Here is a 57,403-nt window from a genome sequence, read left to right on the forward strand (position 1 = left end):
GCGGCGGGCGCGTGGGCGGCGTTCCTGTCGACCTCCTCGGGCCTGCTGGTCAGCCTGGCGGGCGTGCTGTCCACGGACGTGCTGCGCGGCCGGTCGGTGGCGGACATGCGGATCGCGGACTTCCGGATCACCACCGTGCTCGCCGGCGCGGCCCCGGTGGCGCTCGCGCTCGGCGTCGAGCAGCTCGACTTCTCCGAGACCGTGGCGCTGGCCTTCGCCGTGGCCGCCTCGACCTTCTGCCCGCTGCTGGTGCTGGGCGTGTGGTGGCGCGGGCTCACCGCCGCGGGCGCGATCTCCGGGATCCTCGCCGGCGGGATCCTCTCGGCCGGCGCGGTGTCGGTCAGCCTGGCCGGGATCGGCGAGAGCGGCTGGGCGGGGGTCCTGCTCTACCGGCCCGCGATCGTCACCGTGCCGCTGGCGTTCCTCGTGATGATCGCCGTCAGCCTGGCCACCCGGAAGCGCCGCCCGGCCAACACGGACGCCCTGCTGCTGCGGTTGCACGCGCCCGAGCGCCTCGGGCTCTTCCGGGAGCGCGTCGAGGGCGCCGGCCGACCGCCCGTCTGATCCGCCGCCCGCTCACGTTCCGTCACGAGAACGACACGGACGGTTCCACCGTGGAACCGTCTCGATGCGCGTCCCGGCTCGTTCGCCATGTAGTGGACCCGGCGCCGGAGGAGGGCGCCGGGCACGCACGGAAGGACATCCATGAGCACCACCGGTGAACGCAGCGCCGGCGGGACGACCTACCAGCGGGTCCAGGCGAGCCCCGAGTTCGGGGACCTGCGGCGCCGGCTGCGCCGGTTCGTCTTCCCGATGAGCGCGCTCTTCCTGATCTGGTACCTGACCTACGTCCTGCTGGCCTCGTACGCGCCCGCCTTCATGGCGACGAAGCTGGCCGGCAACGTCACGGTCGGCCTGCTGATCGGCCTGCTGCAGTTCGTCTCGACGTTCCTGATCACCACGCTGTACGTGCGCTTCGCCGACCGGACGCTGGACCCGGCCGCCGAGCGCCTGCGCCACGAGATCGAGGGGGAGGCGTGACCGCGCAGCTCGCCCAGACCCAGGGCACGGTCGGCAGCGTCGGCCTCAACATCGGCATCTTCGCGGTGTTCGTGCTGCTCACGCTGGTGGTGGTCTACCGCGCCAGCCGCAGCAACCGCACCGCCTCGGACTACTACGCCGCAGGCCGCTCCTTCAGCGGCTCGCAGAACGGCATCGCGATCTCCGGCGACTACCTGTCGGCGGCGTCGTTCCTCGGCATCGCCGGGGCGATCGCGGTCTACGGCTACGACGGCTTCCTCTACTCGATCGGCTTCCTCGTCGCCTGGCTGGTGGCCCTGCTGCTGGTCGCGGAGCTGCTGCGCAACACCGGCAAGTTCACGATGGGCGACGTCCTGAGCTTCCGGATGCGCCAGCGCCCGGTCCGGGCCGCCGCGGCCACGTCGACGCTGGTCGTGTCGTTCTTCTACCTGATCGCGCAGATGGCGGGCGCGGGCGGGCTGATCGCGCTGCTGCTGCAGATCCCGAACTCGAACAAGCTCGGGCAGAGCATCGTGATCGCCGTCGTCGGTCTCGTGATGATCGCGTACGTGCTGGTGGGCGGCATGAAGGGCACGACCTACGTGCAGATCATCAAGGCCGCGCTGTTGGTGGTGGGCGCGTTCGTGATGACCTTCTGGGTGCTCGGCAAGTACGGGCTGAACTTCTCGGCCCTGCTCGGCGGGGCGGTCGAGCGGTCGTCGAAGGGCGAGGCCCTGCTGACGCCCGGCCTGCAGTACAAGAACAAGATCGACTTCATCTCGCTGGGCATCGCGCTGGTGCTCGGCACCGCCGGCCTGCCGCACATCCTGATGCGCTTCTACACCGTCCCGACGGCCAAGGAGGCCCGCAAGTCCGTGGTCTGGGCGATCTGGCTGATCGGCGTGTTCTACCTGTTCACGCTGGTCCTGGGCTACGGCGCCGCCGCGCTCGTCGGACCGGACGTGATCGCGAAGGCGCCGGGCGGGGTCAACTCGGCGGCGCCGCTGCTGGCCTTCCAGCTCGGCGGCGAGATCCTGCTCGGGCTGATCTCGGCGATCGCGTTCGCGACGATCCTCGCCGTGGTCGCCGGGCTGACGATCACGGCGTCGGCCTCCTTCGCGCACGACGTCTACGCAGGAGTCCTCAAGAAGGGGCAGACCTCGCCGGGCAGCGAGGTGCGGGTGGCCCGGCGCACGGCGCTGCTCATCGGCGTCGTCGCGATCGCGGGCGGCATCCTGGCCAACGGGCAGAACGTCGCCTTCCTCGTGGCGCTGGCGTTCGCGGTGGCCGCGTCGGCGAACCTGCCGACGATCCTCTACTCGCTGTTCTGGAAGCGGTTCAACACCATGGGCGCGCTGTTCAGCATCTACGGCGGTCTCGCCGTCTGCATCGTGCTGATCGTCTTCTCGCCGGCCGTCTCCGGCAGCGAGACCGCGATGATCAAGGGGGCGGACTTCGCGTGGTTCCCGCTGTCGAACCCGGGCATCGTGTCCATCCCGGTGTCGTTCCTGCTCGGCGCGATCGGCACCCTCGTGGGCCGGCGTGAGCCGTTCGACGCGGAGAAGTACGCCGAGATGGAGGTCCGCTCGCTGACCGGTGCGGGCTCGGAGAAGGCGACCGCCGAGGTCTGACCCGTCACGAACGGCACCCTCGCCCACCAGGTGTGGGCGGGGGTGCCGTTCGTGCGTCCGGGCAGGGTGCGTTCACGGGAGCCTGACGGCGGCGGGTGCCATCATGGGGGGCATGACCAGCGTTCCGTCCGTGCCCGCCGCGGACCTGCCGGCGGACGTCGCCATGCTCGACGTCCGCGAGGCCGACGAGTGGGCCGCCGGCCGGGCCCCCGGCTCCCGGCACCTCCCGATGTCCGAGCTCACCCAGCGGATCGCCGAGATCCCGGACGACGAGCCCCTCTACGTCGTGTGCCGCTCCGGCGGCCGCTCCGCGCGCGTCGTGGCCTACCTGGCCCAGCAGGGCTACCCGGCCGTGAACGTCGACGGCGGCATGCAGGCGTGGGCCGGTTCCGGCCGCGAGATCGTCGCCGACCCGGACCGGACCCCCGAGATCATCTGAGCGGGACCGGGTGAGCTCCGCCGCGGACGCCGCGCCCGCCGGACCGGCGGGCGGCACCGCCGTGCGCCCGCCCGCCTGCTCGCGCTGCGGGCGGGTCGCGCCGCCGGGCGCCGGGCCCTTCTGTCCCTACTGCGGGCGCTACCTCGCGCCGCTGGCGTGGGTCGCCGAGCCGCCACCGGACGGCCGGCCGCGGCCGCCCGTACGGCCCCGGTTCCGGTACACCGGCCCGCCCCGCTACCGCGAGGTGCCGCGCTGGGGCTTCCCGCCGCTGCCCTGGCGCGGCGAGCCCGAGGCCGCGCAGGTGCCGCCGCTGGAACGGGCCCGCCGCCTCGCCCACCCGCTCGACGTGCTGCTGCGGGTCACCGCCGCGGTCGCCGCGGTGGCGGGGCTCGCCGAGATCCTGCGCTACGTCCTGCTCGTGCTGAGCCGCGCCGACGCGCTGCCCGCCGGGCTGGTCGCCTTCTCCGACGCCGCCGTCGCGTTCGGCGCCTGGGCCTCGCTCGCCGGGCTCCTCGGCTGCGGGGTCCTGATGGTGCTCTGGACGGTGCGCGCCCGCGAGGCCGCCGCCGAGCGCACCGGCACCGTGCCGGACCGGCCCACCCTCGCCGTCGTCGCCGGATGGGTGGTGCCCGGGCTCAACCTGTCGCTGCCGGGCTCGGTGCTCGCCGAGATCGAGCACGCCGGGCTGGACCGGCCGCCCGCCGAGCGCCCGCGACCCTCACGGCTGCTGCTGGTGTGGTGGGCGGCGTGGGGCGCCGGGGTCGTGCTCGGCGTCGTCGTGTTCCTGTGGTCCTTCCGCGGCGGGGTGCAGGCCATGGCCGACGGCGTCCTCCTGCACGCGGTCCTCGACCTGCTCGCCGCCGCGACCGCGCTGGTCACGGTGCGGGTCCTGCGGTACCTCACGGCGCTGCTCGAGCCGCCCCGCCCGGTGCGGCGCGAGGTGCTCGTCGCCGTGCGGCCGCCGGGACCCGCGGCGGACGGGGCCGGGCCCGGCGCTACGGTGGCGCCCTGATGGCCAAGAAGAACCGCGACAAGTCCAGCGCCGCGACCGGCGAGAACCCCCGCCGCCCCTGCCCCTGCGGCTCGGGGAAGCGGTACAAGGCGTGCCACGGCGCGGGCGACGACGTGATCGTCACCCGGCCCTTCGAGGGGCTGGCCGCCGAGCCGGACCTCGTCGCCATGCGCGAGTTCCTGCCGTCGGCGGTCGCCCCGCTCCCGCTGCGCGAGGCCGGCGAGCGCAGCGTCCGGCTGGCCACGGTGCTGCCGGGTGCGTCCGCGGCGCTCGTGCGGCCGGACGGGGAGATCCTGCTCGGCATGCAGGTGCAGACCCGCTCCGGGGACCTGTCCGCCGACCTCGCCAAGGCCCTGCGCTGGGCGGAGACGGCGGAGCCGGGGTCCGCGCTGCCCGTCGTCGGACCCGGGGTGGGCGGGGGCGAGCTCGTCCGGCTGCAGGACCTGCTGGTCGCGGAGGCCGAGCTCGACCTGGAGCTGCACCAGGACTTCGGCTGGTGGCTGCCGGCCGACGGCGAGGAGCCCGGCGCGGAGATCGCCGCGACCATCGAGCGCGCCAACTCGGTGATCATGCCGACCGAGGCGCTCACCGGCGAGGGCGTCCGCGCCGCCTACTGGGTCGACACCGGCACCAAGGCGCACGTGCGCTGGGTGCGGCCGGAGCCCGAGGACGCGCTGATGGCGGCGCTGGCGCGGCTGCAGGCGGCCGGCGAGCTCGACCTCGGCGAGGGCAGCCGCTACGCCGGCGCCTTCCGCGCGCACGGGCTGCTCGTGCCGGTGTGGGACGTCGACCGGGAGATGCACGCCAAGGAGTGGTCGGCCCCGGCGGTGGCCTTCGCGCGGCGGCTCTCGCAGGCGCTGGCCGCCACCGACGAGCTGTCCCCGGCCGAGCGCTCCGCCCGGGACGCCCTCGCGGGCAAGCAGGTCACCCTGCGCTGACCCGGCAGTCTGGTTCCACGACGCGTTCTCGAGGCGGGTTCGTACGCGTCACGGAACCATGATGCGATTCTCGCGCCGGATCGTGCGCATCATGGTTCCCTGACGCGGGTGCTCAGACGCGGCCGCCGGCGACGGGCGGGGCGGAGGGGTCCGTCGCCTCGCCCTTCGGGAGCTCGCGGGCCACGAAGTCCTCGATGTGGAAGAGGTTGTCGCCGGCCCGGCGCACCACGGTGAGCAGCGTCGACATGGACGCGACCTCCTCGACCTGCTCCTTGAGGAACCACTGCATGAACTGCTCGCCGAGGTAGTCGCCCTCGTCCCGGGCGGTCCGGGCCAGCGTGGTGATCTGCTCGGTGACCCGCTTCTCCTGCTCGAGGGCCAGCGCGACGACGTCCTCGACCGTCGCGAAGTCGTTGCGGACGTCGTCGATGCCCGGGATCTGCACGCGCTCGTGGGTGTCCAGGATGTACTGGACCATGCTCATCGCGTGGTTGCGCTCCTCCAGCGCCTGCGCGTAGAAGTGCGCGGCCAGCTGCGGGAGGTCCTCCCCGTCCAGCCACACCGCCACCGCCGTGTACTGCTGCGCGGCCGTGAACTCGCTGCGGATCTGGTCCTTGAGCAGGGCGAGGAACTTCGAGTCGGACACCGGCGAAGGGTAGCTGAGCGGCCTCACGGGCGAAGGTCCGCCGGCAGCAGGGCGTACCCCACGAACGCCACGACGTCGATCAACGCGTGCGCCCCGACCAGCGGCCACAGCCGCCCGGTCCGCTGCCACACCCGCCCGAACACCAGCCCCATCACCAGGTTCCCGACGAACCCGCCCAGCCCCTGGTACAGGTGGTAGGCCCCGCGCAGCACCGCGGCCGCCAGCACCGAGCGGTCGGCGGACCAGCCCAGCTGCCGCAGCCGGGTCAGCAGGTACCCGATCATCACGATCTCCTCGGCCCAGGCGTTCGCCGCGGCCGCGAGGATCAGGACGGGGGTGCGCCACCAGACGTCGTCGAGCGTGCTGGGGGCGACGTCGAGGCTCACGCCGAGGGAGCGGGCCAGCAGGTAGAGCCCGAGGCCGGGGATGCCGATCAGCGCGGCCAGCCCCAGGGCGCCGAGTGCGTCCTTCCCGGGGCGCGTGCGGTCGAGCCCGATCCGTGCGAGCGGGATCCCGGCCCGGAGCAGCAGGTACACGGCGAGGGCGCCCCAGCCGACGAGCTGCAGCACCCGGACCAGCTGCAGCGCGAGGTCGACCAGGTCCGCCCGGGCCGCCGGCGCGTTGAGCGCGACCTGCTGGTCGGCCAGGGGAGTGGGGGCGAGCAGCGCGTCGACGAGGGAGAGGGCGCTGCGGAGCGCGGAGAGCCCGAGCGTCACCGTGAGCACGACGGCGATCTCCAGACCGATCAGGCGGCGGGCCCGCGGATCGGTGACCTCGGCGATCTCCGACGGCGGGGCCGTGAGCCATCGCCCGACCCGACCTCCCGCCACACCCCGAAACTACCGTCCCCGGGAACCACCGTCCGCTCGCGGTGATCATCGGCCCGGGCGCCTGCCCTGCACGTGGAGCTGCGGGCGGTGCGACCGGGCCGCGTATCGTGGCGGGCGTGTGGCGCGTGGTCCTGTCCCCCCGCTGGATCCTCTGGCACCTGCTGGCGATCCTCGCGGTGGCGGTCTGCGTGGTCGCCGCGGTCTGGCAGTGGCACCGGGCGGGCTCGGCGCTGGGCTCGGCGCTGAACGTCGGCTACGGCATCCAGTGGCCGATCTTCGCCGTGTTCTTCGCCTACATGTGGTGGCGCTTCCTGCGCATGGAGCTGCTGGAGCACCGGGAGGACCCGGCGGACGGCGCGGCCGGGGCTCCCGAGCCCGCGGAGACCGCATCGTCCGTCCAGGCCGCGACGACGCCGCCCGAACCCGGCGGGGAGCCCGCCCGCACCGCCGGGTCCTCCCGGGCCGCCGGGACGGACGAGCCCGGCCGCACCGACGTAGACCCTCCGCTGCCCTGGGGCGCCACGCCGTTCACCCGCAGCCCCGTCGCCGCTCCGGCCCCGGTCACCGACGAGGAGGCGCCCGGGCTGGCCGAGTACAACCGCATGCTCGCCGGCCTCGCGGCGCGCGACGCCGCCGCCGACGACCGCGGCCGGGAGACCGCGGACGGCCGGTGAGCCGCCGCGGTTAGAGTCGAGTCGTGAGCAGCCCCAGGACGTCCACCGCGCAGCGCCCCGTCGGGTGGCGGCTGCCGCTGTACCGCGTGTTCGCCTACATCACGGGCGTCGGGCTGCTGCTGCTCGTGTTCTACGCGATGCCGATGAAGTACCTCGCCGGCGACCCGAAGCCGACGGCGATCATCGGCATGCTGCACGGCTTCCTGTACATGGCCTACATCGTGGCGACGCTGGTGCTGGCCGAGCGCGCGCGGTTCACCCCGGTGTTCGCGCTGCTCGTGCTGCTCGCGGGCACGATCCCGATCTGCTCGTTCATCGCCGAGCGCAAGGTCACCCGGCGCGTGCAGGAGCGGGACCGGGCCCTCCAGCAGGGATAGCCGCGGGCCTGGGGCCGGACGTGGCGGCAGGTCCGGTCAGGCCTCGTCGAGCTGCGCGTGCGCGTCGCCGCCCACCTGCCGGAACGGGCACCCGACCAGCAGCCCGAGCTGGACCCGCAGCTCCTCGGCGGTCGTGGCCTCCTGCGGCCACGCGAGCCGCACGTCGTGGTCGCCCTCCGGCGTCTCCACCCGCAGCCGCAGCCCGCAGCGGTCCACCCCGAGCGGGCGCACCCGCGCGCCGAGGGTGCAGCGCAGCGGCGCGGGCAGATGCCGCGCGAGCGTGTCGAAGACCTCCGGGTGGGCCTCCTCCAGGTGGGAGAGCCAGTGGTTCTCCATTCGGCAGAAGGGGTCCGGGCGCGCCGCGGCCAGGTCGACGGGCGCGAGCGCGGCCGTGCCCTCGGCGTCGGCCAGCACGGCCGAGCTCGGCGTGAGCTTCGCCAGCGTGGCGCCGTGGCCGAGGTCGAGCAGCCGCGGGTGCGGGGCGACGTCGGCGACCTGCACGGCGGCCCGCCGGGCCGTGGTCGCGTCGGGCAGCCGGAGCCAGCCGCTGATCCACAGCAGCGCGCGGATCGGCTCGCGCAGGTCGACCGGGGCGCGGTCGGTCAGCTCGAGCATGACCGGGATCTCGCCGCGGTCCGAGGCGCGGATGGCCTCGAGGACCGGCGACTCGTCGCGCAGCAGCACGACGACCGAACCGTCGGCGTGGACGTGGTGCACGAGCGGCACGACGGGTTCCGGTCCCCCCGTCCCGACCAGGGCCGCCTCCCCGCCGCGCGCCGCGACGCTCCGGGCGCGTTCGGCGTCCGCAGGTGCCGGCGGACGCCGGAGCCGGGTCTGTCCCACGTAGCTCACCTCCGAGTTAGGTGAGGCTAAGTTAGCTCCCGGGCGAGGGGCTGTCCAGGCCCCACCGCCCACCCCTTGTCCGGCCGGTGTGAACGGCGGGTTAGCGTGCGTACCCGTGACGACCGTGCCCTCGGGATCCTCCGCCGACCCGTGGCCGATCCGTCCCCTGCTCGCCGGACTGGTCGACGACGCGAGCCTCGTCCAACCGCGGATGGTCGCCCCGGGCATCGACGCGGTGGTGGCCCGTTACCTGTCGGCCCGCGACGGGGCCTACGGGGGCATGATCGGGCACCTGGTCTGCCCCGTCTCGCGCCTGCCCGCGCTGGTCACCGAGCTCGCCCGCTCCGCGCCGTCCCGGCCCGTCGACCTGTCGCTCGTCGTCGACACGGGCCTCGGCGCGGTGCCGAAGGCGCTGTCCACCGTCTTCTCCCGGTCGAGCCTGCTCACCCCGCGCACGGTCGAGACGGCCGCCCCGCCGGACGTCGACGCGGTCTGGCTCGAGCGCGTCTCGGAGTTCGTCCCGGACGAGGTCACCCCCGTCGTCGAGCCGCGACGTCCGCTCGGCGGCACCGCGGAGGAGATCGACGCCTGGCTCGACGCGGTGCAGCGGGTCGCCGAGCACGGCTGCACCCCGAAGCTCCGCTGCGGCGGACCCCGGCCGTCGGACGTGCCGTCGATCGCCGAGGTCGAGCGGTTCCTGCAGGTCACCGTGGGGAAGGGCCGGGGCTTCACCGCGATCGGGCTGCGCGAGGCGGTGCGGCCGGTGGCGGAGTCCGAGTCCGGCCGGGGCCGGCACGGCGTGCTCAACCTGCTGATCGCGGTCGCCCGCGAGCTGGGTACGGAGGGCGAGGGCACCGTCGGCGACGCCCTGCGGGAGACGGACGGGCCGGCGCTCGTCGCCCAGGCCGAGGGGTTGTCCGGGCGCGCGGTCGACGCGGTGCGCGGCCTGTTCACCTGCTGCGGGATCGACCCCGATCCCATGTCGATCAGCGAGTTCGCCACCCTCGGCCTGCTCTGACGGCGCGCGGCGACGGCGGCCGCCGGAGGCGCGGACGGACCGCCGGACCCCGGGCGCGGGGTCCGGCGACCCCCGAGGCACGTCGACAGCCGAACACCCCCCGCTCCCTCGGCTCCCGACGTCCCCTTCCTGTCATACGCATCCCGGCTCGCGGCGGTTCGCGCCCGCGGTGAAGTTCCGCTCTTCGGCCTCGTGCGCTCGCCGGGTCGGGGCAGCGCGGGGGCGTCCGCCGGCCCGACTACGCTCGTCGATCGTGCCCCGTCCCCGATCCCGCATCGGTTTCCTCGGCCCGCACGCCACCTTCACCGAGCAGGCGCTGCGCACGCTGCCCGAGTCCGAGGACGCGGAGCTGGTGCCGCTGCCGGGCAATCCCCCCGTGCTCCGCGCCGTGCGCGAGGGCGGTGTCGACGCCGGGTGCGTGCCCATCGAGAACAGCGTGGAGGGCGCCGTCCCGCCGGTGCTCGACGGGCTGGTCGAGGAGCCGCCGCTGGTGATCGTCCGCGAGGCGGTGATCCCCGTGCGGTTCGTCCTGCTCGGCCGCGCGGGCACGACCCTCGCGGGGATCCGCTCCGTCGCCTCCCACGGGCACGGCATCGCGCAGACCCGCGGCTGGATCGCCGCGCACCTGCCGGAGGCCGAGGTCCGGGTGGCCACCTCCACCTCGGAGGGCGCGGCGCAGGTCGCGCGCGGCGAGGCCGACGCCGCGGTGTCGTCGCCGCTCGCGGCCGAGCAGCACGGGCTCGAGGTCCTGGCGGACGACATCGCCGACAACCCCGGCGCGGTCACCCGCTTCGTGCTCGTCACCCGGCCCGGCACGCCGCCGCCCCCCACCGGCCACGACCGCACGACCCTGGCGCTGACCACGGAGAACCGGCCCGGCTCGCTGCTCGGGCTGCTCACCGAGCTGGCCGTGCGCGGGATCGACCTCACGCGCATCGAGTCCCGCCCGATCAAGGACCGGCACGCGGACTACTGGTTCCACCTCGACTGCAGCGGGCACGTCGCGGACCCGGCGATGGGGGAGGCGCTGGCCGCCCTGCACCGCCGCTGCGACCGCGTCCGCTTCCTCGGCTCCTACCCGCGGGCGGTCGGTGCGCCCGAGCCGGTGGAGGGGGTCGGGGCGCCCGCGGTGCCGCTGCACGGGGCGGACGCCGCGGCGTACCGGGCGGCGGCGGAGTGGCTGGCAGGAGTGCGGAACGGAGAGTGGACATGACCCCGGAGGAGCCCGAGCAGGACGAGCTGCGCCTGGTCCTGCTGCGGCACGGCCAGACGGACGCGAACGTGGCGAAGGCGCTCGACACCGTGCCGCCCGGGGCCCCGCTCAACGAGACCGGCCGCGCCCAGGCCGCCGACGTCGCCGGGCTGCTCGCGGACTGGCCGATCCGCGCGGTGCACGCCTCCCGGGCGATCCGGGCCCGGCAGACCGCCGAGCCGGTCGCGCTCGCCCACGGGCTGGGCGTGACCGTCGTCGACGGGGTGCACGAGATCTTCGTGGGCGAGCTGGAGGGCCGCTCGGACAAGCCGGCCCGCCGCGAGTTCGACGAGGTGTACGACGCCTGGTGGGGCGGCGACCTCGCGCGCAGCCTGCCCGGCGGGGAGTCGGCGCTGGACCTGCGCGCCCGGTACCTGCCCGCGGTCGACCGCATCGTGCAGCAGACCGAGCGGGCGCACGGGCCGGGCGGGATGGTGGTGCTGGTCAGCCACGGCGCCGCGATCCGGCTGGCCGCCGCGGCGCTGCTCGGCGACACCGCCGAGACCCGGTACGTGCCCAACGCCGGCCGGGTGGTCCTGCGCCGGGACCGGTCCGTGGAGACCGGGTGGGCGCTGGAGCTGTGGGACTCGGGCCCCGCCCTGGTCGGCGACGTCACCGCGGGCGCGGCTCCCGAGGCGCACTGACGCATCGGCGGGGCGGTGCGGCCGACCCCTCGACGGCCGCACCGCCCCCTCACCCGGGCCCGGCGAGCCGGGCGAGCCCCCCACCGGCGAGCCGCGGCTGCGCGGCGGCGGTGCGGCCCGTGAGCAGCAGGAGCAGGGCCTCCGCGGGTCCGCGCACCTCCCCGTCCGGCGGGCCTTCGCCCGCGGCCCAGTCGACGTCCGTGGCGACCAGGCGCATTTCGCGGAAACGCCGGCGCGCCCAGAACGGCCAGCCCATCCGCCACACCCGCGCGAGACCCTCGCGGGCGGCGTCGAGGGGCATCGGGACGCTGCGTCCGAGCGGGACGGCGACGTCCTGGACGTGCACGAGGACGTCGAACAGCAGGTTGTCGAGCGTGGTGATCGCCGGCTTCGCTCGGCAGTCGGCGAGCTCGCGGAGCTCGGCCACCAGCCGGGCGGGCGGGCGGCGCGCGTGTTCCAGGGCCAGGTCCCGGTTGACGGCCTGCAGGTCGCCACCGGCGCGCACGCCGCGGCCCAGGATGCGCAGGACGCCCGGCGACTGCGGGGTGAGCGCGACGTGCGCCGCCACGTCCCGGACCCGCCACTGCGTACAGAGGGACGGGCGCTCCCACTCGTCGTCGTCGAGGCCCGCGAGGAGGTCGGCCAGCACCCGGCGCTGCCCGGCGATCGCCGCCCACTTCCCGTCCCGGTCCATCGCGCACCCCGATTCGTCAGAGATTCTGACCAAGTCGTCAGAGTCTCGTACCATCTCCTAGGATCGTCAAGCGTGACCGAGCCGCTCAACACCGGGGTGCTGCTCTTCCTGCCCTACCGCGCGATGGAGGCGCGGGTGTTCGCGGGGCTGGCCGCGGCGGGGTTCGCCGATCTGAGCCCCGCCCAGGCGCGCGTCTTCCAGCGCATCGCCCCCGGCGGCAGCCGCCTGACCGACCTGGCCGAGCAGGCCGGGATCACCAAGCAGAGCGCGGGCTTCCTCGTCGACCAGCTGGAACGCAGCGGGTACGTCGAGCGGGTGCCGGACCCGGCCGACGGCCGTGCCCGGCTGGTGCGGATCGCGGAGCGGGGGGCCCGCAGCGTCGAGGCCTCGCGCGGGATCGTCGCGGAGGTCGAGGCCGAGTGGACCGCGCACCTCGGTCGCCGGCGGATGGAGCAGCTGCGCGAGATCCTCACCGACCTGCGCGAGATCACCGACCCGTGGCAGTGACCCGACCCCGGACCAGCAGGGCGGCGCCCGCCAGTGCGAACACCGACACGGCCGTCAGGCACCAGAAGGCGGCGGCGAAGGCCGGACGGGTCCCCGCGGGCAGTGTCGCCGCGAGCACCGTGGCGACCAGCGCCCCGCCGACGGCCCCGCCGACCCGCTGCAGGGCGTTGAGCTGCGTGGTCGCGTCGGGCAGCTGGTCGGGGCGGACGGCGGCGTAGGCGGCCACCGTCGGCGGGACCGCGGCGAACCCGATCGCCGCGCCGCGCAGCACGAGCAGGACCTGCGTCGACAGTGGGCCGAGATCGACCAGGGCGAAGGGCACCGTGGTCGCGACCAGCCCCGCACAGCCGGCGACCGCGACCCGTGCGCCGCCGAGCCGATCGGTGAGCCGTCCCGCGAGGGGTGCGGCCACCGCCGTCCCGAGCCCGTGGCCGACGAGCCACAGCCCGGTCACGATCACGCTCGCACCCCGCTCCAGCTGGAAGAGCAGCGGGAACAGCAGCAGCGAGCCGAACAGTGCCGCGCCGGTGAGGGTGGCGCAGGCGGTGGCGGCGGCGTAGCCGCGATCGGCGAACAACCGCAGGTCCGTGAGCGGGCGGGGATGCCGCAGTGTCCGGCGGACGAAGAGCCCGAGGCCCAGGGCCCCGACGGCGAGCGGCAGCGCGAGCTCCCGGTGCCCGGCGGCCGCGCCCCACGCCGTCACGCCGTAGACCAGCGCGGACAGCCCGACCCCGGCCAGGACCAGCCCGACGACGTCGAGGGTGCCGGTCGGCCGCGGCTCCCCACGCGGGAGCACGCGCAGGCCCGCGACCAGACCGGCCGCGCCGATCGGCAGGTTGACGAGGAACAACCAGGGCCAGGACAGCCCCTCGACGACCAGCCCGCCGAGCACCGGCCCCAGCGCGGGCCCGACGCTCACCGCCGAGGCCAGCACCGCCATCACCCGCCCGAGGCGCCTCGGCCCGACCGCCTGCCCGAGCAGGGTCTGCCCGGCCGGCACGAGCAGCCCGGCGGCCAGGCCCTGCACGACGCGGGCGGCGACGAGCAGCCCGAGGGTCGGCGCCGCCGCGCACAGGGCCGAGGCCAGCGTGAAGCCGGCCAGTGCGAGCAGCCACAGCCGCCCGGCACCGATGCGCCGCGCGAGCCAGCCGCACGCCGGTAGCGACACGGCGAGGGCGAGCAGGTAGCCGTGGGCCACCCACTGCGCCCCGGCCAGACCGGCGCCCAGGTCGCGGGCGATCGTCTCCAGCCCGACGCCGACCATCGTCCCGTCGAGCAGGGAGAGGAGCGCCCCGACCACGACGACCGCCGCGATCCGCCGGGTCGCCGGATCGAGCCTCATGCCGGCGCCCGCAGACCCCGCAGTGCGCCGGCCCAGGCCACGACCTCGTCGAGCATCCGGCGCAGCGTCGGTTCCTGGTGCCCGGCCGGGACGATCCGGCCGACGTCGGTCGGGCCGGTGAGCACGAAGTCGGTCATGAGGTTCACGCAGACCTGGGTGCGGACGTCGGCGATCCCGACCTCGGCCAGCACGGGCCGCAGCGCCTCGACGGCCCGGACCCCGCCCTGCACGCCGTAGCCGACCAGGCCGGCGGCCTTGTCCTTCCACTCGGCGAACAGGTAGTCGATCGCGTTCTTCACCGCGGCGGGGAAGGAGTGGTTGTACTCGGGGACCACGAACACGAAGGCGTCGCACCCCGCGACCGCCGCGGCCCAGCGCAGGGTGTGCGGGCGCGTGTAGTCGCCACGGACGGCCGGGCTCGGCTCGTCGAGCATCGGCAGGTCGAAGGCAGCCAGGTCGAGGAGCTCGACGGTCGCTCCGTGGGCTTCGGCGACCTGCTGCACCCAGTCCGCCACGATCCCGCCCCGGCGCTGCGGACGCGTGCTCCCGACGACGATCCCGATCGTGATGTTGCTGTTCACGAGCGGTAAAGTACAACGTGCATTGCAACGTGACAACGATCGTTGTCTCGGGTAGGAAGTGCCGCGTGACGACGACGGGGACCGGGGCGCGGCGGGGGCTCGCGGACAAGCGGCGGGCGATCCTGCGCGGCGCGCTCGCGGTGTTCGCCCGCGAGGGCTACACCCGAGCGAGCATCGACCTCATCGCCCGGGAGGCGGGGGTCTCCACGCGCACGATCTACAACCACTTCCGCGACAAGGCGGCGCTGTTCGAGACGGTGATCGAGGAGAGCGCGGAGCGGGTCGCCGAGGAGCAGATCGCGGAGATGGACCGCCATCTCGCCCAGGTCGGCGACGGTCCGGCCGCGCTCGAGCGGGCGCTGCTGGCCTTCGGCCGCGCGCACGCGCAGCCCACCGCCGGCGAGCACTTCGCGCTCGTCCGGCAGATCCAGGCCGAGGTGCTGCACATCCCGGCCGAGGCCCTCGAGGCGTGGCAGGAGACCGGGCCGCGACGGGTGCAGCGGGCGCTCACGGGGCACATCGCCCGGTTCATGGCCGAGGGCCGGCTGCGCGAGGCGGACCCGTCCCGCACGGCCCGCCACCTGGTGCTGCTGGCCGCGGGCGAGGTGACCGGCCGCTCCTTCCACGGCGCGCTCCCGCTGCCGGGGGCGGAGGTCGAGACGATCGTCGCCACCGGGGTCGCGGCGTTCCTCCGGGCGTACGCGGCCTGACCGGGACGCCGCGCCACGTGGCTCAGCCCCAGCCGAGCTCGTGCAGGGTGTGCTCGTCGATGCCGAAGTGGTGGGCGATCTCGTGCACCACGGTCACGGCCACCTCGTGCACGACCTCGTCCTCGGTCTCGCAGCTCTCCAGCACCGCGTCCCGGAAGATCGTGATGCGGTCGGGCAGGACGCCGCCGTAGTCGCCGGCCCGGTCGGTGAGCGCGACGCCCTCGTACAGCCCCAGCAGCTCCGGCTCGTCGGGGTGCCGGTCCTCGACCAGCACCACGACGTTGTCCATCGCCGCGGTGAGCCGCCGGGGGATCGTGTCCAGGGCGTCGGACACCAGCTCGTCGAACCGGATCCGGCTCATCTCCACCACGGCGTCAGGGTGCCGGAAGCTCCACGGGCGCGGACACCGCCGGGGGCGCGGGGTCGGCCGGATCCGAGGGTGCCGGCGCCTCCGAGCCCGAGGGAGGTGCGGGTTCCGCCGGATTCGCGGGATCCGACGACGGCGGCGCGGCCGGGGTCGGGCTCGTGGTCGCGGACTGCGTCGGCGGGGCGGGCACGCCCGGCTTCGGCGTGGTGGTCGCGGGCGGCGCGGGCCGGTCGCCCACCGTGACCGCGCCCTTCACCGGGCCGGTGACCGGCGCGAACCCGCTGCGGTCCGGCAGCAGCGCCGCCAGGTTGCAGTTGACCTTGCGGGTGCCCGCGTTCCAGGAGTCCTCGGTGACGTTGTCCCAGTACACGGTGAGCTTCTTGTCCGCGATGACCTGCGGCCCGCCGGCGTACTCGCCCGCGATCCGGCTGCACTCCGGCTGCAGGAAGCCGTCCTGGTCGCCGACCGCCGGGAACCCTTCCGGGAACTTCTGCGACAGGTCCACGATGCCGACCGTCTCCACCGCGTGCGGTCCGGCGCAGTCCGTGGGGTCGCCGACCCGCGGCCCGTCGATCGCCAGGCAGGTCCCGGGCTCGTACACCCCGGACTGGTCCTGGTCGGCGGCCCTGCCGGTCAGCGGGTAGAGCGCGCCGGAGCGCGAGGCGCTCTGCACACCGCAGCGCAGCTCGCGGCTGCCCTCGTCCCACTTCTTCTGCGACGGCTTCAACGCGCCCACCCGGAACCTGCCGTTCGGGTCGAACTTCCCGCCGAGGTACTGCAGCACGACCGGCGTGCACCGCTCGTTGACCAGCTGGCGCATGGTCGCGTCGTCCGGCAGGGCCTGCTGGTCGGCGAGCTGCACGGTGCCCGCCTGCTCGAACAGGTGCGGCTGCGTGCAGTCGACGACGGCGGTGTCCGCGGCGTCGGCCCGGGCCCAGTTCAGGCAGGTACCCGGCGTGGTCGGCGGCGGCGGGACGTCCTCCACGTCGGCGGAGGTGCCGTTGGGCGAGGGGAGCGCGGCCAGCGAGCCGAGCACCGGGACCGTGGCGCCGGCGACCGTGTCGAGCGTGGCCACGCCGAGCATCACCCCGGCGCCCACCAGCACGGCCGCGACGATCCGCCGCGCCTGACGGCGGCCCGGCAGCCGCGCACCCCGGCGGGGTGACGCGGGCGGCGGGCTCGTCCGCGGGGAGCGGGCCGGGCGGTCGGCGACGGCGAGGGGGGAGCGGCCGCCGGACGTCGTGGGGAGCTCGTCCATGTCGGCGACCATCTTGCCGTCCCCGTCCGGGCGACCCCGATCCGGTGTCGCCGCGGCTCGGTCATCGGTCGCGCGGGTGCTGCGAGGTGTCGTCGGCCCGCGGCGAGGAACCTCGGTCCGGTGATTGCGCGCGGCGGGAGGCGCCCCGGACCGGGTGAACGGCGTCCCGATCCCGGTCGGGTCGATACCGAGCCGAGACCGAGGGCGGTTCCGTGGGTCCGCCCGGAGCGGATACGGTGCGCACCGGGGGTGGACGCATGACGGAGCACGACGGCCGGGACCAGCCCGGACCGCCGGACGAGACCGGGGAGACCCGGCCCGTCGAGAGGGTCCGCGGCCGCATGACGGAGCAGGACGCCTCGACCACGCCCCGTGAACCCACCCTGGCCGAGCGGCGCGCCCGCGAGCAGGGCGCCCGCCGCCGGGCCGAGGAGGCCCGGCAGGCCGAGGAGGAGGCCGGGCGCCGGAAGAAGCGCAAGCGCATCCTCATCGGGTCCGGTGTCGCGGTCGGCGTGGTCGCGCTGATCGCCGTCGGGTACGCCGTCTCCTCGGACGACGAGGAGGTCGAGGCCCGCTGCGTCGACGAGAACAACGTGGTCGTCGACGACGCCAACTGCGTGACCCCGGCCTCGACCGCCGGCAACACCTACTACGGCGGCGGCGGCTTCTTCCCGATCTTCATCGGCACCGGCGGCCGGCAGTACCACTACAACTACGGCGGCTCCGGCAACGTCGGGCAGGTCGCCACCGGCGGCACCACGGCCGTGCCGAACAACGCCACCGTCCGCACGCCGTCCGGGAAGACCATCTCCCGGGGCGGACTGGGCGTGGGCAGCGGGGGCTCGTCGTCGGGTGGTTCGAAGGGGACGTCCGGCGGGTCCTCGTCGTCGGGCGGCTCGTCGTCCGGCGGAAGCAGCGGGAGCTGAGCGGTGCGCCGTGAACGCGGGGCCGCACGCCCCGGCTGGCAGCAGATCGTGCGGGACCAGGGACTGGTCTACGACGCACCGGGCCGGGACGCGAACGGGCTGGCCCGCCCCTACTGGGACGAGTCCGTGCACTACGTCTTCGAGATGGAGGAGATCCTCTCCCTCGAGGCGGACGTCGAGCTCCTGCACTCGATGTGCCTGGACGCCGTCGACCACGTCGTGACCACCGAGCGGTTCCGGGACTTCGCGCTGCCCGAATGGGTGTGGGAGAAGGTCGCGGCCTCCTGGAAGCGGCACGATCCACACGTCTACGGGCGCTTCGACCTGCGCTACGACGGCTCCGGCCCGGCCAAGCTGCTGGAGTACAACGCCGACACCCCGACGACGCTGCTCGAGGCGTCGATCCTGCAGTGGTACTGGCTCAAGGACACCCACCCGGACGACGACCAGTGGAACTCGCTGCACGAGCGCCTGGTCGAGCGATGGGGCGAGATCAAGGGCGCGCTGCCCAGCTCCGAGGTCCACTTCACCTGGTCCGGCGGCGACTCGACCGGCGAGGACCACGTGACCGTCGGCTACCTGCAGGAGACCGCGGCCGAGGCCGGCCTGGACACGGTGGGCCTGCGCATCGAGGACATCGGCTGGGACGTCGACCTCGACCGCTTCGTCGACCTGGCCGAGGCGCCGATGGCCACGGTGTTCAAGCTCTACCCCTGGGAGTGGGTGCTCACCGAGGAGTTCGGCAAGCACGTCGCGCGCAGCCTGCCCGAGACGCTCTGGCTCGAGCCGCTGTGGAAGACGCTGCTGTCGAACAAGGCGATCCTGGCGGTGCTCTGGGAGATGTACCCCGGGCACCCGAACCTGCTGCCCGCGTACCTCGGCGACCCGGGCCTGCTCACCGAGTACGTGCGCAAGCCGCTGCTGGGCCGCGAGGGCGCCAACGTCGACATCGTCGCGCCGGGCTCGCAGGTCTCGACCGGCGGCGTGTACGGCGAGGAGGGCTACGTCTACCAGCTCTTCGACCCGCTGCCCGAGTTCGACGGCTTCCGGCCCGCGCTGGGGGCGTGGATCGTGGGCGACGGCTCGGCCGGCCTCGGCATCCGTGAGACCGCGGGCCTGGTGACGGACGACGGCGCCGCGTTCGTGCCGCACCGCATCCCCGAGGACTGACCCCGGTCCTCGCCCCGGAACCCCCGCGCTCCCCGTCCCCTTCCTCCCGGAGGACCCCATGACCCTCGCCCTCGACGCGACGTACTTCGCGAACATCGGCCGCGGCGTCGGCGCGATCCTGCTCTACGCGCTGCTCGGCGCGCTGCTCATGCTCATCGGCTTCTGGGCCATCGACATCACCACGCCCGGCAAGCTGAACCGGCTGGTCCGCGACGGCCGCCCGGGCGCGGTGCTGGTGACCTCCGCCGGGATGATCTCGATGGCGTTCATCGTGGTGGTGGCGATCTGGAGCGCCTCGGGCCTGCTGGCCGAGGGCCTGCTCGCGGCGCTGATCTTCGGCCTGGTCGGGATCGTCGCGCAGGTGGCGGCGGTGCGGGTGCTGGAGTGGGTCACCGGTATCCGGATCGGCGAGGTGCTCGCGGCGGACGAGCTCAACGCCGAGGCGTGGGTGGTCGCGGCGGCGCACGTGGCGCTCGGCCTCGTGGTCGCCGTCGCGATCATCTGAGCTCCGCGGCCCGCGTCCGGGAAGGGCGGGTCGGACGACGCGGGAAGGTCAGGCCGTCTCGTGCACCCGCCGCCCGGCGACCGCGACGCGCGCGGGCCGGCGGCGGGCCCGCAGGCCGAGGACGGCCAGGGCCACCAGCACGCCCACCACCGTGGCCACGAGGCGGTCGGTGAGCAGGGTGGCGGTGGGGACCGGGTGCATCGTCGTGCCGACCACCAGCGCGAGCGGCGTGATGAACAGCAGCGCGACCGCGTAGTTCCGCATCACGAGCAGCTCCGCCGCGGTCTGCAGCGCCACCGCGGCGACGACGATCGCCCAGCCCGGCAGGTGCAGGGCCAGCAGCGCCGCGGCCACCACCAAGCCGCCGAGGGTCCCGCCCACCCGCATCACGCCCCGGGTCACCCGCGCCCGCGAGCCCGCGACGGACAGCGGGACGACGGCGGCGACCAGGGCCCAGTACACGTGCTCCACGCCGAGCAGCACGGCCAGCGGCGCGGTGATCGCGCAGGCCAGCAGCACCTCGAGCACGATCTCCCGCCGCACGGCCTCGCGCGGCGGGACCGCGACCAGCGGCGTCCGCCGCCGCACGTGCCCGGGCAGCAGCGCGCCGGCGCTGCCGACGAGCACCGCGAAGCCCGCCGAACCGGCGGCCACGGCCACGACCTGCAGTGCGGCGGGGAGACCGAGCGGGTGGGCCCCGGCGAAGGCGCCGGCCGCGAACACGAAGAAGAGCGGCCCGCCCGGCTTCCACCCGACGACCTCGCCGCCGATCGTCCCGGCCACCGCCACGCCCACCAGCACGAGCAGCGCGAGCCAGGGCGAGGCCGGCAGGTGCGCGGCGAGCAGCCCGACCGCCACGCTCGCCACCAGGCCCACGCCGGTGACCGCCTGGACCGCCGTGCGCGCCGGCACCGTCAGGTTGCGGCCGTAGATGGCCGCGAAGGCGCCGAAGGTGGCCGCGCCGAGCAGGTCCAGCCGACCCAGCGCGAGCAGGACCAGCATCGGGACGCCCACCGAGATCCCGCATCGCAGTGCGGGCCGGTGCGCCCCGGCGTGGGCCTCGAAGCGGACCAGTTCACGGACGAGCGTCCCCTGCACGCATACTCCTTTCACCGGTGTAGCAATTTACTTCACCGGTGTACGAAAGGGGAAGCCAGTGGCGGCGGACCGTGACGCGATCGACGACATCCAGGCCACCTGGGCACTCCGGCGCCCGGAGCTCGACACCGGACCCCTCGCCGTCGTCGGACGGATCCTCCGGGCCGCGCGGTTCCTCCAGCAGGCCGCGGACGACTGGCTGGCCGACGCCGGCGTGACCCGCGCGGAGTTCGACGTCCTCAGCCAGCTGCGCCGCACCGACGCCCCGCTGCGCCCCGGCGACCTCACCGCGGGCGTCGTGGGCTCCCCGGCCGCGACGACCAAGCGGCTGCACAAGCTCACCGCCGCGGGCCTGGTCACGCGCACCCCGGACCCCGACGACGCGCGGGCGGCCCGGGTCGCGCTGACCCCGGCGGGGGAGCGGCTGGTCGACGACCTGCTCCCGCGCCAGATCGCGGCCGAGGCACAGCTGCTCGAGGCCCTGACCCCCGACCAGCGCGAGTCGTTGGCCGGCCTGCTGCGGACCGCCCTGCTCGCCTGGGAACCGTGAGCCGCGGGAGTCGCCGGAGCGACCCTCGCCCTTCACGACGTGGTCGACCGGAGATCGCCGCCTCAGCCGAGGGCGGCGACGTCCGGCACCCGGGCCTCGGGCGGCGGCATCGCGTCCAGCTCGGTCCGCACCGCGCGGGCGTTGGCGGCCAGCTCGCCGTCGGCGGCCAGGCGGCGGAGCGCCTCGGCGGTGACCTTCCCGGACAGGCCCGCCCCGCGCCGGGCGACGAGCTCGGCGTTGTGCCGGCGGTCCCCTGCTCCGGGCACCGCCAGCTGCGGGATCCCGGCGGCCAGCGCACCGATCGCGGTGCCGGACCCGCCGTGGTGCACGATCGCCGCGCACAGCGGCATCACGTCGGTCAGCGGCACCCAGCCGACCGTCCGCACCCGGTCGACCCCGCGCGCCCGGCGCTCGATCCGCGGCTCCGGCCGGACCAGCACGATCTCGGCGTCGACCTCGGCCGCGGCGGCCAGCGCCGCCGCCACCGGGTCGGCGCCCGGGCCGGGCGCGGTGCTGCGGGAGACGAGGATGCGGGGCCGGTCCGCGGCGTCCGAGGGCACCCGCAGCCAGGCCGGGATCTCGCCACCGCCGCGCTGCACCGGCCGCATCGGCAGTCCGGCCCGCTCGCCGACGACGCTGGGCGGCGCCGTCGTCAGCACCACCTCCGGGGCCGGCAGCCCGCGGTCCTCCAGCCCGTGCCGGCGCAGCGCACGCTGCATGACCTTCGACGCCGCGGTCGCCCGGACCAGCGACGGGCCGTCGAACAGCGAGTTCTCCAGCAGCACGGTGGGCAGGTCGTGCCGGGCCGCCGCGACGGCCCCGGCGACCGCGAGCGGCTCGTGGACCACGACGTCGGGCCGCCACTGCTCGACGACGGTGACCAGCCCGTCCGTCAGCTCCTCGTTGACCGCGCCGAACAGCCGGGCCACCATGCGGGTCCCCGCGGTGCCGTTGAGCTCGGCCCGGGCGTCGAGGGGATGGGCCGCCATGACCCGGGCGGCGATCCGGGCGAAGGAGAGGCCCCGCGCGACGTCGATCACGGGGAGGTCGCCGGTGTCGGCGCCCATCGCGTCGCCGCCGGTGGCGACGAGCACGTCGTGCCCCGCCTCCCACAGCGCCTCACCGAGGGGCAGCAGCGGCAGCAGGTGCCCGGTGAGCGGCGCCGACACGATCAGCACGCGCATACCCGCACGCTATCCCGGAGATCGCTCCGGCCGCTCCCCGTACGCTGGGGACGTGTCCGGGCGGATGGAGTAGAACGATGGAGGCCCCGCGGCTCGTCGCGAGCGACGTGGACGGCACCCTGCTCGGCGAGGACCACGAGGTCAGCCCGCGCACGGCGGCGGTCGTCGGCAGGCTGACCGCGAGCGGCGTGCCGTTCGTGCTGGTGACCGGCCGCCCGCCGCGCTGGATCCCGCCGGTGGCGACCCAGCTCGGGGTGGTCCGGTACGCGGTGTGCGCCAACGGCGCGGTGCTCTACGACGTCGAGGCCGACCGGATCGTCGGCTCGCGTCCCCTGCACCCCGAGGACCTGACGCGGCTGGAGCAGGCCGTCGCGGAGGCGCTGCCGGGCGCCACCCTCGGGGTCGAGCGGGTGGGCGAGCACGCCTTCGACGACCAGGTGGCCCAGTTCGTCGCCGAGCCGGACTACGAGCACGCCTGGCCGGGCGGCGGCCCGCCGACCGAGGCGCGCGACCGGCTGCTGGCCCATCCTGCGGTGAAGCTGCTGGTCAGGGCGAAGGGGCTGTCGAGCGACGCGATGGCCGCCGCCCTGCAGCCGCTGGTCGGCGACACGGTCGACATCACCTTCTCGCACCCGGGCGGGCTGATCGAGGTGGCGCCCGCGGGCGTCTCCAAGGCCACCGGGCTCGTCGACCTCCTGGAACGCACGCCGGAGTTCGCCGGCATCGCGCCCGAGGAGGTCGTCGCCTTCGGGGACATGCCCAACGACCTGGCGATGCTCCGCTGGGCGGGGCACGGGGTCGCGATGGGCAACGCGCACCCGGAGGTCGTGGCCGCGGCGGACGAGACCACCGCGACCAACGTCGACGACGGCGTCGCCCTCGTCCTGGAGCGCTGGTTCTGACCGGTCCCGGCGCCGGGCTGACCAGCGGGGACGGGCCGCCCCGGCACGCCGGACCGTGACGCGCGGGGCGTCCGCGTAGCATGGCTGCGCCGTACACCCCGCAGATCGGCGCCCGCGGAGTCCCCGCCGCGCGCGCGAGGAGGCCCGCCCGTGACCGACCGGTCGCTCGACGTACCGGCCGAGCCGGACGCACCCGCGGATCCGTCCGGCACCCCGTCCGGGACCGCCGCGGCGTCCGCCGACCCCGGTCCGCCCGCCGACGCCGTCCCGCCGGTCGCGCCCGAGCTGCGGGTGCTCGCCGCCGTGCAGCGCGGGGTGGCCCGGCCGCGGACCGTGTCGGTGGCGCGGGGCATGTCGCACTTCGGCGAGCACGCCGGGGGCTGGCTGGCGCTGGGGCTCGTCGGTGCCGCCGTCGACCGCCGCCGGCGCGGCGAGTGGCTCTGGTCCGCCGCGGCCGTCGCCTTCGCCCACGGGGCGTCCATCGGGGTCAAGCGCGTGGTGCGCCGGCCCCGTCCCGAACACCCGTCGGTCGAGGTGCTGGTGGGCACCCCGAGCCGGCTGTCCTTCCCGTCCTCGCACGCCACCTCGACCACCGCCGCCGCCGTGCTCTACGGCGGGCTGCTGCGGTCCCGGACGCCGCTGGCCGTCGTCCCGGTGATGGCGCTCTCCCGGCTGGTCCTGGGCGTGCACTACCCGACCGACGTGGCGACGGGGACGGCGCTCGGCGCCGGCGTCGCCCTCGCCGCCCGGCGCGTGATCCCGCGCCTGATCCACAGGAAGAAGCGCTGATGACCAGCACGGACGTACCTCCGGTGGTAGAGGCTCCGCGGCGGACCCCGATCGGCCTGGCGACCGGCGTGCTCAGGACGATGCGCCCGCGCCAGTGGGTCAAGAACGTCCTGGTGCTGGCCGCCCCGTTCGCCTCCGGCGACCTGTTCCAGGGCGCGGTGGCGGTCAAGCTGGCGATCGCGTTCGTGGCGTTCTCGCTGGCCGCGTCGGGCGTGTACCTGGTCAACGACGCCAAGGACGTCGAGGCCGACCGCGCCCACCCGACCAAGCGCAACCGGCCCATCGCCGCCGGCATCGTGCCGCTCCCGGTGGCCTACGCCGTGGCGGCGGTGTGCTTCGCGGCGGCGATCGCGCTGTCGCTGCTGGCCTCGGTGCAGCTCCTGATCGTGCTGGGCGTCTACGTCGGCGTGCAGCTGGCCTACTGCTTCTGGCTCAAGCACCAGCCGGTGCTCGACATCTGCATCGTCGCCTCCGGCTTCCTCATGCGCGCCATCGCCGGCGGGGTCGCCGCGGCCATCCCGCTCTCCCAGTGGTTCCTGCTCGCCGCCGGGTTCGGCTCGCTGTTCATGGTCGCCGGCAAGCGCTACGCCGAGATGATGCTCGCCGAGCGCACCGGCGCGAAGATCCGCAAGTCGCTGGAGTCGTACTCCCCGTCCTACCTGCGGTTCGTCTGGGCCCTGTCGGCCACCGTGCTGATCATGACCTACGGCCTCTGGGCCTTCGAGATCCGCGAGGCGCACCACAACTCGGTGTGGTCGGTGATCTCCATCGTGCCGTTCGTCGTCGCGGTGCTGCGCTACTCGGTCGACGTCGACAACGGCGACGGGGGTGAGCCCGAGGACATCGCCCTCGGGGACCGGGTCCTGCAGGTCCTCGCCCTCGCCTGGATCGCGATGCTGACCCTGGCGGTCTATCTCTGAGCCGCCGGGCCACGCCCGCCTGATCCCCTTCACCCGTCCGGGACGTCCGTGTCCGGGCGGGTGTCCTGGAGCGCGTGGGTCATGGATCGTCGCGGATCGCTCCTCGTCGGGCGACCGGTCACGGGCGCGGATCACGTCGCCGCTACCCTCGGTGCCCGTGACTGACGCACAGTTCGATCTGGTCGTGGTGGGCTCGGGCTTCTTCGGGCTGACGATCGCGGAGCGCGCCGCCGCCGAACTGGGCAAGAAGGTCCTGGTGCTCGAGCGGCGCTCCCACATCGGCGGCAACGCCTACTCCGAGCCCGAGCCCGAGACGGGCATCGAGATCCACCGGTACGGCGCGCACCTCTTCCACACGTCGAACAAGCGCGTGTGGGAGTACTGCAACCGCTTCACCGAGTTCACGAACTACCAGCACCGCGTGTTCGCGCGCTACCGGGACCAGGTCTACGCGTTCCCGATGAACCTGGCGCTGATCAACCAGTTCTTCGGGAGGTCGCACACGCCGGACGAGGCGCGCGCCCTGATCGCCGAGCAGGCCTCCGAGGTCGACACCGCCGAGGCGGAGAACCTCGAGGAGAAGGCGATCTCGCTGATCGGGCGCCCGCTGTACGAGGCGTTCGTCAAGGGCTACACGGCGAAGCAGTGGCAGACGGACCCGACCAAGCTGAGCCCGTCGATCATCACGCGGCTCCCGGTCCGCTACACCTTCGACAACCGCTACTTCAACGACACCTACGAGGGGCTGCCCGTCGACGGGTACACCGCGTGGCTGGAGAAGATGGCGGACCACCCGAACATCGAGGTCCGGCTGGACACGGACTACTTCGCGGTCCGCGACGAGCTGCCGGTCGGCGTGCCGACCGTCTACACGGGCCCGCTCGACCGCTACTTCGACTACAGCGAGGGCGAGCTCTCGTGGCGCACGCTGGACTTCGAGACCGAGGTCCTGCACGACACCGGTGACTTCCAGGGCACCTCCGTCATGAACTACAACGACGAGGAGGTCCCCTTCACCCGGATCCACGAGTTCCGGCACTTCCACCCGGAGCGGGACTACCCGAAGGACAAGACGGTCATCGTGCGCGAGTACTCGCGTTTCGCCGAGTCCGGCGACGAGCCGTACTACCCGGTGGGCACGCCCGAGGACCGCACGAAGCTGGAGCGCTACCGCGAGCTGGCGCGCAAGGAGACCGCGAACCGCAACGTGCTGTTCGGCGGCCGTCTCGGCACCTACAAGTACCTCGACATGCACATGGCCATCGGCTCCGCGCTGACCATGTTCGACAACCGGATCACCCCGCACTTCGTCGAGGGCAAGGCGCTGTCCGGCACCGAGGCCGAGGACTAGGCGTCGCCGCCGACCTTCCGCAGCGAGCGGTCGGCGAGGGTGACGGCGAGGAGCACACACGCCACGGCGAGCAGGAACGCGGCAAGGTGGTGCAGGCCGGGGGTGTCGGCGCGCTCGGCGAGGAAGGCGCCGTTGCCCACGGACGCGACGATCGCGCCGAGGTAGCCGAAGGTCCGCAGCAGCCCGGCCGACGCGCCGGTCCGCTCCGGGTCGGCCTGGTGGTAGAGCGCGTTCTGGTTGGCCAGGCCGACCAGGCCCTGCGGGATCCCGACGAGGACCGCGAGCCCGACGATCAGCCAGAGCGGGGTGCTGCCGCCGAAGGTCAGCAGCGCCGCGCAGGCCAGGACCTGCGCCGTCGCCCCGACCAGCAGCTTGCCGCGCACCTCGGGACGCCGGCCGGTGACCGCGGAGACCGCGACCGCCGTGACCGACATCGGCAGCAGCATCAGCCCGGTCACCGACGCGGACAGCCCGCGCCCCTCCTCCAGCCACTGGGTGTAGCCGTAGAGGAAGGCGTAGGCGACGACGTAGCTCAGCAGCGTGCGCCCGTACGTCGCGAGCAGCGGGCCGTTGCCGCCGAAGACCCGCAGGTCGAGGAACGGGTCGCCGCTCCGCAGCTCCCACCGGGTGAACCCGGCACCGGCCGCGACGGCCACCGGCAGGAGCCACCATCGCTCCGGTTCCATGAGGAACAGCAGCAGCGCGACGAGCGTGGTCGCGAAGAGCGCGATCCCGGTGACGTCGATCCGGGGTGACGGGCCCGTGCGCGGAGTGCGCGGTAGCCGCCACGCCCCGAGCGTGAAGGCGACGACCGCCAGCGGCACGTTCACGGCGAACACCGCCCGCCAGCCGCCCAGGCCGATCAGCAGGCCGCCCAGCGTCGGCCCCACCACCGAGATCGTCTGGGTCGATACGGACAGCACGGTGAGGATGCCGGCCGGGCTCGCCAGTCCGGTGCGTCGGGACTCGCTGCGGATCAGGTACATCGCCGCGGGATATCCGGCGCAGGTCCCGAAGCCGAGGAGCACCCGGGCCAGCACCAGGACCCAGAGCTGTGGGGACAGCGCACCGACGACGCCCGCCAGCCCGACGAGCGTGGTCGCGACCAGGAACAGCGGCCGCGGCCCGTAGGTGTCCACCAGGCGCCCGACGACGGGCTGGCCGATCGCCGTCGCCAGGTACAACCCGGACACCAGCCACGCCGTCTCCGCCGGGGGCGCACCGAAGGCGATCCCGATCGGCACCAGAGCGACGGCGACCATCGACGAGTTGATCGGGTTGAGGATCGCGCCGAGGATCATCGGCGCGATCAGCCTGCGGTCGAAGGCCCCGTCGTCGGACCGGCGCACGCGGTCGAGCAGGGCACTCACCGTCCCACCAGCCTCTCGAGCAGGGCAGCCGCCTCGATCAGCGTCTGTCGCTCCCGCTCCGTGAAGTCCTCCTGCAGGCGCCGGGCGAGCCATTCGCCGCGTGCGGCCCGGTCGCCGGCCGCGCGCTCGCGCCCCGCGGCCGACAGCGTGATCAGTTGCCGGCGCCCGTCCTCCGGGTCGGGGCGGCGCTCGATGAGCCCGTGCCCGTCGAGCGCGGCGAGGATCGTGGCCATCGACTGCGGCCGGACGCCCTCGGCGGCGGCGAGCACGCTCGCGGACGAGTCCCCCTCCTTGGCGAGCCGGGTGAACACGGCCGTCTGCGACGGGGTCAGCCCCGCGCCCTCGCCCGACGCGACCTCGCGCAGCCTGCGGCGCAGCCGTCCGACGACGGCCCGCACGTCCTGCGACGCCCGCAGCGCCGACTCCGAAATCTCGTCCACGAGGTCGACGGTAGAACTAGACAGCTTAAACTGTCCAGTTTTGCCTGCGTAGATGTGACTGACGAGTCGGGCAGGCCGGGTTCGTCCCGCTCCGTCCGCCGGTCGTCGATCGAGGGCGGCCGCTGCCCGACGACGATCGCCTGGCCGGGCGGGTCGGGACGCGATGATCCGTACGGTCGTGCGTATGGCGGTTCACCGGACGTCCACCCGCCGTCGGCCGGACGGTCACGCGAGGTGAGGGCTGCGCGGCTGCGCGCCCTGCGCGCCCTCCCCGCCCGGGCCCGTGCCCAGTTCCGCCGGCTGCGCGAGCTGCCGGTGCAGATGCGGGAGCTCGACCGGCACCTGTCCGCGATCGACGTCGAGCTGCACCGCACCCGCGAGGAGCTCGGGGCGGTCCGGTCCCGGCTCGACGAGGTCGGGTCGACCGTCGACGGCGTGCCCGACCGGTACTCCGAGCTCCGCGACTCCATCCACCTCGTGGCCCGCCGCGCGACCCTGCACCGGACCCCGATCCGCGTGCTGTTCCTCGCCCACGTCCTCGGCTCCTGGGACTCCACGCACCCGTTGGTCGAGGCGATGCAGGCCAGCGACGACTTCGAACCCGTCGTCGCGTCGATCCCGCGCCGCTTCCGCGGCTCGGACGGCTTCTACGGCGAGGCGGAGGTGCACGAGGGCCTCACCCGGCGCGGCGTGCCCCACCTCCGTCTCTCGGCGGGCGGCGAGCAGGACCTGCTGCAGCTGGTCAAGGCCATCGAGCCGGATGTCATCTTCCGGCAGTCCCAATGGGACGCCGACGTGCCGGACGAGTTCGCGACGGAGCGGCTCGGCTTCGCCCGGACCTGCCTGATCCCGTACGAGACGATGAACATCGTCCGCAACGTGCCGGGCCAACGAACGTCCAACAGCGCCGTCGACGCTCCCTTCCACCGTGCGGCCTGGCTCGTCTTCTGCGCCAACGACCTGATGCGCGAGACCGCGGTCCGCGACGGTGCCCGGGCGGGCACGCAGTTCCGGGTCGTCGGGCACCCGAAGGCGGACCGGCTGCGCGCGGCGGTGCCGCAGTGGCCGCTGACGGACGATCGCCCGGGGCGGCCCGGGCGTGTCGTCTGGTCGGCGCACCACACGATCGCGCGCGGCTGGACGGACTTCGGCGTGTTCCATCTCATGCGCACGGAGATGCTGGAGTGGGCCGCAGGCAGCCCCGACACCGAGTTCGTGTTCATGCCGCACCCGGCGCTGCTGCCGTTGCCCGACGCGACCGGCTCCCCGATCTCCCGGGCCGAGTTCGACGACTGGATGCGGGCCTGGTCGGCGCTCCCGAACACCACGGTGCTGTCCGAGGCGGAGTACGGGCCGACCCTGGCCGCGTCGGACCTCATGATCACGGACGGGCTGTCGATGCTGGTCGAGTACCAGCTGTTCGGGAAGCCGCTGGTGTTCGTGGAGCGCGAGGGCCACCGCCCGTTCAACGAGATCGGCCGGCGGGTCGTGCGCGGGGTGCACACGGTGCACGGGACCGACGAGGCGCGGCGCCTGGCCGACAAGTTCCTCTCCGGTCACCCCGATCCGTTGCGCGACGCGCAGCGGCGGAACGTGGACGAGCTCTTCGGCGCGGGGAACAGCGCGCAGCGGGTCCTCGCCGCCCTGCGCGAGGAGATCGCCAGGGAGGCCGCCGGCACCCGGTCGTCGGTGTCCTGACGCGGCGTGGCTACCCTCGGCCACTGCCCCCGCCGGTAGCGAGACACCGAGGACCGAGTGACGACCACCGTGCCCAGTACCACCTCGGCTGAGAAGCCCGCCTCCGTGCCCACGCGCGGAGGGACCGCCGACACGCTGCTGCAGCGGATCATCCTGCCCCGCCCGGCGGACCCGCTGGCGGTGCGCGCGCTCTACGTCGACGAGCGGACCGGCACCACCCTGGCGCCGACCGAGCCGACGCCGGGGTCGCAGGAGAAGCCGATGACGCTCACCGTCTCGGCGAGCACCGGGCGGGCGTTGCGCGTCACCTCGCGGACCTCGGCCGTGCTGCCGGCGCAGAGCGAGGTGTCCTTCGGTGCCTACTTCAACGGCTTCGCCGCGGGCTACTGGCGTGCCTGGTCGACGCTCACCGACATCCGGCTGAAGCTCTCGGTGGAGGGCTCGGGCCGCGTCGACGTCTACCGGTCGAAGGCCGACGGCTCGCACATCTACGTCACCGGACAGCGCGTCGAGGGCCGGCAGGACCTGGACCTCCCGCTGGACCTGCGCCCCTTCGAGGACGGCGGCTGGTACTGGTTCGACCTCACCACGGACGCGGGCGAGCTCGTCCTGCACGAGGGCGGCTGGCACGCACCGACGGCCGCGCCCGGCCGCGCGGCCGTCACCATCGGCATGCCGACCTTCAACCGGCCGGCGGACTGCGTCGCGACCCTCACGGCCATCGGCGAGGACCCGGACGTGCTCGCGGCCGTGACCGCGGTGATCCTGCCCGACCAGGGCACGCAGAAGGTCCGCGACCAGGCCGGTTACGAGCAGGCCGCCGCGGTGCTCGGCGACCGGCTGCGGATCGTCGACCAGCCCAACCTGGGCGGGTCGGGCGGCTACGCGCGGGTGATGTACGAGGCGCTCGGGTCGACCGACTGCGAGCAGATCCTCTTCATGGACGACGACATCCTGCTCGAGCCGGACTCGATCCTGCGGGCCGTCGCGTTCTCCCGCTTCTCGCGCGAGCCGATGCTCGTGGGCGGACAGATGCTCTCGCTGCAGGCGCGGTCGCAGCTCTCGACCATGGGCGAGGTCGTCGACCGCAACACGTTCATGTGGCGGGTCGCGCCGGACACGAACCCGCACCACGACCTGGCCGAGCAGACCCTGCGGCAGACGCCGTGGCTGCACCGACGCGTCGACGTCGACTACAACGCCTGGTGGATGTGCCTGATCCCGCGGGCCGTCGCCGAGGACCTGGGCCTGCCGCTGCCGCTGTTCATCAAGTGGGACGACGCCGAGTACGGCCTGCGGGCCCGCGGCCGCGGCTACCGCACGGCGACCGTGCCGGGCATCGCGATCTGGCACATGTCCTTCATCGAGAAGGACGACTCCAGCGACTGGCAGGCCTACTTCCACTACCGCAACCGGTACGTCGCGGCGGCGCTGCACGGCCCGGACTCGCCCAAGGCGCTGCTGCAGGAGTCGTTCAAGCGCACCCTGCGGCACCTGATGCTCATGGAGTACTCGGCGGTCGCGCTGCAGATCAAGGGGCTGAAGGACTTCCTGGCCGGCCCCGAGGCGCTCTTCGCGAAGCTGCCGGTGGTGCTCGGTGAGATCCGGGCCGAGCGCGCGGAGTACGACGACGGCCGCCCGCTGCAGTCCGCGACCGAGGTGCCGCTGTCGACCCTCGACGCGCTGGGGGCCCAGCTGTTCCCGGAACCGCCGGTCGGCAAGCTGAAGGTCGGGCTGGGGCTCGCCAAGGGCGTGCTGCGCAACCTCAAGACGCCGGACGCGGCGCACGCCGAGGTCCCGCAGCGCAACGTGCCGTGGAAGCAGGCCCAGTGGTTCGTGCTGGCCGGGCTGGACTCGGCCACGGTGTCGACGCCGGACGGCCGGGGGGTCACCTTCCGCCGCCGCGACCCGCAGCTGTTCAAGCGGATGGTGAAGGAGTCCTTCGAGCTGCACCGCGAGGTCGCGCGCCAGTGGCCGCTGCTGCGCACCCGCTACCGCGACGCGCTCGCCTGGCTGACCAGCCGGCAGGCGTGGTCGGAGGAGATCTTCGACCGGTGACGCCACAGTCCGGCCGCCCCGGGTGGGGGCGGCCGGACCGGGCCGGCCGAGCTACTCCGCGGTGTTCCCGGCCTTGTCGTCGAGGCCGTACAGCCGGGCCCAGTTCGCCCGGCTCGTCAGCTCCGGCACCGCCGCCCGGTAGCGCTCGGCCACCGCCGGGCCCTCGGTGTGCAGCCGGCGCATCGCCTGCAGACCGCGGCGGGCCAGGGCGATCAGCTTCGCCTTGTCCCGCTGCCGGATCCGGACGCCCTGCTCGCCCATGTCCGTCACCACGGCGCGCTCGAACAGCCCCACGTGCCACCAGTGCGCGTCCCCGGCGGGGATGAAGCCCATGCGGTGCGGCACGCGGTCGAGCAGCTGGTAGACGGCTCGCTTGACCCAGGTCAGGCTCTCGTTGCTCGGCTCGCCCCCGGCTCGGTGCACCGTCAACGCCCGGAAGTCCTCGGACAGCTCGGACATCTTGTGCACGGTGGTCTCGGGGTAGTCGGCGCGGACCCGCCGGATGCGCGCCGCGGACCCGACCGAGCCGTCACGCAGGATCTCCGGGCCGTCGAGGAAGTCCTCCACGGCCTGCAGCAGGGTCGCGGACAGCCCGTAGTGCATGCCGATCAGGTAGACCGAGAGCAGGTGCCGGATCCGGGCGTTGATCGTCTTCGTGGAGAAGCCCGTGTGCAGCGCCGCCATGATCAACCCGTTGCGCAGGTTGAAGTAGCGGTGCCACTCGTCCCAGTCCTTCCACCCGAAGTCGCCGTGCCACACGCCGGCGCCGGGCAGGGAGACGGTCGGGAATCCGGCGGCGCGGGCGCGGTAGCCGTACTCGATGTCGTCCCACTGGAAGAACAGCGGCAGGGGGTAGCCGATCCGGCGGACGATCTCGGCCGGGATCAGGCAGGACCACCAGCCGTTGTACTCGGTGTCGGCGCGCCGCTCCTGGTTGATCGGCAGCAGGCGCTCGTCGAGCCCGAGCAGGTAGGCCTCCTGCAGCGCGCCGGGCACGGGCAAGCCGACCTTGAGGTTCTCGGGATCGGCGTACTCGGCCGAGATGTGCAGGTGCGCCGGGTGGAGCAGGTTCAGCATCTGCCCGCCGACGATGGTCGGCCGGGGCGTGCAGGCCCCGAACGAGGTCAGCCGGATCAGCAGCTCGGGCTCGAGCATCACGTCGTCGTCCATCAGCAGGACGTCGCGGTGCTCCTCCGGAGCGCCGGCGGTGGCCTCGTAGAGGCCGCGGGTGAACCCGCCCGCGCCGCCGAGATTCGGCTGGCGGAGGTAGACGAGCTTGTCGCCCAGTGCCTTCGACACGGCCGTGAACCGGTCCCGTGACTCCAGCGGGTCGCTGCCCTGGTCGACCACCCGCACCGCGCCGATCACGGCGAGCGCCTCCGGGTCGTCGGCCAGCGCCTGCATCGTGTCGAGGCACTCCTCGACCCGGTTGTAGGTGCAGATCACGATGTCGGTGTCGGGCACCGGGCGCGGGGCCAGGACGCTCCAGCGCACCTCCGACACCGTGAGCTCACCGGTCTCGGTGGTGATCTCCAGCCACATGCCGCCGCCGTCGAGGAAGCGGTCGATCGGGGCCGACAGCCGGACCTCGCGGGTCTCCGGCCCGGCCGGGGTGCCGACGTCGACCGCGTCGACGATGCGGGAGACCTTGTTGGTGTCCGAGGCGAGCAGCCGGATCCGGCCCTCGCCCGCCGCGCGCGCGGTGACCTCGACCCGGTCGACCGCCGTCCAGCGCTGCCAGTAGGTGGCGTGCAGCCGGCCGAAGTAGGTGTTGGTGCCGACCCGGGTGCCCGGGGTCAGGTGGACCCGGCCGCGCTCGCGGCGCGCCACCCCCTTCTCGACCACGGAGTAGAGGTCCTCGGGCGCGAGCGCGGAGGGGCCGAAGAAGAGCCCGCGCTGCACGGTCAGCCGCACGGGGCCTTCCGGGCGTCGCTCCGCGGACGCCGGTGCGGCCAGGGGTACGTCCGGCGACTCGGATGTGCGAAGCATGGGTTCGGCTCAGTCCTCCGGTGAGGGGGGCCCGGCGGAGCCGGACCGAGGGTGTCGGTGCGCCCCATTGTGGTGTATGACGCGCGTCGCAGACGGCCGGGCGCACCTCACCCGACGGGATCGAGACCGGGCACACGGGTACGACCCGTGTGTGCCCAGCCACTGACCGTGCGGTCGGTGACGTGCGGCACCGCGGCCGCCAGCGGTTGCCGCGGGACCCAGCGGTACACCTGGGCCGCGTCCCGGGTCGGGTCGCCGGTGAGGTAGGTGGCCAGGCGTTGCTCGGTCACCAGCGTCCGCGCAGCGGCGAACGGTCCTCCGTAACTCGGGGCGTAGGTGATCCCGGCCGAGTCGTCGGCCTGCGGTGGTGCGACCCGCCACTGCGGGAGCGCCGTGGTGCCCAGGGGCAGCGGCGCCGGGGTCAGGCAGGGGAACACGAACGCGACGGGCCAATCGAGGATCGCCTCGGTGCCGGGTCGCAGGACCTCGTCCATCGGCGTGAGCCGCGGGACGCGCGGCAGGGTGGCGACGGCGGGGATGTCGACCGGTTCCCGCACGTCCACGACGAGCCGGACCCGGGTCGCGCCCTCGGGTGCGAGCAGCCGGGTGTCCCGTGGCACGGGACCGTCCGGCCGCAGGGCGGTGCGGGTGAGCGGCTCGCCGTCCTCGCCCGCGAACTCGGCAGCCAGTGTGTCGCCGGGACGCAGCGAACCCGCGACCGTCACGACGACCGGGAGGGAGCGGTCCCGCTGCGTGGGGTCGAGCGCGAACCACGCCGTGTCCCCGGTGCCCCGCGCCCGGATGCCGGGCAGCTCGGTGCCGCCCGCGTCGACCGGTTCCGGCGGCAGGGCGGACGGACCCGGCAGCGCCGGCAGCAGGCCCGCCGCGGGGTCGGTCTCGACGGACAGCCGCTCCTGCAGCCCGCACGGGGCTCCGCGGGCGGTCGAGAGCGCGTCGGACAGGAGCGTGTAGCTGTCGCGGTGCTGCCAGCCGGTCCGCGCGAACGACCCGACCTGCAGCAGCACCACCGCCGTCAGCAGCACGGTGGTCACGGCGGCGGGGCTGGGCAGCCACCGCGGCAGCCGTACGGTGCCGCCGCCCGAGCGTCGCCAGGCGAGGACCACGAGAGACGCCGCGACGACCACGAGCCCTGCGACGAGCCACACCGGCGCGAGCTCGATGCCCGCGACGAAGGGCGGCATCGTGCTCCAGGTCAGGGCCCACCAGTCGGAGACGAAGGGCCAGACGTTCTGCCCCGCCAGCACCAGCGAGCCGGCGACGGCGAGCGCGCCCAGCCCGGCGAGCCAGGGCGTCGTCCGGCCGGCGAGCGCCCGCCGCCCGAGGGCCACGATCCCGACCAGCAGCACCGCTGCACCGATGCCGGCGAGGTCGCCGAAGTGCTGGGTCCACTTGGTGGGCGTGGCGGTCATGGAGGCGAGTCCCAGCAGGAACACCACGGCGATCCGGCGCGTGGGCCCGGCCGGGATCCGGCGGCCGGCCGCCCACAGCGCGACCACCGCCGCGAGGATCGTGAGCAGGACGGGCGTCCGCTTGGCCAGCGAACCCTGCAGGTCGTCCTGGGTGAGCAGCAGCGCGTAGCGGTCGAACTCCTCGTACCAGGGCTGGCCGCCGCCGATCAGCGTCCGCACCCGGGTGGCCTCCAGCATCGCCGCGAGGCTCTGGTCGGAGACCATGAGGAACACCGCCGCCGCGGGCCCGGCCAGCAGCACGAGCACGAGCGGCACCGGGCCCAGCCCGCTGCGGCGCAACGTCCGCAGCACCGGGACCAGACCCGCGAGGACCGGGGCGAAGGCCATCAGCCCGCCCGGCGTGACGGCCGTCGTCACGCCCGCGACCGACAGGGCCAGGACCAGCGGCGTCACCCGTCGCAGCGCGACCGCGCGCTCCACGGCGACGACCACCAGCACCGTCCCGGCGGCGACCCACGGCTCCGGGCGCAGGCCGAGCGTGTACGGCAGCCACCAGGCGAGGAAGGTCAGCGCGGAGAGCCAGGCGACGCCCCGGCCGGCGCGCGGCAGCAGCCGGGGCACCACGCAGCGGGAGAGCAGGGCCCAGGTCACGAGCCCGAGCAGGATCGACGGGAGCCGCATCCAGACCGTCGCCGCCGAGACCTGGGACCAGGCGTAGTAGAGGTCGTAGAACCAGCTGAACGGGGCTTCGGGCGCGTTCAGCCAGCGGTAGACGTTGCCGACGAACCCGCTGGTGCCGCGGTCCCGGACGATCCCGGCGATGTAGCCGTCGTCGACGGTCACGGGCCCGGACACCCACCACACCGCGAGCGTCGCCGCGACCACGAGGTCGGTGGGTCGCGGCCGCCACCAGCCGCGGGGCAGCACCCGGACCCGGTGCCGCCGCTCGCCGCGGGCGAGCACGACGACCATCGCGAGCAGTGCCAGCACCCCGACCACGGCCGGCGCGGCCTTGAGCGGGGTGATCGTGGTCTGGAACCGGGTGTCGGCGGTGAGCTGCACCCGCAGGCCCGAGGTGTCCCGGGCGTCGGTGAGGACCGCGGCGACGGCGGGTCGCAGGTCGCCCGGGCGGGACACGACCGGCGCGTCGTCGAGCAGCAGCGTCGTGGCCGTGGTGTCGCTGCGGAACTCGACGGTGCAGTCGCCGGCCGGCAGGGGCACCGGGTCGAGCTCGACGCCGGCCGTGGTCACACGCAGCGCGTCCCCGGCGACCTCCATCCGCAGACCCTCGAGCGGGATCGCCCGCGGGTCCGGCGCGGCGGGGGTGGTGGCGAGGAGCGTGCCCTCGCCCAGCGCGCGGGCGGCGGCGCAGGTCGTCCCCGCCGTGAGGGAGACGGGCTGGTAGGGCATCAGCGGCAGCGCGGAGGGCACCGCGCCCGGTCCGCCCCAGTCGTACCGGACCTCCGGCTGCACCACGGGCGCGAAGGGGAAGGCCGCCGCGCACGCGAGCACGACCAGGCCGAGCAGGGCGGCGAGGACCCCGCGCCGCCGCGGGGCGACGGGCACCGGAGGGTCCTCCCGCGTCGCGTCGGGGGCGGAGCGCGCGGGGGAGACCACCCGGACACAGTGCCAGCCCGCCCGCGACACGCCGCGGCCCGGGGCCGCGGGTCGGTCACGATTCGCGCACCATCCGCCAGAATGTCGCAGCCTGCCCGGGGGAAGGCTCGTTCTGGAAGCACACGCGAGTGATGAGGAGCAGGTCGATCGACACCGTCGCGCCGGTCCACCACACCCCGGTCGGACTCCCGCCCGCCCGCCCCGACGTCCGGTTCCGGCCCGGCCTCTGGAACGGCGCCGTGCTCGTCCTTCTCCTCGGGGCGTTCGCCGCACTCGTCTGGAACCGCCGCTGGATGAGCGACGACGGCCTGATCGTGCTCCGGACCGTGCGCAACCTGCTGGCCGGGGACGGTCCGGTGTTCAACGCCGGGGAGCGGGTCGAGGCCAACACCTCCACCCTCTGGACCTACCTCCTCGCGATCCCGGGCCTCGTGCCCGGGATCACGCTCAACTGGGCCGCCGTCGTCCTCGGCCTGCTGCTCTCCGTGGCCGGGCTGGGGCTCGCGGTCGACGCCGCACGCCGCCTGCACCGGGCCCGCACGATCCTGCCGGCCGGCGCGCTGGTGGTGGTGGCGCTGCCGCCCTTCTGGGACTTCGGGACGTCCGGCCTGGAGACCGGGCTCGTCACCGCCTGGCTCGGGGCGAGCTGGTGGCTGCTGGTCCGGCGGCTGCAGGTGCGCCGGGGCGAGGCGGGAGGCCGGGCGTGGCCGCTCGCCGTCGTCGTGGGGCTGGCGCCGCTGGTGCGGCCGGACCTCGCCCTCGCCGGGCTGGTCGTCGCAGCCGCGTTCGTGGTGCTGGAGTGGCGTCATGGCGTGCGCCGGCTGCTCGCGCTCGTCGCGGTGGCCGCGGTGGTGCCGGTCGGCTACGAGATCTTCCGGATGGGCTACTACGGCCTGCTGGTGCCCTCGACGGCGCTGGCGAAGGAGGCGAGCGACGCCCGCTGGGACCAGGGTGGCTGGTACCTGCTCGACCTCGTGCAGACCTACCGGCTCTGGTACGCGGGTGCCGGAGTGCTGCTCGCCGCGCTCGCGCTGTGGAGCCGCCGGGGGCGTACCGGCCCGGCGGCCTCCGGCACGCGGGGCGCCACCCTCGTGGTGGCGCTCGCGCCGGTCGTCGCGGGCTTGCTGCTGGGGGTCTACGTCACGCGGGTCGGCGGCGACTTCATGCACGGCCGGATGCTGCTGCCCGCACTGTTCTCGCTGCTCCTGCCGGTGATGGTGGTGCCGGCGACGCGCTGGGCCCTGGTCCCCGTCCTGGGCACGTTGGTCTGGGCGGCGTTCTGCCTGACCTCGCTGCGCCCGGCCTACGGCGAGCACCTCGGCCCGCACTGGATCGCCAACGAGCGGCTCTACTACGTGCTGCTGCTCGGCCACCCGCACCCGGTGACGGCCGAGGACTACGCGACGCACCCGATGGTCGGCGAGGGCGTCGCGCAGCTGACGGCCGCGCCGGGGCCGTCGCTCGCGATCGTCGGCGGCGGACGGTGGTACGTCTACCCGGCCGCCACGGAGCGGAGCACGCTCGTGTGGCTCAACCTCGGCGTGGCCGGGGAGCTCGCGCCGCTCGACGTCCGGGTGCTCGACGGCGTCGGCCTGGTCAACCCGGTCGCCGGGCACGCCACCGGGGTCCCCGGCGGGCGGATCGGGCACGACAAGGACCTGCTGCCGGAGTGGTTCCTCGCCGACGCCGGGGTGCGGGGCGACACCGGGTTCGTCGGGCCGGGCTTCGTCGACGACGCCCGCCGCGCCCTCGACTGCCCGGCGACCCGCGAGATGCTGGCCTCCTACCGGGACCCGCTGACCGCCGACCGCTTCCGGCAGAACCTCACCGGGGCGGTCGAGCGGACGTCCTACCGCTACCCCCGGGAGGCGGCAGCCGCCGCCGCGGTCTGCGGATCCTGAGCGTCGTGGACCCCCTGACGCGCCCGCCCGGACGCGTCGAGGAGCCACGGTGCGTCAGGGCCGGTCGAGGGGCGGGTCCGCCGGGGCCTCGCCCATCTCGCCGACCTTCTGCCAGCCGCCCATCGTGCGGGTGCCCCGCTCGACCTCCGGCCCGCCCGGCGTCGGGGACCACGGCTCCAACATCCGCAGCTGGCCCCAGTCGAAGTCCCACTGCCCCTGCAGGTAGGTCGGCAGCACCCGCTGCCGGGCGACCTGGTCGATCCAGCCCTGCGGCCCGCCCGTCGACGGGAAACCCCAGTTGTCGCCGACCTCGCGCTGCTGGGTGTCCGCCAGGATCCGGTAGCCCGGCATCTCCGCGACGCCCCGGTGCACCCCGAAGGGGCGCAGGCACGGGCTGGGGAAGGCCGTCGGCCAGTCGGTGTAGCCGGCCATGCCCGCGACCACCGTGGTGAGCGGGGTCAGCTGCGGGACCCGCGGCTCGGCCACGGCGATCCAGCCGTCCTGGCCGAGGGCCCGGTCCGTCGCGACGACCCGGACCGCGTCGGCGGTCGCGGCCGCGCCGGAGAGGGTCAGCCGGAGGTCCCGCCAGCCCGACCCGGACGCGGCGGTGCCGAGCGGATCGGCGGTCGCGGTCACCGTCCCCGAGGCGCCGTCCGGCTCGATCCGGTCGACGACCTCGTCGCCGCGGGCGAACTCGAGGCTCAGGGACGTGCCCCCGCCGACCTGCCCGGCGATGCCGAGGACCAGCGGGACGGAGCCGTCCCGCGCGGCCTGTGGCAGCGTGTACCAGCCGCTGCGGTAGTCGCCGATCGCCTGCTGGTCGGCGCTCCAGCTCCCTGTGACGCGGCCGCCGTGCGGGCCGGTGCCGGTGACGCCGGGATCGTGGTTGCCCTTGCCGTCGGAGTCGCGGAAGGAACCCGGCCCGCTCGGCGGGAGGCCGTCCCGGACGAACCCGACGGTCTCCGGCGGTCCCCCCGGGCCGGCCGCCGGCGGGAGCACGCCCGCCTCGGGGTCGGTCTCGACGAGCACCCGCCCGGCGAGTCCGCACCGCGAGCCGGTGGGGTCCTCGACGATGTCCGCGGCCAGCGAGTACGTGCCCCATTGCTTCTGCACGCCCTTGGCCAGCGACGCGACCTGGAAGACCACCATCAGCGCGCAGATCACGGCGATCGGCGCGTTGTTCAGCCGCGGCCCCCGTCCGTCGGCCGGCAGCGGACGCGGGATCGCGGGCCCGCGCAGGTGCTCGACCAGCGCGTAGACCAGCACCAGGGCCGCGGCGAGCAGCAGCAGCGAGGTGGCGGAGATCCCGCGCACGGAGGGCGGCTTGTCGAACCAGGGCACGCCCCAGTTCGAGACGTACCACCAGGTGTTCGGGCCGGCGAAGGCCAGCGCGGTGACCCCGAGCAGCGCCGCGACCAGCAGCGCCTGGTTGCGCCGGGACCGCAGCACGCTCGTCCCGGTGGCCAGCGCGGCGATCGCGGCCATGCCCGCACCGAGCGCGGCGAAGGCGCCGAAGTGGTGGGTCCACTTGGTCGGGGTGAGCCCCAGCACGACGAACGCGAGCAGGCTGCTGCCGATCAGCCGCCGGGACACCCCCAGCGCCGCGCCCGGGATGCGGCCGCGCCGCAGCAGCACCGCGATGCTCACCCCGAGGCAGAGCAGGAGCAGCAGCACCGGGAAGCGGCGCATCAGCGAGCCGTCGCGGCTGTCCGAGAAGAGCAGCTGGTAGCGGGAGAGCTCGTCGTACCAGGGCTGGTTCGGGCCGATCTCGGTGCGGACCCGGGTGGCCTCGGCCACCGCGGCCCAGGTCTGGTCGTCGAACACGGCGACGAGCACGATCACGCCGGCGGCCAGCAGCGGCAGCAGCACCACCAGCCACCCGGCCTTGCGGGCCCGCCTGCCGAGCAGGCGCAGCAGCGGGCGGGCCGCGGCGAGCAGCGGCGCGAAGGCGATCAGCCCGGTCGGCGTGGCGGCCACGGCGAAGGCACCGGACACCAGCGCGCCGGCGATCGGCAGCAGCCGCTGGGTGACCAGCGCGCGCTCGAGCAGCACCAGCGAGAGCAGCGCCGCGATCACCACGACCGGCTCGGGGCGCAGACCGTTGTCGAAGGGGATCCAGAAGCAGAGGAAGACACCGGCGGCGGCCCAGCCCGCGGACCGGCTGCGGCGCACGCGGGTGCCGAGCCGGGGCAGCAGCGCGCGGCTGATGAGGAACCAGGACGCGACGCCCATCACGAAGGCCGGGATCCGCAGCCAGAGGACCGCGTCGCTGACCTCGATCCACTTCGAGTACAGCTCGTAGAACCAGCCGAACGGCGCCTCCGGGACGTCGTACCAGCGGTAGTAGTTCCCGACGTAGCCCGAGGTCCAGGTGCCGCGGGCGATGTTGAGGATGTAGCCGTCGTCGGGGGTCATGCTGCCGAAGACGGTCGCCCCGCCCAGCAGCACGACGACCGCGGAGTCGCGGGTCCAGTCGTGCCCGCGCAGCCGGCCCGACAACCGGCCGGTCGGCACGAGCCGGCGGCCGTCGCGGTCGTCGAGCCGGCGCAGCACGAGCAGACAGCCGAGCAGCGCGACGACGGCGAGCGTCCCCGCCAACACCTTCGGCGCGGTCGGGGCGCTGTCGAAGCGGTTGTCGGTGGCCAACCGGATCGCGGTGCCGGCGACCGGGTCGAGGGTCTGGTCGAGGTCCGACCAGATCCCGACGACCTGCGGCCGGCGGTCGTCGTCGAACGCGGCGAGCCGCCGGCCACCGAACGTGATGGTGGTGCTCGCCCAGTCGGACCGGACGACGAGGGTGCAGTCCCCGGCGGTGAGGTCCGCCTCGGCGATCCGCTGCCCGCGGTCGTCGACCGCGAGACGGCCGGTGTCGACGCTCACCCGCATGCCCACGGCGGCGCCGTCCGGCGCGCCGGGCGCGGTGGTGGTGAAGACGGTGCCGGCCTGCGGGCTCCGCGCGTCGAGGCTGCGGACGGCCGCGCAGGGGACGGTGGCGTCGAAGCTCTCCGGGCGCAGGGCGACGAGGGGAGCGGTCACGGGCGCGGTGCCCCGGTCGGCCGTCGGCCAGCTGAGCTGGGCGGTGTTCTGCGCGACGGGCAGGAACGGGATCGAGAGCGAGAGCACGGCCGACAGCAGGCCGAGTCCGGCCGCGAGCCATCGCAGACCGGGACGGTGGTGTGGGGGAGCGGAGTCACGCCGGAGTGGGGAGCTGCGGCGTGCCTCGTCCACCGTGTCGGTGGTCAGCACGACGCCCGAGGCTAGCTGGCGCTCCCCCTGGGCCGGCCACCCGACCCGAGGGGTGGTCCGGCACACTCCCGGAGGGCTGTCATCCGGTCCGGGCATAGTGAATGACATTCATGTAGTTCGACCACTCCGCGTAACGCATTGGGCCGTTCGGGCGCACTGTGGGGGACGCCCGTGACGGCTACTCGGAGGCATCGTTGTGGTCGACGTGACCACGACCGCCGAGCACGCCCCCGTGTCGGACGCCCCGCCGACCACGGGTCCGGTCCCGGGTTCGCCCGCTGCCGGAGGAGGCGAGCTGCGGGCCCTGACCGGCCTGCGCGCCGTCGCCGCCGCATGGGTGGTGCTGTTCCACTTCCACTTCACCGCCCTGCCCGGCGTCGCCGTGGTCAGCGGGTTGCTCGGGCCGCTGGTCACGCAGGGCGCCCTCGGTGTGGACCTGTTCTTCGTGCTCAGCGGCTTCGTGATCGCCTACACGTACCTCGAGCAGCTCGGCCCCCGGCTCACCGCCGCGCAGACCGGCCGCTTCGTCTGGGCCCGGGCCTGCCGGATCTGGCCGGCCTACGCGCTGGTGCTGCACATGTTCGGGATCTGGCTGGTCGCGCGAGCGGCCTACGGTGCCGAGCCGGACATCGCGTTCCAGGCGGTGCAGCCGGTGCTGAGCCCCGGCGAGTGGGTGCAGCAGATGGTCATGGTGCAGCTGTGGGACAACCCCTACCTCGACGGCGCGTCGTGGGTCGGGTCCACCTGGTCGATCAGCGCCGAATGGCTCGCCTATCTGCTGTTCCCGCTGGTCGCCGTGGTGTTCCACCGGATGCGGAACCTCCCCGCCGGGGTGCTGGCGGCGGGCGCGGTCGCGCTGATGACGCCGATCGCCACGGCCTACCTGAGCACCGGGAGCCCCTACTACCCGTGGAGCTGGCTCGTCCGCATCCTCTGCGGGTTCGGTGCGGGGATCCTCACGTACCTGGCCGTGCGCCGGCTGCGTCACCGGCCCGACGCCCGCCGGGCGGCCTCCGTGGTCGCCTCGGTCACTCCCGTGCTCGTCGCGGTGGGCCTGCTCGCCGGTGAGCTGGTCGGCCCGGGCCGCGGCGGAGCCGTCCTGGTGCTGTTCCCGGTGCTGGTCGGTGCGCTCGCGCTGGCCGACGGCGGCGTGGCGCGCTGGCTGTCGCGGCCGGCCATGGTCCACGGCGGCCGGATCTCCTACGCGCTCTACCTGATCCACATCCCGATGTTCGAGGTGTACTGGCTGGCGCTGCGCCGCTACGGCGGCTACGGGGGCAGCACGCTCCTCGCGGCAGACGGGCTCCTCGCGCACGTGCTCGGGCTCCTCGTGCTCGTCGCGACCGTCCCCGCCGCGCACCTGCTGTACCGGCACGTCGAGGAGCCGGCCCGCGCGGCGATGAAGGGGCTGCCGGCCCTCGGGTCGCAGCGGCTGACCGGGTACCGCGCCGTCCTGCCCGGGTACCGCGGCGTCCTGCCCGGGGTCCTCGCCCGCCTCGTCCCGTCCGCGCCCGCCCTGGCCCTGCCGCTGCCCGTGGCACCCGCCCCGCGGCGCCCGTTCGACTCCGGGTCCGTTCCCGGGTCCGTTCCCGATTCCGACGCCGTGGAGGTGGCCGTCGTGCCGTCCGTCCCGAGCGGCCCGTCGCCGGCCGCCGCCGTCCCTCCCGCGGCGGGGCCGCGGACCGCGCCGCTCCCGGTCGTCCCGCAGGCCGACCGTCCCGCCCTGGGGATCCCGATCGACACGGACGCGGCCCGCCGCGACCCCGTGACGGCGGTGCTGCCGGCCGTCTCGGTCGAGCCCGAGGTCGCGATCGGGCTCAGCGGCGCCGGTTCCTGGCCCGACCGCACGCGACGCCGCCCCCGCCCGGCGCCGCGCCCCGCGGCGATCGACACCGCGGGGGCGCGCCGCGACCCCGCGACGCAGGCCCTGCCGACGGTCGTCCCGCTGCCCCTGGTGGAGCCGCCGACCCAGGCCTTCCCCGCGGTTCCGGCGCTGCCGGCCGTGCCGGCCCTGCCGACCGGGCCGACGGTCGCGGCGGTGCCGGAGCAGCCGAGCCCGGTGCAGCGGCTCCTCTCGGCCCGCAACGCCGACCTGCGCTCCCCGCACCCCGAGCTGGCCCGCGAGCTCGCCGAGCAGCTCGTCGGGGCCCGGCTGGCCCGCGGCAAGCACCGCGTGAAGAACGCCCGCCCGCACGCCGCCCCGCACATCGCGGGCCAGCGCGGACCCGAGCACCAGGGCCGCACACGCTAGCCGTCAGGAGTCGTCGCGGTCGGCCCGCTCCGCCTCGGGCGTGGACGGGCGGGGCGGGGCGTCCGAGCCGACGTCCCACCCGCCGGTGGCGCGGTCGGCCCGGGTGAGGTCGTAGGCGTCCGCGGGATAGGGCGGGTCGAACAGGTAGACCTCGAGGTTGCGCTCGTCCTCGGGCACGCCGTCGAGGGTGGTGGCCAGCTGCAGACCGGTCGACAGGCGGCGGACCTGCCCGAACAGGCCGCCGCGGAAGGGCTGCCAGGTGCCGTCGTCGAACCCGGACAGCGACGGGTCCCCCCAGACCACCGCCGAGCGCGGCGGCTCGGTGATGCCGTCGGCCACCCGCGGCAGCGGCAGGCACGGGAACTGGAAGGCCACCTGCCACGACAGCGCCACCGGGCCGGGCGGGAGCACCTCGCGCAGCGGCACCTGCTGCGCCACGGCCGGGGCGGTGAAGGCCAGCCAGCCGCCGGTCCCGCCGCTGCGGTCCACCGCGGTCAGCCGGACGAGATCGGCCCGGCCCCCGGCGTCGGGCAGCGCGAAGGTGCGCCAGATCGTGTCGGAGGCGGTGTCGGTCAGCGGCACTCTCTCCACGGCCTGCACCGTGCCGTCGGCCGCGCGCCGGCCGAACTCGGCGACCAGCGAGTTGCCCTGGCCGAGGGTGCCGGCGGCGAGGACGGCCACCTGCGCGGATCCGTCGGCGGGCAGCGTCGGGAGATCCCACCAGGGCGTCGTGACCTGGCCGGTCGTCCACTCCGGAGCTCCGCCCCGGGCGACGAAGCTGCCCCATGAGGCGGCGAACATCCCCCGCCCCTGCGGCAGCGGGGGCCCGTCGCCGCGGGGGAAGCCCCCGTCGGCGAAGCCCTGCGGCTCCGCGGGTGCCGGCAGCCCGGTCGCCGGGGTGAGGGTGCGGGCGCCCGCCGGGTCGAGGACGCGGACGGCCCGGGCGGCGTTGCAGTCCGTCGCACCGGGGTCGCGGAAGTTGTCGCCCCAGAAGGACCACGAGCCGCTGGTCCGGTCCACGGCGAGGCCGAAGGTGCCGACGAGGTAGACGACGTTGGCCAGCAGGCCGAGCACCACCATCGCCGGCACCGCCCGCAGCAGGTGCAGGCGCAGGTCGCGGGTGCCGCGCAGGCGTGCGCCCAGGGCCAGGAGGCCGACGAGCACGGCCAGCCCGAGGAGCCACCACAGCGGGTCGCCGAACTCGACGACGGAGACCGCCGGCGGCTTCTCCGGCCGCCGGATCCCGACCAGCCAGGTGTACGGCCACGCGTTCGGCCCGTGGCCCGCCAGCGCCAGCGCCAGCGCGAAGGACCCGGCGACCGCCACCAGCAGCGGCACGGGAAGCCGTGCCTCCAGCCGCCGGGCGAGCGGGATCCCGAGAAGGATCAGCAGCGCCAGGAAGGCCGAGCAGGTGCCGGCGAGCGCGCCGAAGTGGTGGGTCCACTTCGACGGCGTGGGCCAGAGCAGCAGGAAGGCCAGCGCGGCGGTGCAGCCGGAGAACATCAGCGGCCACGGCACCGTGATCCGGCGGGCGCGGGCGGTCGCGACCAGCACCGCGAACCAGAGCAGCGCGACGAGCGTCACCAGGACGGCGGCCCGCTTGGCGTACGAGCCCATCGGGTTGTTCGTGAGCAGGAAGTTGTAGCGCTGGATCTCGTCGGCCCAGTTGTTCTGGTCCTGGATCCCGAGGAAGATCTCCTGCCCGCGGAGGAAGTCGCGGAAGGCGCCGTCGGTGAACGCGAGCAGCGAGGCCACGGTCGCCCCGGACAGCACTGCGACGGCGCGGGCGAGCGTGCCGACCACGCCGCGCGTGCGGACCAGCTGCCACAGCGCCGGCAGCCCGGCGACGAGCGGCGCCAGGGCGGTGAAGCCGGTCGGGTGCACCGCGAACCCGGCGGCGGCCGCGACGAACGCCAGCCAGGCGACCGACAGCCGGGACCGGCGGACGGCCACGGCGACGCCGAGCAGCGCCAGCGCACCGCCGACGGTCACGGCGCTCTCCGGCCGGACGCCCATGTCCAGCGGCAGCCACCACGCCAGGAACGCGACGCCCAGCACCGCCCGGGACAGCGACCGGATCCACCGGCGGTCCGGGGCGGCGTCGCGCAGGGCGGTCGCGACGAACCGGCGCACCGCCGCCCAGGCGATCAGCCCGAACACGAGCGCGGGCACCCGCTGGGCGGGCGCGGAGTCGCCCGCGACGGTCTGCCACCAGGCGAGCAGGTGGTAGAACCACGTGAACGGGACGAAGCTCTGGTCGTAGAGCTGGTAGAAGTTCCCGACGAAGCCCGACGCCCGGAAGTTGCGGGCCATGGCCGCGTAGTAGCCGTCGTCGTCCGTGCTGGGCGCGAGGAAGAGCCACAGCGTCATCACCGCGGGGACGACGAGGTCGACGGGCGCGGGCGGGCGCACCCGCCACCGGTTCGCCTCCCGCACCGTCCGCCGGTCGACGAACACCAGGCAGAGCAGCGCGGCGAGCGCGAAGGCCCCGGCCAGCCAGGTCAGGGCCGTCTTGCCGGGCGTGGGGCTGCTCGCCATCTCGTCGTCGACCCGCATCGTCACGGCGAGGTCGCCGCGGCCCGGCAGGGCGGTGACGGAGGTCGTCAGCAGGTCGACGTCCGGCACCGTGGCGCCGAAGGCCGACGCCAGGCGATCCCCGTCGAGGTCGAGGAGCGTGCCGTCGCCGTCGGCGTGGAGCGTGTAGAGGCAGCTCCCGCTCGGGATCGGGGCGTCGAGCAGCACCCGGCCCACCGCGGCCACCCGGATGCCGGGCGACCCGGGCGTCCCGGTGGCCGTGATCACCAGGCCGGAGGCCGCGGCCGCTGCGGAGTCCGGCCGCATCGTCGCGACGACGGTCCGGTCCGTCGTGCCGACGGCGGCGCGGACGGCCTCGCAGCTCACCCGGACGTCGAGGGTCAGCGGTCGGTAGGCGGTGAGCAGGAGCGTGGTCGGCTCGGGCGCGGTGGCGCGCTGCGGCCAGGAGACGGTGGGGGCGCTCACCGTGACCGGGGCGAAGGGCAGCGCGGCCGCGCACAGCAGCGCGAGCAACCCGAACAGGCCGGCGAGCAGGTCGAGCGACAGCCGGGCGCCGCGGCGGGTCGGCCACTCCGGGCGCTCGCGGGCCGTGCGCGCGGCCGGGTCCAGGCGGCCCAGGTCGCGCTCCGGCCGCGGTGCGGGCGGCGCGGGCGGCGCGCCGGCGACCGTCCCCGCCTCCGGGGTCGCCGGGGCGGGAGTCTCCTCGGCCGAGCCGCCGGCGGTGCCCGAGGCGGCGGTCCCGGTCCCGGTGTCCGCTCCGCTGGTCTCCGGCGGCGATCCCACGTCGTCTGTCCTCGGTTCCCTCGCTCGTCCTGGCCGGGGACGAGAGTGTCATGCCACCCGTTCCGACACCCGCCGGACCCGCCGCCGGACCGACGTGGGACATTGCGGTCCGGTAACCGAGCGCGGTTTCCGGGGCGTTGGTCCCGGGCCCGCCGGGTGCCGGCCCGGTAGAGTCGGGTCGATCCCACACGTCCCACCGGTTCCCGTCCGCACGTCGCCCGCAGGAAGGGGTAGAGCCCTGACTCCGACGACGCGCTCCCGAACGCGGTCGCTCGGCCTGGTCGGGCTCGGCATCATCGGCTCGGGGCTCCTCGTCAACGGCTACCTGGCGATCATCGCGCGGAGCCTGCCCGCCGCCGAGTACGCCTACTTCGGCGCCTTCTGGTCGATCGCCCTGGTCGTCGGGTTCGGGGTGTTCCTGCCGATCGAGCAGGAGACCGCCCGGCTGATGCAGGTGCCGGCCCGGCCCGGCCGGGTGCTGCACGCCTCGCTGTTCACCGCCCTGGTGCTCGCCGCGGCCGAGGTCGTGGTGGTGCTCGCGCTCTCGCCGGTGCTGGTCCGGGCCTTCGGCGGCGAGGTCTGGACGATCGCCGCGCTCGCCGTGCTGTGCCTCGCCTCCGCGGGCCAGTTCGTCATGCGCGGGGCGCTCATCGGCATGGACCGGATGGACCGGCACGCGCTGGTCATGCTGTGGGACACGGTGCTGCGGGTCGCCCTGGCCGGTGCGGTCGCACTGCTGATCGCCGACCCGGACAGCTCGATCTTCGCCTGGACCCTGGTCCTCGCGATCCTCCTGGCGCACGGGCCGCAGCTGCTCGCCCTGGCCCGGCGGCGCACGCGGATGGGCAGCGTCCCCGAGCTCGGCGACGCCACGATGACCCCGCGCGGTGTGCGGCGGGCCGTGCTCCCGCTGCTGCTCGGCTCGCTCTGCGCGCAGCTGCTGCTCAACGGGCCGCCGATCCTGGTCCCGCTGCTCGCCCGCAACCTGGAGCAGGCGGACCTGGCCGGGCGGTTCGTGGCCGGCTACACCCTCGCCCGGATCCCGCTGTTCCTCATGGTCCCGCTGCAGACGGCGCTCCTGCCGCTGCTGACCCGGCTGCTGCACGGCGGCGACCGGGCGGTCCTGCGGAAGGTCACCCTCCGGCTCAGCCTGGGCCTGCTCGCGCTGGCCGTCGCCGCCTTCGGCCTCGGCTACGGGATCGGGCCGTGGCTGGTGGGGCTCGTGTTCGGCCAGGGCTACCGGCTCGGCGCCTTCGACATGGCCCTGCTCTCCGTCGGGGTCGCCGCGTACCTGGGGATGGTGCTGGTCACCCAGGTCCTGGTGGCGTCCGTCCGGCACTCGCACGTCGCCTGGGCCTGGCTGTCCGGGGTCGTGGTCGCCGTCGTCACCGTGCTCGTCGTGCCCGACCTGCTGCTCAGCGCCGAACTCGCGTTCGTGCTGGGCTCGACGGTCGGCTGGGCGGTCGGCACGGTCCTCATGCTGTCCCGGACCCGGAACAGGGAGCTGACCCGTGTCTGACCGCGAGGACGACCTGGTCGTCGCGCTGACCTACTACGCGCCGTACGTCTCCGGGCTGACCAACATGGCCCGCGACATCGCCGAGGGGCTCGCCGCCCGCGGACGGCGGGTGACCGTGGTGACCAGCCGCTACGAGCGCGACCTCCCCCGCGAGGAGGAGATCAACGGTGTGCGCGTGCTGCGCGCCCCGGTGCTGCTCCGGCTCGGCCGCGGCGTGGTGAGCCCGGAGTTCGTGCGGCTCGCCGTGACCACCGCGAACCGCGCCCGCGTGGTCAACCTGCACCTGCCGATGCTCGAGGCCGGCGCGATCGCCCAGTTCACCTCGGCGCCGATCGTGGCGACCTACCACTGCGACGTCACGCTGCCGCCGGGGCTCGTCAACACGGTGCAGCGCACGGTCGTGGACGCGTCGAACCGCCACGCCATGCGTCGGGCCGGTGCGGTCGCGGTGACCAGCGAGGACTACGGCCGGCACAGCCGGATGTGGCCCTGGATCGCGCCGACCGTCGAGTCGATCCCGCCGCCCTGCCACGCCCCACCCCGGGGCGAGCCGACCTACCGGGAGACGGACGGGCCGCACATCGGGTTCCTCGGGCGGATCGTGCGGGAGAAGGGCCTGGAGTACCTGGTCCGCGCGTTCCGGACGCTCGAGGACCCGGACGCCCGGCTGCTCATCGGTGGCGACTTCACGCACGTCGCGGGCGGGTCGGTCGTCGAGCAGGTGCGGTCCGCGATCGGCGACGACGACCGCGTCCGGCTGCTCGGGTTCGTGCCCGAGGAGCGGATCGGGGACTTCTACGCCTCGCTCGACCTGTTCAGCCTGCCGTCCGTCAACGCGTTCGAGGCGTTCGGGATCGTGCAGGCCGTGGCGATGCTCGCCGGCGTGCCGGTGCTGTCCAGCGACATCCCGGGCGTCCGGCAGCCGGTGGCACAGACCGGCTTCGGCACGCTGGCGCCGAGGGCCGACACCGCGGCGCTGGCCGCCGCGATGCGCCGGCTGATCGCCGAACCGCCCGACCGGGCGGCCGGGGCCGAGGCCGCACGGCGGGCCTTCTCGGTCGACGGCGTGCTGGACGCCTACGAGGTGCTGTTCGACAAACATGCGCGAAGGGGACGCTGAGTACTTCCGATGAGTCCCGAGTACGTCCGATGAGCACGGCATTCGGTCCCGACCACTACGACGAGGCCTACTACGCCGAGAACGGGCAGAGCGGGGACCGTCCCGCGCTGGGGTGGTACGTCCGGATGGTTCTGCGGTACGTCGGCCGCGGGCCCTACCTGGACTTCGGGTGCGGCACCGGGCACCTCGTCCGCCGGCTGGCCGAGCACGGGCCGGCGTCCGGCCTCGAGGTCTCCGCCTGGTCGGCGGAGGCCGCGCGCCGCACCGCCCCCGGCTGCCCGATCCTCACCTCGGCGGACGACCTGCCGACCGGCGGGTTCCACGGCCTCACCGCGATCCACGTGCTCGAGCACCTCGACGACGACACGGCGGAGGCCGCCGTCGGGACCTGGCGGCGGGTGCTCGTCCCCGGCGGCCGGGCACTGGTGGCGATGCCCGACCCGGCGGGCCGGGCGCACGCGCTCGCGGGTGACGAGTGGAACGGCTTCGCCGATCCCACCCACGTCAACCTGAAGTCGCACGAGGAGTGGCGGAAGTTCCTCGTGCACGCCGGGTTCAGGGTCGTCCGGGAGGGCTCGGACGGCCTGTGGAACGTCCCGTACGGGCGGGTGCCGCGGTTCCTCGACCTGCGCGCCGTCCCGTCGTTCGTGCAGTTCTGCCTGGGCCGCCTGTTCCTCGGCCCCGGCGAGGGCGAGAGCTCGATCTTCGTCGTGGAGAACTCGGGCGGGTAGCGGTGCCGCTCGGTCGGTCCGCGAGGCATGATCGGGGGCATGGCAGAGCTGCTCCCGCTGGATCCCGACCAGTTGCTGACGACCACCCGCTCCGTCCGCAAGCGCCTCGACCTCGAGCGGCCGGTGCCGCTCGAGGTGGTGCGCGAGAGTCTCGAGGTGGCGCTGCAGGCGCCGAGCGGCAGCAACAAGCAGGGCTGGCACTGGATCGTGCTCACCGACGCGGCCAAGCGGAAGGCCGTCGCGGATCTCTACGCCCGCTCCTTCGACGCCTACCGCAACTCCGCGGGCTACGCCGCCAACCACGCGTCGGGCGACGCGAACCGGGACGCCACGCAGAAGCGCGTCGCCTCGAGCGCGGAGTACCTCGCCGAGGTGATGGCCGAGGTCCCGGTGCTGGTGATCGGGGCGATCGAGACCGGGACCGAGGAGCTGCCCGCGGGCAACCAGGCCGGGCTGTGGGGCTCGCTGCTCCCGGCCGCCTGGAGCCTGCAGCTCGCGCTGCGTGCCCGCGGACTGGGCAGCGCCTGGACGTCGCTGCACCTGCGCTACGAGAAGGAGGTCGCCGAGCTGCTCGGCGTCCCGCCCACGGTGAAGCAGGGCGTCCTGCTGCCGGTCGCCTACACCAAGGGCACCGACTTCAAGCCCGCCCCGCGCCAGCCCCTCGACGAGGTCCTGCACGTCGACGGCTGGTGAGCCGCGTCGGCGGCGACGGCCTCCCGGGCCGTCGCCGACCGGCCGTCAGAGGGGGAGGCGGCGGAAGAGCGGGCGCGGGACGTGCCGCAGCGCCGACATCACGAAGCGCAGCGGGGCGGGCGCCCACACCAGCTCCTGCTTGGTCCGCACCGCGTGGACGATGACCTCCGCGACCGCCTCGGGGGTGGTCGACAGCGGGGCCGGCTTGAGGCCCTCGGTCATCTTGGTGTGCACGAACCCGGGCCGGACCACGGTGACCGTGACCCCGGAGGGTCGCAGCGCCTCGGTGAGGCCGGTGTAGAAGGCGTCGAGCCCCGCCTTGGTGGAGCCGTAGACGAAGTTCGACCGACGCGCCCGCTCGCCGGCGACCGAGGACAGCGCCACCAGCGCGCCGTGGCCCTGCTGCGTGAGCCGGTCGCCCAGCGCCACCCCGACGGAGACGGCCGCGGTGTAGTTGACCTGCGCCAGCTCGACGGCCTTCGCGGCGTCCGTCCAGGCCTCCTCGTTGTCCCCGAGCAGGCCGAACGCCACGATCGCCACGTCGACGTCGCCCTCGGCGAACGCCTTGTCGATCACGGCGGGGTGGGTGTCGAGGGCCTTGGCATCGAAGTCCAGGGTCTCGACGGCGCAGCCCTTGGCCTCGAGCCGGGCCTTGGCGTCCGCGAGGCGCGGCGAGGGCCGCGCGGCGAGCACGACCCGCATCGGCCGGTCCGAGGCGAAGGCCTCGACCGTGGCGAGACCGATCTCGGAGGTCCCGCCCAGCAGCAGGATGCTCTGCGGGTTCCCGACGGCGTCGATCACGACCCGCTCCGCTCGTTCCGGGTGTCGATCACAGCAGCTCCAGTCGTCGTGCGAGGTCGGAGGCGAACACGCCCTCGGGGTCCACGGCGGCGCGCACCTTGCGCCACTCCTCGAGCCGCGGGTAGCCGCGCCGGATCGCCTCCGGCGTGGTCCGCGACTCCTTGGCCAGGTAGTGCCGGCCGCCCGCGTCGAGCACGATCGTGTCGAGCTCGTCGCACAGCTCGTTCAGGCCGGGCCCGATCGGGATGTCGACGCAGAGCGTCCACCCGGGCTTGGGGAAGGACAGCGGTGCGCGGTTACCCTCGCCGAACCGCTTGAGCACGTTCAGCGCCGAGACCTGGCCGGCCTCGGTCATCCGCTCCAGCACCGTGCGGATCACGTCGCCGCGCTCCAGCGGCACCACGAACTGGTACTGCAGGAAGCCGCGCGGGCCGTAGCCGCGGTTCCACTCACCGGCGATGTCCAGTGGGTGCAGGAACTGGGTGATGTTCTGGATGGCGCCGAGCCTGGTGGGCGACTTGCGGTACCAGAGCTCGCTGAACAGCTTGCCGGTGACGCGGTTGAGCATCCCGGGCGGGAAGACGTCGGGCACGGTCAGCAGCTGCGGCGCGTCGAACTTCAGCGGGTCCTTCCGCTGCTTCGGCGTGAGGTCCGCGAGCGTGGCGTGGTTCGCCCGGGTCAGCAGGCCACGCCCGAAGTGCGCGCCGGTGGTGACCGCGTCGAACCAGGAGACGGACTCGGCGTACTTCTCGTCGTCCTGGGTCTGGCGCTCCATGAGCTCGGCCAGGTTGTCGATCTGCTCGGTGTCGACCTTGAAGTACGCGGTCTCGACGTGGTGCAGCTTCAGCCGCGCCCGCACGATCACCCCGGTCAGGCCCATGCCGCCGACGGTCGCCCAGAACAGCTCCGCCTCGGACCCCTCGGGCGTGAGCTCGCGGATCGAGCCGTCGGCCAGCACGACCGTCATCGCCTCGACGTGGTAGCCGAAGGAGCCGACGACGTGGTGCGCCTTGCCGTGGATGTCCGCGCCGATCGCGCCGCCGACGGTGACCTGCCGCGTACCGGGCAGGACAGGCACCCACAGGCCGAAGGGCAGCGCGCGGCGCATCAGGGTGTCGAGCGAGACGCCGGCGTCGAGGTCGACGACGCCCGAGTCGACGTCGATCGAGTGGATCCGGGCGAGCCCGGTCATGTCGAGCACGGTGCCGCCGGCGTTCTGCGCCGGGTCGCCGTAGGAGCGGCCGAGGCCGCGGGCGATGATCCCGCGGGCGCCGGCGGCCTTCACCGCGGCGGCGACCTCCTCCGGCGTGCGGGGCGTGATCACCGTGGCCACGGTGGGCGCCGTGCGCCCCCACCCGTGCAGGGTCCGGGTCTCGCTGGCTGGGCTGGTCATCGGGAGCCAGGCTACCGACGCGCCGCCGGGACGCCCGGACCGACCCGGGGCCCGACGACGGCGAGGAGACCCGCACCACCCGGCCGCGGGCGGGGTGGTCAGGGAGCCAGCTCGAAGAGGACGACGCCGCCGAGCGGCCGTCCGCTCCCCCCGCTGACGGCACGCGTCCAGTCGAGGACCCGCGCAGCGGCGGGTTCCCCGTCCTGCGGGACCAGGACGATCGCGGTCACCCCGAGCTGCTGCAGTTCCCGGCGGGCGCCGGTCGGCGAGCCGGGGTCGGCGCCGGTCCGGAGCGCGTCGATCCCCGCCTGGTAGGCGTTGACGGGTCCGGCGAGCAGGAGAGGCCGGCCCGGGCCCGACCCGATGAAGTAGCCACCCGTGGCGCGGTAGGCCATCCCGGACTCCGCCTGCCACAGCAGGGCGACCGCGCCGCCTTCCCACGCTCCCGTCGCGCGCGGGGTGACCTCGACCACCGCCCCCGGGCCGAGAACCTCGGCCGCCTCGCGGGTGAAGAAGGCGGGGACGGGCGTGTGCACCGTGCGGACCGCGTCCGGTGCCGGCACCCAGCTCACCACCGTGAGGACCGTCAACCCGACAGCGGCCCACCACCCGACGGTGCGGGGCCGGCCGACGAGGTCCTCCACCCACACCGCCACGGTCAGCGCGAGGCACGCGGCGATGAAGATCTGCAGCCGGACCGGCTCGATCTCCCCGAGGAGCGGCACGTCGAGGAGCAGCCGCCACGGCATGACCGGCAGGAGCACCTCGTTCAGGACGACGAGATGGATGCCGAAGGAGAGGACGATCAGGATCGCGCCGACGAGGGCCGCCGGCCGGACGACCTCTCGACGGACTCCGACGGCGAGGGCCACGACGACCAGCAGGAGCAGCGCGGGCCCGATGTAGCCACCCTGTTCGCCCGGATGCAGGGCCAGGCGCTCGCCGAAACCGCCGGGGTCGACGCGGACGGCCGTGAGTGGGCTCGGGAACAGGAGGTTCGCCGCGTCGGCCATGGTTTCGTCCGGCGGCCGGATCCGCTCGAGCGGTCGACTCGGGCCGGCGAGCAGGAGGTAGAAGGGATAGGCGCAGAGCACGAAGTAGACGACGAGGCAGGACACGGTCGACCGGAGGAGGGTCGGCAGCCGGCGACGGACCAGCGCGGGGTTCCGGAGGGCGAGCACCAGCGCGACCACGACGAGCGACACCGCGCCGACCGCGAGGGTCTGGGTGTACAGGCCCGTCTGCAGGGCCAGTCCGAGGCCGAACAGCGCGCCTGTCCGGTACGGGCTCGGGTCGTGCCGCAGGAGGGCGCTGTCGACGAACCAGATCAGGAGCGGCGGGAAGACGGCCCACACCAGGTTGAGGTGACCGACGGATGCGTGGGCGACCACGAAGGGGGAGAAGGCGTAGAGGCCGCCCGCCACCGCGCGCGCAACGAGGCTCGGCACGAGGCGCCGCGTCGCCGCCACGAACGCGACGCCCGAGGCGACCGGGCCGAGGATCATCGCGACGTTGAAGGCGACCACGGGGCCCGCGGTCGCGGTGACGGGAGCCATCAGCGCGGCGAGCACCGGCACCGGCACGTTCCACATGCCGTTCACGCCGTACGGGTAGTGCTGGTAGGTCGTGTAGAGCGGGTTCGCGCCGGTGGAGACGGCGTGGAGGAACCACTCCAGCCACCAGATGAACTGGTGGCTGTCCGACGAGGCCCAGCCGACCGTCGAGGCCGACAGGTCGCCGAGCACGCGGTGGTGCAGTGCCAGGGAACACACCGAGTAGAGCAGCGCGACGCCGACCAGTCCCCAGCGAGCGCGTGACGCGACCTTCCACCGCTGCCGCGGCGCGACGCGGCGGGCTTCCGCCGACGCGAGGTGCATTACGGCAGCCTGGCATGGATCGAGGGCACGCCGGCCCCGACCCGCCGTGGGCGTTGATCTCCCGGTCTGTGCCACCCTGCCGCCCGTGTCCGCGCCGTCCCTTCCCGCGCCCGTCCCAGCGGCGCCGGCGGCGCGGGGCGGACACGGCCACCTCGGCCTCGCCGCCCTGCTGTACCTGGCGATCTCGCTGCTTCTGCAGCACCGGGTCCTCGACGACTTCGCCGGCAGCGCGATCGGGCGTGTCTCCACGGACGCGACGGGCTTCACCTGGTGGCTCGCCCACACCGCCCACGCGCTGACCTCCGGAGCGGACCCCCTGGTCACCGACCTGCAGCACTACCCGGTGGGGGTCAACGCGCTGTGGAACACCGCGGTCCCGCTGCTCGGCGTGCTCCTCGCGCCGGTCACCCTCACCGCGGGACCGACGGCCGCCTTCAACGTCGGCATGGTCCTCGGGCCGGCGGTCTCGGGGATGGCGGCCGTCGCCGCGCTCGGCGGCATCGTGCGGTCGCCGGCCGCCCGCGTCGTGGCCGGGGCGCTCTACGCCTTCTCCCCGTTCGTGCTCGCCCACCTGCAGGCCGGGCACCTCAACCTGGTGTGGGCGGTGCTGCCGCCGGTCCTGCTCGCGGTGGCCCACCGGCTGTTCGTGCGGGACCTCCGCCGACCCTGGCTGCTCGGCGCGCTGACCGGGCTCGCGCTGGCGCTGCAGGCCTGGCTCTACACCCAGACCCTCGCGATCGGCGTCCTGATGCTGGTCGTGCTGGCGGCGGTGCTCGCCGCGCGGTACCCGCGCCGCGCCGTCGACCGGCTCCCCGCGCTGCTGCGCGCCGGGACGTCGTGCCTCGCCGTCTACGCGGTCCTCGCCGGGTACGCGATGTACCTGGTGCTCGCCGGGCCCGCGCGCCCGCGCGGCCCGCTGCGCTCGCCGGAGTACGGCAGCGCCGACCTGGCCAACACGCTCCTCCCCACCTGGCTCACCGCGATCCGGCCGGTGCCGGCCCCGGCGGAGATGCAGGGGAACCTGGGGGAGCAGGGCGGCTACCTGGGCGTCGCGGTCCTGGTGCTGGTCCTCCTCGCGGTGTCGGCGTGCGGGACCGCGGCGCGGGTCGCCGCCGTGGTCGGCGCCGTCGCCTGGCTGCTGGCGCTCGGGCCGCAGCTGTTCGTCGGGGCCGAGCCGACCGGCGTCCCCCTGCCGTGGCGGGTGGTGCTGGGTGTGCCGCTGCTCGCCGAGGTCGAGCCCGTCCGGCTGCAGGTCGTGGTCACGCTGGCGGTCGCGGTCCTGGCCGGCCTCGCGCTCGACCGGTTCCCGCGGCCGGTCGCGCTCGTCGCGATCCTCGCCGCGGTCTCCTGGCTGCCGGCCGACGCCCAGCGCAGCACCTCCGCGGGCGCGCCGGCCCCTCCGCAGCTCACGGGCCAGGTGGTGGAGACCTGGCCCCGGGTCACCGCCGACTGGTACGGCGGCGCGGACCCGCTGCGCACGCAGATCGCGTCCGGCTTCGGGTACCGGCTCACCGGCGGCTACTTCCTCGGCTCGGACGCCGACCATCCCGTGCTGATCGAGTCCCCGTGGAACCGCTACCAGGCCGGTGCGGCGTGGTCCGAGCTCGTGGCGGGCCCCTGGCGCGGGCTGCCCCCGCCCGACGCCGACGCGGCGGCCCGCGATCTGCGCGGCAGCGGGGTGACCGTGGTCCTGGTCGTGCCGCAGCCCGGCCGCGACCCGGCCCCGGTCCTGGACTGGACCCGCCGCGTCACCGGCTCCGCGGGCGTCGCCCT

At 74.6% G+C, this 57,403-nt stretch carries 49 protein-coding genes (1 of these 49 cut by a window edge); 30 read left to right on the plus strand and 19 right to left on the minus strand.

Annotated elements, in window-relative coordinates:
- The 6 genes from ACFQH9_RS02480 to ACFQH9_RS02505 form a co-directional block, all read left to right on the plus strand.
- Nucleotides 1–564, plus strand: a 564-nt coding sequence (locus ACFQH9_RS02480) for a sodium:solute symporter family transporter (protein WP_417715118.1), incomplete at its 5' end; no start/stop codon positions are given.
- A gap of 141 nt (nt 565–705) precedes the next feature.
- Nucleotides 706–1,041 carry a DUF485 domain-containing protein gene (locus ACFQH9_RS02485; protein ID WP_379563723.1) on the plus strand — a complete coding sequence of 112 codons (336 nt, stop codon included), beginning with the start codon at nt 706–708 and terminating at the stop codon, nt 1,039–1,041.
- On the plus strand, nt 1,038–2,651 hold the full coding sequence (locus ACFQH9_RS02490; protein ID WP_379563725.1) for a solute symporter family protein: 1,614 nt from the start codon (nt 1,038–1,040) through the stop codon (nt 2,649–2,651). The genes ACFQH9_RS02485 and ACFQH9_RS02490 overlap by 4 nt, the downstream gene beginning before the upstream one ends.
- Before the next feature lie 112 nt (nt 2,652–2,763).
- Complete coding sequence (locus ACFQH9_RS02495) at nt 2,764–3,090, plus strand: rhodanese-like domain-containing protein (protein WP_379563727.1); 327 nt, start codon at nt 2,764–2,766, stop codon at nt 3,088–3,090.
- 10 nt (nt 3,091–3,100) lie between these two features.
- Nucleotides 3,101–4,102, plus strand: coding sequence for a DUF4328 domain-containing protein (locus tag ACFQH9_RS02500; RefSeq protein WP_379563729.1), 1,002 nt, complete (start codon nt 3,101–3,103; stop codon nt 4,100–4,102).
- Entirely contained in the window at nt 4,102–5,040 is a 939-nt protein-coding gene (locus ACFQH9_RS02505; RefSeq protein ID WP_379563731.1) for a DUF5926 family protein, read from the plus strand. Before ACFQH9_RS02500 ends, ACFQH9_RS02505 begins: the two co-directional genes overlap by 1 nt.
- 112 nt (nt 5,041–5,152) lie before the next feature.
- Here ACFQH9_RS02505 and ACFQH9_RS02510 read toward each other — a convergent pair whose 3' ends face one another.
- Entirely contained in the window at nt 5,153–5,686 is a 534-nt protein-coding gene (locus tag ACFQH9_RS02510) for a ferritin (RefSeq protein ID WP_379563733.1), read from the minus strand.
- A gap of 23 nt (nt 5,687–5,709) precedes the next feature.
- Nucleotides 5,710–6,516, minus strand: coding sequence for a CPBP family intramembrane glutamic endopeptidase (locus ACFQH9_RS02515; RefSeq protein ID WP_379563735.1), 807 nt, complete (start codon nt 6,514–6,516; stop codon nt 5,710–5,712).
- 116 nt (nt 6,517–6,632) lie between these two features.
- Between ACFQH9_RS02515 and ACFQH9_RS02520 the strand changes: the two genes are divergently transcribed.
- Both ACFQH9_RS02520 and ACFQH9_RS02525 read left to right on the plus strand, forming a co-directional pair.
- Nucleotides 6,633–7,190 (plus strand): hypothetical protein, encoded by a 558-nt coding sequence (locus ACFQH9_RS02520; RefSeq protein ID WP_379563737.1) that lies wholly within the window; start codon nt 6,633–6,635, stop codon nt 7,188–7,190.
- Nucleotides 7,191–7,213: 23 nt separating this feature from the next.
- Nucleotides 7,214–7,567: a DUF3817 domain-containing protein gene (locus ACFQH9_RS02525; protein ID WP_379563739.1), complete on the plus strand. Its 354-nt coding sequence runs from the start codon at nt 7,214–7,216 to the stop codon at nt 7,565–7,567.
- A gap of 36 nt (nt 7,568–7,603) precedes the next feature.
- Here ACFQH9_RS02525 and ACFQH9_RS02530 read toward each other — a convergent pair whose 3' ends face one another.
- A complete protein-coding gene (locus tag ACFQH9_RS02530) occupies nt 7,604–8,410 on the minus strand; it encodes a DUF2470 domain-containing protein (RefSeq protein WP_379563900.1) in 807 nt (268 codons plus the stop codon).
- A 115-nt stretch (nt 8,411–8,525) separates the two neighbouring features.
- Here ACFQH9_RS02530 and ACFQH9_RS02535 point away from each other — a divergent pair, with 115 nt between their 5' ends.
- The 3 genes from ACFQH9_RS02535 (at nt 8,526) to ACFQH9_RS02545 (ending at nt 11,324) form a co-directional block, all read left to right on the plus strand.
- The gene (locus ACFQH9_RS02535) at nt 8,526–9,428 is read left to right on the plus strand and encodes a hypothetical protein (protein ID WP_379563741.1); all 903 of its coding nucleotides are present in this window, start codon (nt 8,526–8,528) and stop codon (nt 9,426–9,428) included.
- Nucleotides 9,429–9,681: 253 nt separating this feature from the next.
- On the plus strand, nt 9,682–10,641 hold the full coding sequence (pheA, locus tag ACFQH9_RS02540) for a prephenate dehydratase (RefSeq protein ID WP_379563743.1): 960 nt from the start codon (nt 9,682–9,684) through the stop codon (nt 10,639–10,641).
- Entirely contained in the window at nt 10,638–11,324 is a 687-nt protein-coding gene (locus ACFQH9_RS02545) for a histidine phosphatase family protein (protein WP_379563745.1), read from the plus strand. Before pheA ends, ACFQH9_RS02545 begins: the two co-directional genes overlap by 4 nt.
- Before the next feature lie 49 nt (nt 11,325–11,373).
- On the opposite strand, the gene ACFQH9_RS02550 is transcribed toward ACFQH9_RS02545, so the two are convergent.
- Nucleotides 11,374–12,018 (minus strand): maleylpyruvate isomerase family mycothiol-dependent enzyme, encoded by a 645-nt coding sequence (locus ACFQH9_RS02550; protein ID WP_379563748.1) that lies wholly within the window; start codon nt 12,016–12,018, stop codon nt 11,374–11,376.
- A 72-nt stretch (nt 12,019–12,090) separates the two neighbouring features.
- Here ACFQH9_RS02550 and ACFQH9_RS02555 point away from each other — a divergent pair, with 72 nt between their 5' ends.
- The gene (locus ACFQH9_RS02555) at nt 12,091–12,525 is read left to right on the plus strand and encodes a MarR family winged helix-turn-helix transcriptional regulator (RefSeq protein ID WP_379563750.1); all 435 of its coding nucleotides are present in this window, start codon (nt 12,091–12,093) and stop codon (nt 12,523–12,525) included.
- Here the strand turns inward: ACFQH9_RS02555 and ACFQH9_RS02560 are convergent.
- The gene (locus ACFQH9_RS02560; RefSeq protein WP_379563752.1) at nt 12,506–13,867 is read right to left on the minus strand and encodes a DHA2 family efflux MFS transporter permease subunit; all 1,362 of its coding nucleotides are present in this window, start codon (nt 13,865–13,867) and stop codon (nt 12,506–12,508) included. The two genes, ACFQH9_RS02555 and ACFQH9_RS02560, sit on opposite strands and share 20 nt — an antisense overlap.
- On the minus strand, nt 13,864–14,448 hold the full coding sequence (locus tag ACFQH9_RS02565; protein WP_379563754.1) for an NADPH-dependent FMN reductase: 585 nt from the start codon (nt 14,446–14,448) through the stop codon (nt 13,864–13,866). The genes ACFQH9_RS02560 and ACFQH9_RS02565 overlap by 4 nt, the downstream gene beginning before the upstream one ends.
- Nucleotides 14,449–14,513: 65 nt before the next feature.
- On the opposite strand from ACFQH9_RS02565, the gene ACFQH9_RS02570 reads away from it, so the two are divergent.
- Nucleotides 14,514–15,158 carry a TetR/AcrR family transcriptional regulator gene (locus ACFQH9_RS02570; RefSeq protein ID WP_379563755.1) on the plus strand — a complete coding sequence of 215 codons (645 nt, stop codon included), beginning with the start codon at nt 14,514–14,516 and terminating at the stop codon, nt 15,156–15,158.
- 22 nt (nt 15,159–15,180) lie between these two features.
- Here the strand turns inward: ACFQH9_RS02570 and ACFQH9_RS02575 are convergent, their stop codons facing one another.
- Together ACFQH9_RS02575 and ACFQH9_RS02580 are read right to left on the minus strand one after the other, a co-directional pair.
- Nucleotides 15,181–15,519: a metallopeptidase family protein gene (locus ACFQH9_RS02575; protein ID WP_379563902.1), complete on the minus strand. Its 339-nt coding sequence runs from the start codon at nt 15,517–15,519 to the stop codon at nt 15,181–15,183.
- A gap of 13 nt (nt 15,520–15,532) precedes the next feature.
- Nucleotides 15,533–16,783, minus strand: a complete 1,251-nt coding sequence (locus ACFQH9_RS02580) for a septum formation family protein (RefSeq protein ID WP_379563756.1) — start codon at nt 16,781–16,783, stop codon at nt 15,533–15,535.
- A gap of 257 nt (nt 16,784–17,040) precedes the next feature.
- On the opposite strand from ACFQH9_RS02580, the gene ACFQH9_RS02585 reads away from it, so the two are divergent.
- From ACFQH9_RS02585 to ACFQH9_RS02595, 3 genes are read left to right on the plus strand one after another with little or no spacing between them, the layout of a single operon-like run.
- Nucleotides 17,041–17,709 carry a hypothetical protein gene (locus ACFQH9_RS02585; protein ID WP_379563758.1) on the plus strand — a complete coding sequence of 223 codons (669 nt, stop codon included), beginning with the start codon at nt 17,041–17,043 and terminating at the stop codon, nt 17,707–17,709.
- A 3-nt stretch (nt 17,710–17,712) separates the two neighbouring features.
- Nucleotides 17,713–18,879 (plus strand): glutathionylspermidine synthase family protein, encoded by a 1,167-nt coding sequence (locus tag ACFQH9_RS02590; protein WP_379563760.1) that lies wholly within the window; start codon nt 17,713–17,715, stop codon nt 18,877–18,879.
- A gap of 58 nt (nt 18,880–18,937) precedes the next feature.
- The gene (locus ACFQH9_RS02595; protein ID WP_379563762.1) at nt 18,938–19,384 is read left to right on the plus strand and encodes a DUF350 domain-containing protein; all 447 of its coding nucleotides are present in this window, start codon (nt 18,938–18,940) and stop codon (nt 19,382–19,384) included.
- A 48-nt stretch (nt 19,385–19,432) separates the two neighbouring features.
- Here the strand turns inward: ACFQH9_RS02595 and ACFQH9_RS02600 are convergent, their stop codons facing one another.
- Entirely contained in the window at nt 19,433–20,482 is a 1,050-nt protein-coding gene (locus ACFQH9_RS02600; protein WP_379563764.1) for an FUSC family protein, read from the minus strand.
- Between the two features lie 58 nt (nt 20,483–20,540).
- Between ACFQH9_RS02600 and ACFQH9_RS02605 the strand changes: the two genes are divergently transcribed.
- On the plus strand, nt 20,541–21,032 hold the full coding sequence (locus ACFQH9_RS02605) for a MarR family winged helix-turn-helix transcriptional regulator (protein WP_379563766.1): 492 nt from the start codon (nt 20,541–20,543) through the stop codon (nt 21,030–21,032).
- Nucleotides 21,033–21,094: 62 nt separating this feature from the next.
- On the opposite strand, the gene ACFQH9_RS02610 is transcribed toward ACFQH9_RS02605, so the two are convergent.
- Complete coding sequence (locus tag ACFQH9_RS02610; RefSeq protein WP_379563768.1) at nt 21,095–22,216, minus strand: nucleotide disphospho-sugar-binding domain-containing protein; 1,122 nt, start codon at nt 22,214–22,216, stop codon at nt 21,095–21,097.
- Nucleotides 22,217–22,293: 77 nt separating this feature from the next.
- Here ACFQH9_RS02610 and ACFQH9_RS02615 point away from each other — a divergent pair, with 77 nt between their 5' ends.
- From ACFQH9_RS02615 to glf, 4 genes are all read left to right on the plus strand, one after another.
- Nucleotides 22,294–23,118, plus strand: coding sequence for an HAD family hydrolase (locus ACFQH9_RS02615; RefSeq protein WP_379563770.1), 825 nt, complete (start codon nt 22,294–22,296; stop codon nt 23,116–23,118).
- 285 nt (nt 23,119–23,403) lie between these two features.
- A complete protein-coding gene (locus ACFQH9_RS02620; RefSeq protein WP_379563904.1) occupies nt 23,404–23,907 on the plus strand; it encodes a phosphatase PAP2 family protein in 504 nt (167 codons plus the stop codon).
- The gene (locus ACFQH9_RS02625) at nt 23,907–24,827 is read left to right on the plus strand and encodes a decaprenyl-phosphate phosphoribosyltransferase (RefSeq protein ID WP_379563772.1); all 921 of its coding nucleotides are present in this window, start codon (nt 23,907–23,909) and stop codon (nt 24,825–24,827) included. The genes ACFQH9_RS02620 and ACFQH9_RS02625 overlap by 1 nt, the downstream gene beginning before the upstream one ends.
- Nucleotides 24,828–24,984: 157 nt before the next feature.
- A complete protein-coding gene (gene glf, locus ACFQH9_RS02630) occupies nt 24,985–26,178 on the plus strand; it encodes a UDP-galactopyranose mutase (RefSeq protein ID WP_379563774.1) in 1,194 nt (397 codons plus the stop codon).
- Here glf and ACFQH9_RS02635 read toward each other — a convergent pair.
- Nucleotides 26,175–27,548 (minus strand): MFS transporter, encoded by a 1,374-nt coding sequence (locus tag ACFQH9_RS02635; protein ID WP_379563776.1) that lies wholly within the window; start codon nt 27,546–27,548, stop codon nt 26,175–26,177. The genes glf and ACFQH9_RS02635 overlap by 4 nt on opposite strands.
- A complete protein-coding gene (locus ACFQH9_RS02640; RefSeq protein ID WP_379563778.1) occupies nt 27,545–27,988 on the minus strand; it encodes a MarR family winged helix-turn-helix transcriptional regulator in 444 nt (147 codons plus the stop codon). The genes ACFQH9_RS02635 and ACFQH9_RS02640 overlap by 4 nt, the downstream gene beginning before the upstream one ends.
- Nucleotides 27,989–28,222: 234 nt before the next feature.
- On the opposite strand from ACFQH9_RS02640, the gene ACFQH9_RS02645 reads away from it, so the two are divergent.
- Nucleotides 28,223–29,686: a hypothetical protein gene (locus tag ACFQH9_RS02645; protein ID WP_379563780.1), complete on the plus strand. Its 1,464-nt coding sequence runs from the start codon at nt 28,223–28,225 to the stop codon at nt 29,684–29,686.
- A gap of 105 nt (nt 29,687–29,791) precedes the next feature.
- Nucleotides 29,792–31,744, plus strand: a complete 1,953-nt coding sequence (locus tag ACFQH9_RS02650) for a glycosyltransferase (RefSeq protein ID WP_379563782.1) — start codon at nt 29,792–29,794, stop codon at nt 31,742–31,744.
- A 51-nt stretch (nt 31,745–31,795) separates the two neighbouring features.
- On the opposite strand, the gene ACFQH9_RS02655 is transcribed toward ACFQH9_RS02650, so the two are convergent.
- Nucleotides 31,796–33,658: a glycosyltransferase gene (locus ACFQH9_RS02655; protein WP_379563784.1), complete on the minus strand. Its 1,863-nt coding sequence runs from the start codon at nt 33,656–33,658 to the stop codon at nt 31,796–31,798.
- 182 nt (nt 33,659–33,840) lie between these two features.
- Entirely contained in the window at nt 33,841–36,729 is a 2,889-nt protein-coding gene (locus tag ACFQH9_RS02660) for an arabinosyltransferase domain-containing protein (protein WP_379563787.1), read from the minus strand.
- Between the two features lie 182 nt (nt 36,730–36,911).
- On the opposite strand from ACFQH9_RS02660, the gene ACFQH9_RS02665 reads away from it, so the two are divergent.
- Nucleotides 36,912–38,681 carry an arabinofuranosyltransferase AftB family protein gene (locus tag ACFQH9_RS02665; RefSeq protein ID WP_379563789.1) on the plus strand — a complete coding sequence of 590 codons (1,770 nt, stop codon included), beginning with the start codon at nt 36,912–36,914 and terminating at the stop codon, nt 38,679–38,681.
- 54 nt (nt 38,682–38,735) lie between these two features.
- Here ACFQH9_RS02665 and ACFQH9_RS02670 read toward each other — a convergent pair whose 3' ends face one another.
- Entirely contained in the window at nt 38,736–41,927 is a 3,192-nt protein-coding gene (locus tag ACFQH9_RS02670; protein ID WP_379563791.1) for an arabinosyltransferase domain-containing protein, read from the minus strand.
- 205 nt (nt 41,928–42,132) lie between these two features.
- On the opposite strand from ACFQH9_RS02670, the gene ACFQH9_RS02675 reads away from it, so the two are divergent.
- Complete coding sequence (locus ACFQH9_RS02675) at nt 42,133–44,178, plus strand: acyltransferase family protein (protein WP_379563793.1); 2,046 nt, start codon at nt 42,133–42,135, stop codon at nt 44,176–44,178.
- A gap of 3 nt (nt 44,179–44,181) precedes the next feature.
- Here ACFQH9_RS02675 and ACFQH9_RS02680 read toward each other — a convergent pair whose 3' ends face one another.
- The gene (locus ACFQH9_RS02680; RefSeq protein ID WP_379563795.1) at nt 44,182–47,496 is read right to left on the minus strand and encodes an arabinosyltransferase domain-containing protein; all 3,315 of its coding nucleotides are present in this window, start codon (nt 47,494–47,496) and stop codon (nt 44,182–44,184) included.
- 94 nt (nt 47,497–47,590) lie between these two features.
- On the opposite strand from ACFQH9_RS02680, the gene ACFQH9_RS02685 reads away from it, so the two are divergent.
- From ACFQH9_RS02685 to ACFQH9_RS02700, 4 genes are read left to right on the plus strand one after another with little or no spacing between them, the layout of a single operon-like run.
- A complete protein-coding gene (locus ACFQH9_RS02685; RefSeq protein ID WP_379563797.1) occupies nt 47,591–49,015 on the plus strand; it encodes a lipopolysaccharide biosynthesis protein in 1,425 nt (474 codons plus the stop codon).
- The gene (locus ACFQH9_RS02690; protein WP_379563799.1) at nt 49,008–50,135 is read left to right on the plus strand and encodes a glycosyltransferase family 4 protein; all 1,128 of its coding nucleotides are present in this window, start codon (nt 49,008–49,010) and stop codon (nt 50,133–50,135) included. The genes ACFQH9_RS02685 and ACFQH9_RS02690 overlap by 8 nt, the downstream gene beginning before the upstream one ends.
- A gap of 29 nt (nt 50,136–50,164) precedes the next feature.
- Nucleotides 50,165–50,866: a class I SAM-dependent methyltransferase gene (locus tag ACFQH9_RS02695; protein WP_379563801.1), complete on the plus strand. Its 702-nt coding sequence runs from the start codon at nt 50,165–50,167 to the stop codon at nt 50,864–50,866.
- 39 nt (nt 50,867–50,905) lie between these two features.
- Complete coding sequence (locus ACFQH9_RS02700) at nt 50,906–51,559, plus strand: nitroreductase family protein (protein ID WP_379563803.1); 654 nt, start codon at nt 50,906–50,908, stop codon at nt 51,557–51,559.
- Nucleotides 51,560–51,604: 45 nt separating this feature from the next.
- Here ACFQH9_RS02700 and ACFQH9_RS02705 read toward each other — a convergent pair whose 3' ends face one another.
- The 3 genes from ACFQH9_RS02705 to ACFQH9_RS02715 all read right to left on the minus strand — a co-directional run bounded on the left by ACFQH9_RS02705 (nt 51,605) and on the right by ACFQH9_RS02715 (nt 55,630).
- Nucleotides 51,605–52,360, minus strand: a complete 756-nt coding sequence (locus ACFQH9_RS02705) for a decaprenylphospho-beta-D-erythro-pentofuranosid-2-ulose 2-reductase (RefSeq protein ID WP_379563805.1) — start codon at nt 52,358–52,360, stop codon at nt 51,605–51,607.
- 28 nt (nt 52,361–52,388) lie between these two features.
- On the minus strand, nt 52,389–53,753 hold the full coding sequence (locus ACFQH9_RS02710; RefSeq protein ID WP_379563807.1) for an FAD-binding oxidoreductase: 1,365 nt from the start codon (nt 53,751–53,753) through the stop codon (nt 52,389–52,391).
- Between the two features lie 98 nt (nt 53,754–53,851).
- Entirely contained in the window at nt 53,852–55,630 is a 1,779-nt protein-coding gene (locus ACFQH9_RS02715) for a hypothetical protein (protein ID WP_379563809.1), read from the minus strand.
- Nucleotides 55,631–55,715: 85 nt separating this feature from the next.
- On the opposite strand from ACFQH9_RS02715, the gene ACFQH9_RS02720 reads away from it, so the two are divergent.
- A protein-coding gene (locus ACFQH9_RS02720; RefSeq protein ID WP_379563811.1) for a hypothetical protein crosses the window boundary here: on the plus strand, nt 55,716–57,403 show its 5' portion. It continues 46 nt past the right edge of the window; 1,688 of the gene's 1,734 nt are visible here — the first part of the coding sequence; its start codon is at nt 55,716–55,718; its stop codon lies off the right edge, out of view.

The sequence above is a fragment of the Pseudonocardia lutea genome, assembly GCF_042658055.1.
Classification (GTDB): Bacteria; Actinomycetota; Actinomycetes; order Mycobacteriales; family Pseudonocardiaceae; genus Pseudonocardia; species Pseudonocardia lutea.

Excerpts from the sequence above, each read along its gene's own strand:
- ACFQH9_RS02580 (WP_379563756.1), bottom strand. The coding sequence starts at position 16,783 with ATGGACGAGCTCCCCACGACGTCCGGCGGCCGCTCCCCCCTCGCCGTC.
- ACFQH9_RS02595 (WP_379563762.1), top strand. The coding sequence starts at position 18,938 with ATGACCCTCGCCCTCGACGCGACGTACTTCGCGAACATCGGCCGCGGC.
- ACFQH9_RS02665 (WP_379563789.1), top strand. The coding sequence starts at position 36,912 with ATGAGGAGCAGGTCGATCGACACCGTCGCGCCGGTCCACCACACCCCG.
- ACFQH9_RS02715 (WP_379563809.1), bottom strand. The coding sequence starts at position 55,630 with ATGCACCTCGCGTCGGCGGAAGCCCGCCGCGTCGCGCCGCGGCAGCGG.
- ACFQH9_RS02575 (WP_379563902.1), bottom strand. The coding sequence starts at position 15,519 with ATGAGCCGGATCCGGTTCGACGAGCTGGTGTCCGACGCCCTGGACACG.
- ACFQH9_RS02615 (WP_379563770.1), top strand. The coding sequence starts at position 22,294 with ATGGAGGCCCCGCGGCTCGTCGCGAGCGACGTGGACGGCACCCTGCTC.
- ACFQH9_RS02550 (WP_379563748.1), bottom strand. The coding sequence starts at position 12,018 with ATGGACCGGGACGGGAAGTGGGCGGCGATCGCCGGGCAGCGCCGGGTG.
- ACFQH9_RS02545 (WP_379563745.1), top strand. The coding sequence starts at position 10,638 with ATGACCCCGGAGGAGCCCGAGCAGGACGAGCTGCGCCTGGTCCTGCTG.
- ACFQH9_RS02710 (WP_379563807.1), bottom strand. The coding sequence starts at position 53,753 with ATGACCAGCCCAGCCAGCGAGACCCGGACCCTGCACGGGTGGGGGCGC.
- ACFQH9_RS02700 (WP_379563803.1), top strand. The coding sequence starts at position 50,906 with ATGGCAGAGCTGCTCCCGCTGGATCCCGACCAGTTGCTGACGACCACC.
- ACFQH9_RS02610 (WP_379563768.1), bottom strand. The coding sequence starts at position 22,216 with ATGCGCGTGCTGATCGTGTCGGCGCCGCTCACCGGGCACCTGCTGCCG.
- ACFQH9_RS02695 (WP_379563801.1), top strand. The coding sequence starts at position 50,165 with ATGAGCACGGCATTCGGTCCCGACCACTACGACGAGGCCTACTACGCC.
- ACFQH9_RS02495 (WP_379563727.1), top strand. The coding sequence starts at position 2,764 with ATGACCAGCGTTCCGTCCGTGCCCGCCGCGGACCTGCCGGCGGACGTC.
- ACFQH9_RS02585 (WP_379563758.1), top strand. The coding sequence starts at position 17,041 with ATGACGGAGCACGACGGCCGGGACCAGCCCGGACCGCCGGACGAGACC.
- ACFQH9_RS02560 (WP_379563752.1), bottom strand. The coding sequence starts at position 13,867 with ATGAGGCTCGATCCGGCGACCCGGCGGATCGCGGCGGTCGTCGTGGTC.
- ACFQH9_RS02505 (WP_379563731.1), top strand. The coding sequence starts at position 4,102 with ATGGCCAAGAAGAACCGCGACAAGTCCAGCGCCGCGACCGGCGAGAAC.
- ACFQH9_RS02485 (WP_379563723.1), top strand. The coding sequence starts at position 706 with ATGAGCACCACCGGTGAACGCAGCGCCGGCGGGACGACCTACCAGCGG.
- ACFQH9_RS02625 (WP_379563772.1), top strand. The coding sequence starts at position 23,907 with ATGACCAGCACGGACGTACCTCCGGTGGTAGAGGCTCCGCGGCGGACC.